53 protein-coding genes, 2 tRNA genes, 1 other RNA gene and 1 pseudogene (1 of these 57 running past the window's edge) are annotated in these 57,671 nt (G+C 39.6%); 24 read left to right on the top strand and 33 right to left on the bottom strand.

What is annotated here, in order from left to right:
• Together F0475_RS06040 and F0475_RS06035 are read right to left on the bottom strand one after the other, a co-directional pair.
• On the bottom strand, positions 1–590 hold the beginning of the coding sequence (locus F0475_RS06040; protein WP_155715910.1) for a RapZ C-terminal domain-containing protein. The gene continues 952 nt to the left of window position 1, outside the view; 590 of the gene's 1,542 nt are visible here — the first part of the coding sequence; it begins with the start codon at positions 588–590; its stop codon lies off the left edge, out of view.
• Positions 591–660: 70 nt separating this feature from the next.
• Positions 661–861 carry a hypothetical protein gene (locus F0475_RS06035; protein ID WP_009434160.1) on the bottom strand — a complete coding sequence of 67 codons (201 nt, stop codon included), beginning with the start codon at positions 859–861 and terminating at the stop codon, positions 661–663.
• Positions 862–1,810: 949 nt separating this feature from the next.
• Between F0475_RS06035 and F0475_RS11730 the strand changes: the two genes are divergently transcribed.
• Positions 1,811–1,978, top strand: coding sequence for a hypothetical protein (locus F0475_RS11730; protein ID WP_199879793.1), 168 nt, complete (start codon positions 1,811–1,813; stop codon positions 1,976–1,978).
• Between the two features lie 138 nt (positions 1,979–2,116).
• On the opposite strand, the gene groL is transcribed toward F0475_RS11730, so the two are convergent.
• Both groL and F0475_RS06025 read right to left on the bottom strand, forming a co-directional pair.
• Complete coding sequence (gene groL, locus F0475_RS06030) at positions 2,117–3,742, bottom strand: chaperonin GroEL (RefSeq protein ID WP_009434124.1); 1,626 nt, start codon at positions 3,740–3,742, stop codon at positions 2,117–2,119.
• A 183-nt stretch (positions 3,743–3,925) separates the two neighbouring features.
• The gene (locus F0475_RS06025; protein WP_009434220.1) at positions 3,926–4,195 is read right to left on the bottom strand and encodes a co-chaperone GroES; all 270 of its coding nucleotides are present in this window, start codon (positions 4,193–4,195) and stop codon (positions 3,926–3,928) included.
• 236 nt (positions 4,196–4,431) lie between these two features.
• On the opposite strand from F0475_RS06025, the gene F0475_RS06020 reads away from it, so the two are divergent.
• Positions 4,432–5,151, top strand: coding sequence for a DNA alkylation repair protein (locus tag F0475_RS06020; protein WP_155715909.1), 720 nt, complete (start codon positions 4,432–4,434; stop codon positions 5,149–5,151).
• 112 nt (positions 5,152–5,263) lie between these two features.
• On the opposite strand, the gene F0475_RS06015 is transcribed toward F0475_RS06020, so the two are convergent.
• Entirely contained in the window at positions 5,264–6,682 is a 1,419-nt protein-coding gene (locus tag F0475_RS06015; protein ID WP_155715908.1) for a threonine/serine exporter family protein, read from the bottom strand.
• A 403-nt stretch (positions 6,683–7,085) separates the two neighbouring features.
• Here F0475_RS06015 and sppA point away from each other — a divergent pair, with 403 nt between their 5' ends.
• The 5 genes from sppA (at position 7,086) to F0475_RS05990 (ending at position 12,161) form a co-directional block, all read left to right on the top strand.
• Positions 7,086–8,864 (top strand): signal peptide peptidase SppA, encoded by a 1,779-nt coding sequence (sppA, locus tag F0475_RS06010; RefSeq protein ID WP_155715907.1) that lies wholly within the window; start codon positions 7,086–7,088, stop codon positions 8,862–8,864.
• Positions 8,865–8,870: 6 nt separating this feature from the next.
• Positions 8,871–10,049: a tetraacyldisaccharide 4'-kinase gene (gene lpxK, locus F0475_RS06005; RefSeq protein WP_155715906.1), complete on the top strand. Its 1,179-nt coding sequence runs from the start codon at positions 8,871–8,873 to the stop codon at positions 10,047–10,049.
• The gene (locus F0475_RS06000; RefSeq protein WP_155715905.1) at positions 9,934–10,743 is read left to right on the top strand and encodes a purine-nucleoside phosphorylase; all 810 of its coding nucleotides are present in this window, start codon (positions 9,934–9,936) and stop codon (positions 10,741–10,743) included. Before lpxK ends, F0475_RS06000 begins: the two co-directional genes overlap by 116 nt.
• A 99-nt stretch (positions 10,744–10,842) precedes the next feature.
• Complete coding sequence (locus tag F0475_RS05995; RefSeq protein ID WP_155715904.1) at positions 10,843–11,952, top strand: thiamine-phosphate kinase; 1,110 nt, start codon at positions 10,843–10,845, stop codon at positions 11,950–11,952.
• A 136-nt stretch (positions 11,953–12,088) separates the two neighbouring features.
• A tRNA-Phe gene (locus tag F0475_RS05990) sits at positions 12,089–12,161 on the top strand.
• A gap of 314 nt (positions 12,162–12,475) precedes the next feature.
• Here the strand turns inward: F0475_RS05990 and F0475_RS05985 are convergent.
• The 3 genes from F0475_RS05985 to F0475_RS11725 all read right to left on the bottom strand — a co-directional run bounded on the left by F0475_RS05985 (position 12,476) and on the right by F0475_RS11725 (position 15,408).
• Positions 12,476–13,603 carry a metallophosphoesterase gene (locus tag F0475_RS05985; RefSeq protein ID WP_234422969.1) on the bottom strand — a complete coding sequence of 376 codons (1,128 nt, stop codon included), beginning with the start codon at positions 13,601–13,603 and terminating at the stop codon, positions 12,476–12,478.
• A gap of 310 nt (positions 13,604–13,913) precedes the next feature.
• Positions 13,914–15,263, bottom strand: coding sequence for an MATE family efflux transporter (locus F0475_RS05980; RefSeq protein WP_155715903.1), 1,350 nt, complete (start codon positions 15,261–15,263; stop codon positions 13,914–13,916).
• Positions 15,264–15,267: 4 nt separating this feature from the next.
• Positions 15,268–15,408: a hypothetical protein gene (locus F0475_RS11725; protein ID WP_199879792.1), complete on the bottom strand. Its 141-nt coding sequence runs from the start codon at positions 15,406–15,408 to the stop codon at positions 15,268–15,270.
• Between the two features lie 172 nt (positions 15,409–15,580).
• Here F0475_RS11725 and F0475_RS05975 point away from each other — a divergent pair, with 172 nt between their 5' ends.
• Both F0475_RS05975 and F0475_RS05970 read left to right on the top strand, forming a co-directional pair.
• Entirely contained in the window at positions 15,581–15,982 is a 402-nt protein-coding gene (locus tag F0475_RS05975; RefSeq protein WP_009434107.1) for an FKBP-type peptidyl-prolyl cis-trans isomerase, read from the top strand.
• Positions 15,983–16,033: 51 nt separating this feature from the next.
• Positions 16,034–16,459, top strand: coding sequence for a hypothetical protein (locus F0475_RS05970; protein WP_234422968.1), 426 nt, complete (start codon positions 16,034–16,036; stop codon positions 16,457–16,459).
• 77 nt (positions 16,460–16,536) lie between these two features.
• Here F0475_RS05970 and F0475_RS05965 read toward each other — a convergent pair.
• From F0475_RS05965 to rnpB, 5 genes are all read right to left on the bottom strand, one after another.
• Positions 16,537–16,607, bottom strand: a tRNA-Cys gene (locus F0475_RS05965).
• A gap of 196 nt (positions 16,608–16,803) precedes the next feature.
• Positions 16,804–16,989: a FeoB-associated Cys-rich membrane protein gene (locus F0475_RS05960; protein WP_155715902.1), complete on the bottom strand. Its 186-nt coding sequence runs from the start codon at positions 16,987–16,989 to the stop codon at positions 16,804–16,806.
• Between the two features lie 19 nt (positions 16,990–17,008).
• Complete coding sequence (locus tag F0475_RS05955; protein WP_155715901.1) at positions 17,009–17,416, bottom strand: YkvA family protein; 408 nt, start codon at positions 17,414–17,416, stop codon at positions 17,009–17,011.
• Between the two features lie 21 nt (positions 17,417–17,437).
• The gene (locus F0475_RS05950) at positions 17,438–17,866 is read right to left on the bottom strand and encodes a hypothetical protein (protein WP_009434198.1); all 429 of its coding nucleotides are present in this window, start codon (positions 17,864–17,866) and stop codon (positions 17,438–17,440) included.
• Positions 17,867–17,956: 90 nt separating this feature from the next.
• Positions 17,957–18,341, bottom strand: an RNA gene (gene rnpB / locus F0475_RS05945) — RNase P RNA component class A.
• Positions 18,342–18,962: 621 nt separating this feature from the next.
• Between rnpB and F0475_RS05940 the strand changes: the two genes are divergently transcribed.
• From F0475_RS05940 to F0475_RS05915, 6 genes are all read left to right on the top strand, one after another.
• Positions 18,963–20,435: a S1C family serine protease gene (locus tag F0475_RS05940; protein ID WP_155715900.1), complete on the top strand. Its 1,473-nt coding sequence runs from the start codon at positions 18,963–18,965 to the stop codon at positions 20,433–20,435.
• 171 nt (positions 20,436–20,606) lie between these two features.
• Positions 20,607–21,470, top strand: coding sequence for a sigma-70 family RNA polymerase sigma factor (locus F0475_RS05935; RefSeq protein ID WP_009434031.1), 864 nt, complete (start codon positions 20,607–20,609; stop codon positions 21,468–21,470).
• Positions 21,471–21,491: 21 nt separating this feature from the next.
• Positions 21,492–21,911: a hypothetical protein gene (locus F0475_RS05930; protein WP_155715899.1), complete on the top strand. Its 420-nt coding sequence runs from the start codon at positions 21,492–21,494 to the stop codon at positions 21,909–21,911.
• Position 21,912: 1 nt separating this feature from the next.
• A complete protein-coding gene (locus tag F0475_RS05925) occupies positions 21,913–22,800 on the top strand; it encodes a hypothetical protein (RefSeq protein WP_155715898.1) in 888 nt (295 codons plus the stop codon).
• Positions 22,801–22,803: 3 nt separating this feature from the next.
• Complete coding sequence (locus tag F0475_RS05920; RefSeq protein ID WP_155715897.1) at positions 22,804–23,295, top strand: S24/S26 family peptidase; 492 nt, start codon at positions 22,804–22,806, stop codon at positions 23,293–23,295.
• 78 nt (positions 23,296–23,373) lie between these two features.
• Positions 23,374–23,766 carry a PqqD family protein gene (locus tag F0475_RS05915; RefSeq protein WP_155715896.1) on the top strand — a complete coding sequence of 131 codons (393 nt, stop codon included), beginning with the start codon at positions 23,374–23,376 and terminating at the stop codon, positions 23,764–23,766.
• 135 nt (positions 23,767–23,901) lie between these two features.
• Here F0475_RS05915 and F0475_RS05910 read toward each other — a convergent pair whose 3' ends face one another.
• Complete coding sequence (locus F0475_RS05910; protein ID WP_234422967.1) at positions 23,902–26,091, bottom strand: S9 family peptidase; 2,190 nt, start codon at positions 26,089–26,091, stop codon at positions 23,902–23,904.
• Positions 26,092–26,147: 56 nt separating this feature from the next.
• Here F0475_RS05910 and F0475_RS05905 point away from each other — a divergent pair, with 56 nt between their 5' ends.
• Positions 26,148–27,053 carry a TIGR01212 family radical SAM protein gene (locus tag F0475_RS05905; protein WP_155715895.1) on the top strand — a complete coding sequence of 302 codons (906 nt, stop codon included), beginning with the start codon at positions 26,148–26,150 and terminating at the stop codon, positions 27,051–27,053.
• A 624-nt stretch (positions 27,054–27,677) separates the two neighbouring features.
• Here F0475_RS05905 and thrS read toward each other — a convergent pair.
• The 5 genes from thrS to F0475_RS05880 form a co-directional block, all read right to left on the bottom strand.
• Entirely contained in the window at positions 27,678–29,627 is a 1,950-nt protein-coding gene (thrS, locus tag F0475_RS05900; protein WP_009434624.1) for a threonine--tRNA ligase, read from the bottom strand.
• A gap of 185 nt (positions 29,628–29,812) precedes the next feature.
• Positions 29,813–30,454 carry a tetratricopeptide repeat protein gene (locus F0475_RS05895; RefSeq protein ID WP_155715894.1) on the bottom strand — a complete coding sequence of 214 codons (642 nt, stop codon included), beginning with the start codon at positions 30,452–30,454 and terminating at the stop codon, positions 29,813–29,815.
• A 6-nt stretch (positions 30,455–30,460) separates the two neighbouring features.
• The gene (gene def / locus F0475_RS05890) at positions 30,461–31,021 is read right to left on the bottom strand and encodes a peptide deformylase (RefSeq protein WP_004382705.1); all 561 of its coding nucleotides are present in this window, start codon (positions 31,019–31,021) and stop codon (positions 30,461–30,463) included.
• Positions 31,022–31,098: 77 nt separating this feature from the next.
• The gene (ruvX, locus tag F0475_RS05885) at positions 31,099–31,518 is read right to left on the bottom strand and encodes a Holliday junction resolvase RuvX (RefSeq protein ID WP_009434622.1); all 420 of its coding nucleotides are present in this window, start codon (positions 31,516–31,518) and stop codon (positions 31,099–31,101) included.
• Positions 31,519–32,016, bottom strand: coding sequence for an SPOR domain-containing protein (locus F0475_RS05880; RefSeq protein ID WP_009434627.1), 498 nt, complete (start codon positions 32,014–32,016; stop codon positions 31,519–31,521).
• A 223-nt stretch (positions 32,017–32,239) separates the two neighbouring features.
• Here F0475_RS05880 and F0475_RS05875 point away from each other — a divergent pair, with 223 nt between their 5' ends.
• The 4 genes and pseudogenes from F0475_RS05875 to F0475_RS05860 form a co-directional block, all read left to right on the top strand.
• Positions 32,240–32,455, top strand: a complete 216-nt coding sequence (locus F0475_RS05875; protein WP_004382708.1) for a YtxH domain-containing protein — start codon at positions 32,240–32,242, stop codon at positions 32,453–32,455.
• 9 nt (positions 32,456–32,464) lie between these two features.
• Positions 32,465–32,818 carry a phage holin family protein gene (locus F0475_RS05870; RefSeq protein ID WP_155715893.1) on the top strand — a complete coding sequence of 118 codons (354 nt, stop codon included), beginning with the start codon at positions 32,465–32,467 and terminating at the stop codon, positions 32,816–32,818.
• Positions 32,819–32,822: 4 nt separating this feature from the next.
• Entirely contained in the window at positions 32,823–33,134 is a 312-nt protein-coding gene (locus F0475_RS05865) for a hypothetical protein (RefSeq protein ID WP_155715892.1), read from the top strand.
• A gap of 814 nt (positions 33,135–33,948) precedes the next feature.
• Positions 33,949–34,235 (top strand): annotated as a pseudogene (locus F0475_RS05860) (transposase); the annotation flags it as partial.
• Between the two features lie 130 nt (positions 34,236–34,365).
• On the opposite strand, the gene gluP reads toward F0475_RS05860, so the two are convergent.
• The 10 genes from gluP to mtaB form a co-directional block, all read right to left on the bottom strand.
• On the bottom strand, positions 34,366–35,574 hold the full coding sequence (gene gluP, locus F0475_RS05855; RefSeq protein ID WP_155715891.1) for a glucose/galactose MFS transporter: 1,209 nt from the start codon (positions 35,572–35,574) through the stop codon (positions 34,366–34,368).
• Positions 35,575–35,650: 76 nt separating this feature from the next.
• Positions 35,651–36,652 carry a 4-hydroxy-3-methylbut-2-enyl diphosphate reductase gene (locus tag F0475_RS05850; protein WP_155715890.1) on the bottom strand — a complete coding sequence of 334 codons (1,002 nt, stop codon included), beginning with the start codon at positions 36,650–36,652 and terminating at the stop codon, positions 35,651–35,653.
• A 25-nt stretch (positions 36,653–36,677) separates the two neighbouring features.
• Entirely contained in the window at positions 36,678–42,251 is a 5,574-nt protein-coding gene (locus F0475_RS05845) for an alpha-2-macroglobulin family protein (protein WP_155715889.1), read from the bottom strand.
• A 71-nt stretch (positions 42,252–42,322) separates the two neighbouring features.
• Complete coding sequence (locus F0475_RS05840; RefSeq protein ID WP_155715888.1) at positions 42,323–42,970, bottom strand: radical SAM protein; 648 nt, start codon at positions 42,968–42,970, stop codon at positions 42,323–42,325.
• Positions 42,955–43,647: a peptidase associated/transthyretin-like domain-containing protein gene (locus tag F0475_RS05835; RefSeq protein WP_155715887.1), complete on the bottom strand. Its 693-nt coding sequence runs from the start codon at positions 43,645–43,647 to the stop codon at positions 42,955–42,957. The genes F0475_RS05840 and F0475_RS05835 overlap by 16 nt, the downstream gene beginning before the upstream one ends.
• Positions 43,648–43,677: 30 nt before the next feature.
• Entirely contained in the window at positions 43,678–44,355 is a 678-nt protein-coding gene (locus tag F0475_RS05830; RefSeq protein WP_155715886.1) for a peptidase associated/transthyretin-like domain-containing protein, read from the bottom strand.
• Between the two features lie 30 nt (positions 44,356–44,385).
• Positions 44,386–45,063, bottom strand: a complete 678-nt coding sequence (locus F0475_RS05825; protein ID WP_155715885.1) for a peptidase associated/transthyretin-like domain-containing protein — start codon at positions 45,061–45,063, stop codon at positions 44,386–44,388.
• Between the two features lie 253 nt (positions 45,064–45,316).
• Entirely contained in the window at positions 45,317–46,129 is an 813-nt protein-coding gene (locus tag F0475_RS05820) for a gliding motility protein GldB-related protein (RefSeq protein WP_317163196.1), read from the bottom strand.
• Between the two features lie 107 nt (positions 46,130–46,236).
• Entirely contained in the window at positions 46,237–47,277 is a 1,041-nt protein-coding gene (locus tag F0475_RS05815; RefSeq protein WP_155715884.1) for a glycosyltransferase family 2 protein, read from the bottom strand.
• Positions 47,274–48,638: a tRNA (N(6)-L-threonylcarbamoyladenosine(37)-C(2))-methylthiotransferase MtaB gene (gene mtaB / locus F0475_RS05810; protein WP_155715883.1), complete on the bottom strand. Its 1,365-nt coding sequence runs from the start codon at positions 48,636–48,638 to the stop codon at positions 47,274–47,276. The genes F0475_RS05815 and mtaB overlap by 4 nt, the downstream gene beginning before the upstream one ends.
• Before the next feature lie 319 nt (positions 48,639–48,957).
• On the opposite strand from mtaB, the gene F0475_RS05805 reads away from it, so the two are divergent.
• Entirely contained in the window at positions 48,958–49,152 is a 195-nt protein-coding gene (locus F0475_RS05805) for a PG1828 family lipoprotein (protein WP_009434943.1), read from the top strand.
• A 765-nt stretch (positions 49,153–49,917) separates the two neighbouring features.
• Here the strand turns inward: F0475_RS05805 and F0475_RS05800 are convergent.
• The 3 genes from F0475_RS05800 to F0475_RS05790 form a co-directional block, all read right to left on the bottom strand.
• Positions 49,918–50,700, bottom strand: coding sequence for an MBL fold metallo-hydrolase (locus F0475_RS05800; protein ID WP_155715882.1), 783 nt, complete (start codon positions 50,698–50,700; stop codon positions 49,918–49,920).
• Positions 50,697–51,701: a UDP-N-acetylmuramate dehydrogenase gene (murB, locus tag F0475_RS05795; RefSeq protein WP_155715881.1), complete on the bottom strand. Its 1,005-nt coding sequence runs from the start codon at positions 51,699–51,701 to the stop codon at positions 50,697–50,699. The genes F0475_RS05800 and murB overlap by 4 nt, the downstream gene beginning before the upstream one ends.
• A 125-nt stretch (positions 51,702–51,826) precedes the next feature.
• Positions 51,827–52,681 carry a DUF4348 domain-containing protein gene (locus tag F0475_RS05790; RefSeq protein WP_155715880.1) on the bottom strand — a complete coding sequence of 285 codons (855 nt, stop codon included), beginning with the start codon at positions 52,679–52,681 and terminating at the stop codon, positions 51,827–51,829.
• Positions 52,682–52,820: 139 nt separating this feature from the next.
• On the opposite strand from F0475_RS05790, the gene pheS reads away from it, so the two are divergent.
• A complete protein-coding gene (pheS, locus tag F0475_RS05785) occupies positions 52,821–53,858 on the top strand; it encodes a phenylalanine--tRNA ligase subunit alpha (RefSeq protein WP_155715879.1) in 1,038 nt (345 codons plus the stop codon).
• A gap of 73 nt (positions 53,859–53,931) precedes the next feature.
• On the opposite strand, the gene F0475_RS05780 is transcribed toward pheS, so the two are convergent.
• Positions 53,932–54,543 (bottom strand): HU family DNA-binding protein, encoded by a 612-nt coding sequence (locus F0475_RS05780; RefSeq protein WP_155715878.1) that lies wholly within the window; start codon positions 54,541–54,543, stop codon positions 53,932–53,934.
• Positions 54,544–54,825: 282 nt separating this feature from the next.
• On the opposite strand from F0475_RS05780, the gene F0475_RS05775 reads away from it, so the two are divergent.
• Entirely contained in the window at positions 54,826–55,026 is a 201-nt protein-coding gene (locus F0475_RS05775; RefSeq protein ID WP_155715877.1) for a helix-turn-helix transcriptional regulator, read from the top strand.
• Between the two features lie 16 nt (positions 55,027–55,042).
• Positions 55,043–57,454, top strand: a complete 2,412-nt coding sequence (locus tag F0475_RS05770) for an Hsp70 family protein (RefSeq protein WP_155715876.1) — start codon at positions 55,043–55,045, stop codon at positions 57,452–57,454.
• The last annotated feature ends 217 nt before the right edge of the window (positions 57,455–57,671 follow it).

The following is a 57,671-nucleotide window of genomic DNA, read 5'->3' as shown; positions in this document are numbered from 1 at the left end:
AAGTCACGATAAAGGAACGAATCCATCTTCTCGGACGTTAGGTCTTTGGCAAACATTCGGAAGTTCGCCTCAAGTTTCAACTCATGGAAATCAAGCTCCGTTGCTTTGAGAAAGCAGTATTTAAAGTAGTTCAAATCGAAAAGAACGCTCTCTTGATCGAACTCTGGCTGTGGATAACACTGACTAAAATCTAGCCCGCGCGCACCACGAAGCTGTATATTAGGCAACTCACGGATAGTCCTTCTAAGCAATTCCTGCTCTGCAAGATTGTATCGCCCACCTGCTTCACGACCGCCGCGTATAGCATCGAAAAGAGAAACAGAGCCTAAATCCGACTGTAAATAACAGGTTTCATCAGCCGTAACTGCCAACACATGAGGCACAGGCAACTGACGTTTCTCAAAATGTTTCGCCAGATAAACAAAAGCATGATTCTCATCACGACTCGTACCAATAACACCTATCACTGCCGAGCCCGCATCATCTGTCAATCGATAATACTCGCGATTACTACCAGCACCAGCAAGTTTCTCCACATTGACTGCTTCTGCACCCTTCCACGTCCTATACAATTCTAATAATTCCTTCATCCTTTTTATTGATTGCTTATCCGATCATCCTATAAAGTTACGGCAACGAATCCTATCTCATCAGCTAAAACTAATCTTCTAGCTTCTTTTTTATCTCTTCCGCCTGCCTCTCGCCCTTCTTTTTATTATCATATTGACGCAAAAGACCATCTATAAGCAAAAGAAGAACAAGGATGCCGCTTGTAATCCACAACGACCTCGTTATATAATATAAGCATCCAATAACGATGAAGAGTACTATAAATTCTTTCCAGTTGACTAATCTTTTCATGCCACAAAGTTAAGCAAAAGATTAGATATAGGACGTGAAAGTAGGAAGTTTTTAGTCTTTTTCAAATCCATTCCTAATATGTTAATACCAACACAAATACTTGTTGCAAATCAAATCAATCCATTCCGACATCTTATTAGAACTAAGAAACAAAACAGAAACAGCCCTCTCACATAGCTGAAAGATAGAACTTTCTATATAAAAAAACCTTACATTTAATTCTTTCTATATATCCTTTTCTAGAACGTAACAGAGCTTTAAAAGGAAACGAAATGAGCTTTTTCTAGAAAAATATATAGGTTTTTAGTAAAACCAACCTCCGTTTTGAGCAAAACTGACCTCCATTTTGAGCAAAACCGACCTCCGTTTTGACTGAATCGTACCTCCGTTTTGAGTAAAAAGTACTATCGTTTTGGGCAAAAAGTACTATCATTTTAGGTAAAAACTAGCCCATTTCCCTATATTTCGACTATTCAATTCAGTCAACAAAATGCTTCATTCCGTACAACCTACTAGTAATCAACCTATTACAAGCCTAACCATTTCCTTCTCTCTATTTCTCGTATTTCCGAGCAAACACCAATGCCTTTCAGAAAAACGCAAATACAAACCATCAAATTTGCTATATTTTATTACAAAAAGACATATTCCATTTACATCATAACTCTTCACCAAAAAATACAAATCATAAACACGTTCTATTTGTTCCCTCATTTTCATTATGAATATTTGGCTGTTTTCCAAATTCTTTCTACCTTTGCAAATGATTTAAAACTCATTTTAAAAACAAATAGTTAAAGCCACATTAGACTATTTTGAACAAAGAAGAGCGATAACAAATATAATCATTAGACTAATTAGATTATAATATTTAGTTTACATTTAAATGACTTATTTGTAGGAATTACCACAAAAATAAAGTCAATTACATATTAAATATCACACAAAAATGGAAATTAAGGAAACAAAAAGAACTTATTTAGAGCCACAAATACTTTTATTTGCCCTCCAAACAGAATCTCCAGTATTGGCAGGAAGCCCACCTGTTGGAATTCATGTGAGTGTAGTACCACCAACTGAAGATGATGATGATACTGAACTTATATCTGAAAATTAAGGGATTAACAAAACTTTTACAGCACAATATTCCCTCTATTTTACGTAGAAGTCAGCTATTTTCAAATAGAAACAAATAAAAAAAGGAAGATACTCTCAGAGCATCTTCCCTTTTTTGATTGTATGATTTAATCTGAAATTACATCATTCCACCCATACCTGGAGCTGCTGGCATTGCAGGAGTTTCCTCAGCCTTGTCAACAATGAGGCATTCGGTTGTCAAGAACATTCCTGCGATTGAAGCTGCATTCTCCAACGCTACACGAGAAACCTTAGCAGGATCGATAACACCTGCAGCACGCAAATCCTCGTAAACATCCTTGCGAGCATTGTAACCATAGTCACCCTTGCCCTGACGAACATTGTCAACTACAACGGCACCTTCGCCACCTGCATTCGCAATGATCTGACGTAAAGGCTCCTCAATAGCACGGCAAACAATGTTAATACCAGTCTGCTCGTCCTGATTCTCGCCCTTGAGATCCTTCAATGCCTCTTGAGCTCGGATGTAAGTGGTACCACCACCAACAACAACGCCCTCTTCCATTGCGGCACGAGTAGCACAAAGAGCATCGTCAACACGATCCTTCTTCTCCTTCATCTCTACCTCAGAGTTAGCACCGACATAGAGAACAGCTACGCCACCAGCCATCTTTGCCAGACGTTCCTGCAACTTCTCCTTGTCGTAAGAGCTTGTTGAAGCAGCAATCTCATTCTTGATTTGTGCCACACGCTCCTTGATTGCATCCTTATCGCCAGCACCATCAACGATGGTTGTATTGTCCTTTGATACATTAACCTTCTTAGCTGTACCCAACATATCGAGTGTAGCCTTATCCAATGAAAGACCCTTCTCCTCGCTAATAACAACGCCACCAGTCAATGTAGCTATATCTTCTAGCATTGCCTTACGACGATCACCAAAGCCTGGAGCCTTCACTGCACAAATCTTCAAGCCTGCACGTAGGCGGTTTACAACCAATGTTGTCAATGCTTCAGAATCAACATCCTCTGCAATAACCAACAATGGGCGACCACTCTCAGCAGCTGGCTGGAGAATTGGCAAGAAATCTTTCACATTTGAAATCTTCTTGTCATAGAGAAGGATGTATGGATTCTCCATTACACACTCCATCTTATCAGTGTCGGTAACGAAGTAACCTGATAAATAACCGCGATCAAATTGCATACCCTCTACTACGCCAATGCTTGTCTCACGGGTCTTGCTCTCCTCAATCGTGATAACTCCATCCTTAGAAACCTTACGCATTGCATCAGCCAACAGCTTACCAATCTCAGGATCATTATTAGCACTAACGGTTGCAACCTGCTCAATCTTGTCATAGTTATCGCCAACAACCTCAGCTGATTCCTTGATATGCTCAACAACCTTTGCTACAGCCTTATCAATACCACGCTTGAGATCCATAGGATTTGCACCAGCTGCAACATTCTTCAAGCCTTCTGTTACGATAGCTTGTGTTAGGATTGTGGCAGTTGTGGTACCATCACCAGCATCATCACCAGTCTTACTAGCTACACTCTTTACTAATTGTGCACCAGCATTCTCGAAGTTGTCTTCAAGTTCCACCTCCTTAGCAACGGTTACACCGTCCTTTGTTATCTGTGGAGCACCGAACTTCTTACCGATAACAACATTACGACCTTTAGGACCTAGCGTTACCTTTACTGCGTTTGCTAACTGATCAACACCACTCTTCAAGAGCTCACGTGCATCTGTATTGAATTTTATCTCTTTTGCCATTTTACTTTTACTTTGAATTTTGAACTTTAATATTGACTTTGATATCTAAACTTTGAACTTTAACGTTTGATTTTTGAACTTTAGAATAGATATTCAAAGCTATCTTTCCATTCCTGCTCTCCCCTCCTTTCGGAGGGGTTAGGGGGAGGCATCCCTCCCTTCGTTGGGATTGGAAGAGGCTTTTTATTCTACAACAGCGAGAACATCGCTCTGACGCATCATCAGATACTTCTCACCTTCATTCTCTAATTCCGTACCAGCGTACTTTCCATAGAGAACCTCATCACCAACTTTGAGAATCATCTCCTCATCCTTTGTACCATTACCAACTGCTACAACCTTACCACGCTGTGGTTTCTCTTTAGCTGTATCAGGGATAATAATACCGCCAACTTTCTCCTCTGCTTGTGCAGGAAGAATCAATACTCTGTCTGATAAAGGTTTAATTGTCATAATCTCTTTATATTTTTAGATTTTAATCTTTTGTTTATCTACTAAACTAGTAGTTCCGCTTTGCTTTATACGAAAACCATGCCAAAGAAACATACATATAAACATTCAAAACAATATCTGACATCCTGTCAGCATACACATACGACATTAAGAATTTATAGAAGAACCCCCATCAATTTCTATTGAGCCATAACATAAATGTAGTATCTTTGCAACAAAAACAAATTTATACAAGTATGACAGAAAGCATAAGCCCAACAGTGAAAATGATTATTGACGAACTCCAAGCGTTATCAAATGCTGAAAAGAGAGAAGTATTCCCACGCTTCTTCAAAGCAGGGAAAGGGGAATACGGCGAGGGCGATCTCTTTTTAGGTGTCACTGTTCCCAACATCCGCACTATAGCCAAACAACATAAAGATATATCCTTGGATGTAATACGAGAACTAATGTTGTCAAAATGGCATGAGGTAAGACTCTGCGCACTGCTAATCATGGTAGAGAAAAGCAAGAAAAAAGATGAAACACTTCGCAAACAGCTCTTTGACCTCTACCTCGCCATGACCGAAAGAATTAATAATTGGGACTTAGTCGACCTCTCCTGCCGTTTTATCATTGGAGAATACCTGCTTGACAAATCGCACGAACGCCTCTATCAATTAGCACAAAGCCAACTTCTATGGGACAACCGAATCGCCATCGTTTCCACCTATGCCTTTATCCGCAAAGGTCAACTGGAGGACACATACGCACTAAGCGACCTTATGATGCACCATCCACACGACCTCATGCACAAGGCGATTGGCTGGATGCTTCGTGAAGCTGGCAAACGGAATCCCGAGCGACTCTATGCGTATCTCATGGAACGCCGCGCGGATATGCCACGCACCATGTTACGTTATGCCATCGAGAAATTTAGTCCGAAAGAACGTGCTATACTTATGAAGCGAGTGTAAGTTCCCATAGACTGAAATGTTTCAAAAAACTTTTCTGAATCCTCTATAAGAAATAAGGTTTACTTCTTCCTGAAGCAAACCTTATACAAATTTGTTATATACTGGTTAGGACTTATTCCACCACAAAGTTATGCAAGTCTACGAACTTACCACGCTGGCGGCGTTCCTCTATCATACGAGCTAACTTCGCTTTGCGATGTGGGGTTATCCATTTACGTGCAAAGATATTTGGAATAGCAACACCTAAAGCAATACAGAATAGAACTAACGAACCATTGATTGCATTCAACACTGCAAAGGTTACCTCGCCTACTACACCTTGCATCTCCAAGAAACCATAAAGGGCACGATACATCAATACACCTGGTACGATTGGGATTACTGCTGGAATTGTAATACATTGATGCGGTGTATGCAATATGTGTACAGCCTTTATATTGATAATAGAAATAAGCGCAGAACCACAAAGCGAACCAACGATTAAGCCCATGCCTAATCCTATATTCCCCGTTGCTGGACCAAGATTGATAAAGTTACGAGAGCATACACAAATAATACCGCCAATAGCAATCCAAGGCATTAAGCGATAAGGAATATTGTAGATAGTGGCAAATCCCATAGCAGAAATAGCCGCAGCTATAGCATACTCTACGAAACTATGATGTGGAGTCATAGATAAGTCTTTCACAAAGTTGTCTATACTTCCACATTTGATTGCCATTGCAATACCAAACGCCATAGCAACGATTATGAGAAGTGTATTCATTGCTCGCACCAAACCTGTGTTGATATGATTATCTAATAAATCATTCACAGCATTAATCAGCGGTACTCCTGGTACGATATACAATGCACAAGCCAAAAGCGGATGCCAAGGAGTGGACGTATAGAGTATTGGACGGAGAAATTCTGGTAAAACAGATTGTACACCAGGAGTAGACAAATAAGATGAAAGCCAAGCGATAAGTGTACTAACAAAAGCGGCTAAAGCAAAGTTCGCATAAAGGTTAGAACCCGAATGATTGAGGAACATTCGTAGTCTATTACCCAATATAGCGGCAATAGAGGCATAGAAGAATGCCGTCCAATCACAACCGAATTGAATACAGAACCCACCACAAGCAAAACCTGCTCCGATAGCAATCATCCAATCAGTATAATAATGTCTACCATTGGCAATCTTGTCTAATTCCTCCTCATATTTATCAAGCGTGTAATCCTCCTGGATAGCTCGCCATGAGAGTTTTGAAACTTCCTGAATAGCAAGCATATTAATGACGTGTTTGTCACAACGTTGCATCTTTGAGAAACTATGAGTTTCGTCACTTACATTCACTTGAAGAATGTAATAGCCGATTTCCATGTGTAGATTCTCCTTGGGAAGCCCCAAATAAGCCGCCGTACGCTCCATATTACGCTTTACACGACTTGTATCTGCAGAACTCTCCATTAATATTTGCCCTGTCCTTAGGAGTAGATCCAACTTTCTACGAAGGATCGTTTTGGAAGATACCATCTGATTTTCGTCCATAAAAAACAATCTTTTAGCTTTTAAAAAACGGCTACAAAGTTACTATTTATAATCCATATAGGGAAATTACCATGCTATAAATCGGACATCAACCTAACTTTTCTTACCCTCGTTTTATTGTACTATAAGGCTCTTCTCTCAAAAGGTTGACCTTTTTCCCAGAAAAGGTTGACGTTTTCTGCCAAAAAGGTTAACCTTTTCCACCAAAAAGGTCAACCCTTTTCGACAGAAAGGTTAACCCTTTTCAGAAAGAAGGTAAAGGGTTAGGACTATGAAAGAACTTAAATTAAGAAAATAACACGTTTCTTCTTGACTACAATGTTATTAAGAAATCTTGAATTATTTGGCTGTTACATCTATTATATATATCTTTGCAAATGGTAAACCACAATTAGATACCTTTATGAAACAGTTTTTCAAGTATGTATTTGCTTCGTTTGTAGGAACACTCCTTTTCAGTATTATTATGGGGTGTTTTGCTTTTATCACAATTATTGGTATGATAGCCTCAACGCAAACGACAAACGAAATAAAAGACAACTCTATCCTTGTTCTAAATCTGTCAGGTCAACTCACTGAGAGAAGTGAAGATAATAACATAATCAGTCAGTTGCAAGGAAAGATAGGAACTATTGGATTAGATAACCTCCTATCAGCTATTGACAAGGCAAAGAATAATAAGAACATTAAGGGAATTTACATAGAGGCTGGTGCTTTCACTGCTGATTCCTATGCTTCTTTACAAGCTGTACGGAATGCATTGGTAGACTTCAAAAAGTCTGGCAAATGGATTATCACTTATGCAGATATCTACACACAAGGAACATATTACCTGTCTTCTTCTGCTAATAAAGTATATTTGAATCCACAAGGTCAGATTGATTGGCATGGTTTATCGTCTCAGCCAGTCTTCGTAAAGGATTTATTAAAGAAATTCGGAGTAAAGATGCAAGTGATGAAGGTCGGAACTTATAAGAGTGCGACCGAAATGTTTACGGGCGATAAGATGAGTGATGCCAATCGTGAGCAAACTTCTGCTTACTTGAATAGTATATGGGGAACTATAACAAAGGATGTAAGTGCTACTCGTCATATATCCGTATCTTCTCTTAATGCTTATGCAGATAGTATGATTACATTTGCAGCACCTACAGATTATCTCAAATATAAACTTGTTGATGGTTTGCTTTATACTGACCAAGTAAAGGCTGTTGTTAAGAAACAGCTAGGTCTTGATAAGGACGATGACATTAACCAAGTGTCAATTGACGATATGCAAAGTGTAGAGGATGAGGAGAATGATAATAGTGATAATCAAATAGCCGTTTATTACGCATACGGAGACATTGTTGATGGTGCTGCAGGAGGACTATTTGCACAAGGTCATACGATTGATGCACAAGTTGTATGTAAGGATTTAGAAAAACTTACTAACGATAAAGACGTAAAGGCAGTAGTCCTTCGTATCAACTCTGGTGGTGGGTCTGCTTATGCTTCAGAACAGATTTGGCATCAAATAATGGAATTAAAAAAACAAAAGCCAGTCGTTGTAAGTATGGGAGGAATGGCCGCTTCAGGTGCATACTATATCTCAGCTCCTTCTAATTGGATTGTGGCAGAACCAACAACACTTACAGGCTCTATTGGAATCTTCGGAATGTTCCCCGACTTTAGTGGCTTATTAACAGAGAAACTTGGTATTAAGTTTGATGAAGTAAAAACCAATAAGTTCTCAGGCTTCGGAACTCAGGCTCGTCCTTTCTCAGAAGAAGAAATGGCATACTTAAACCAGTATATCAACCGTGGTTATAAGCTCTTCCGCCATCGTGTAGCAGAAGGTCGTAAGAAGACTGATAATCAAATAGAGAAGATTGCGCAAGGTCATGTTTACTCTGGGCAAGATGCAATGAAGATTGGTCTTGTTGACCAACTAGGAGGATTAGATGTAGCCATAACAAAAGCGGCTCAATTAGCAAAATTATCGAACCATAGTATAGCCTCTTATCCTGCACAAAAGAGTATGTTTGAACAGATAATACAGGAATCAACACCTAACAATTATCTTGATGAACAATTACGTGCAAACTTAGGAGACCTTTATGAGCCATTCACACTATTGAAGACGCTCAATCACCAGAGTGCTATTCAAGCTCGTTTACCTTATTATCCTAACATCCACTAATAGTATATGGAAGGCGACCACATTAAAATAAACAAATGGCTATTGCCTTTCAGTTGGCTGTATGGGCTTATTGTGGGCATACGTAACGAATTATTTGATTTAAATATACTCAAGACTAGGAGCTTTGATATACCAGTTATATCTGTTGGTAATATTACAGTTGGAGGATCTGGTAAGACACCTCATGTCGAGTATCTTATCCGACTCCTTCAAGATAAAGTAAAAGTAGCAGTTCTCTCACGTGGCTATAAACGTAAAAGCCATGGATACGTGTTAGCCAATGCTGACACACCAATGAGAGAGATTGGGGATGAACCCTATCAAATGAAAACAAAGTTCCCTCATATCCATGTAGCTGTAGATAAGAAAAGATGTGAAGGTATTGATAACATAACTTCTGATCCTGAAACCAATGATACGGATGTTATTCTACTGGATGATGCTTTCCAACACCGATATGTAAAACCTGGTATAAACATTCTTCTAGTGGATTATCATCGTCTCATTATCTATGACAAATTACTACCAGCAGGTAGACTTCGTGAGCCTTTATCTGGGAAACATCGGGCAGACATCGTTATCATTACAAAATGCCCCAAGAGTCTTAATCCAATAGACTATCGAGTGCTCAGTAAGGCTATGGAACTCTACCCTTTCCAGCAACTCTACTTCACAACTCTTGATTATTGTGATTTAGAGCCTATATTTAAGAAAGGAGAAAATATACCTTTAACAGAAATCAGAGGTAAGAATATACTATTGCTCGCAGGTATTGCAACTCCTAAGTACTTGGAATTAGATTTAAATACATATACAGGAAATAATGCTCTAACAATCTTATCTTATCCCGATCATCATTCTTTCACAACGAAGGATATCAATAAAATTAATGAGACCTTTGCACAAATGGAAGAACCCAAATTAATAATAACAACAGAGAAAGATAAAGCAAGACTTATTGATATAGAGGGGTTATCCGAGGAAGTAAAAGACAATATATATACACTCCCTATCAAGGTTAGATTCATGCTTGATAAAGAAGAGACATTTAATGAAAAAATAATTTCTTATGTACGAAAAAATTCAAGAAACAGCATCCTGGCTAAGAGAGAGGATGACAACAAGTCCAAAAACAGCCATCATTCTGGGCACCGGCCTAGGACAATTAGCTTCAGAGGTAACTGATAGCTATGAATTCTCTTACAAAGAGATCCCCAACTTCCCTGTATCTACAGTAGAAGGGCATGCTGGTAAACTGATTTTTGGTAAGCTTGGTGACAAGGACATCATGGCTATGGAAGGACGTTTCCATTTCTATGAGGGATACGATATGAAACAAGTAACTTTCCCTATACGTGTTATGCATGAGTTAGGAATTGAGAACTTATTTGTATCTAATGCTTCTGGCGGTATGAATCCAGAGTTTAAGATTGGTGACTTAATGATTATCACTGATCATATTAACTTCTTCCCAGAACACCCTTTACATGGCAAGAACTTCCCAACTGGACCTCGCTTCCTTGATATGCATGAGGCTTATGATCACACGCTCATACAAATGGCTGACGAGATAGCAAAAGAGAAGAACATCCGTATAGTACATGGTGTTTACATGGGTGTACAAGGTCCTACATTCGAAACACCAGCAGAGTATCGCATGTATCATAAGATGGGAGCTGATGCTGTTGGTATGAGTACCGTGCCAGAGGTTATTGTTGCACGTCACAGCGGTATTAAGGTCTTTGGTATTAGTGTAATTACAGACTTAGGTGGCTTTGATGTTCCCGTTGAAGTTAGTCATGAGGAAGTACAAGAAGCAGCTAACATGGCACAACCACACATGACAGAGATTATGCGCGAGATGATTAAGCGTTCATAATAATAGATACATAAAATTGCTTGGACGTTCTTTATCATATATATAATAAGGTGTAGATAAAGAACGTCCAACATTTATCACTAAGTTTTTTGATAATAAATGGAAATTAAAGATCTCGGTAAGTTCGGTCTTATAGAAAGACTGACAAAGAACATTGTCCCCCAAAACGCCTCCACCCAACAGGGCATAGGAGATGATGCTGCCGTACTGAATTACTCCAATAAGGAGGTTCTTGTAACATCAAAGATGTTTATGGAGGGGGTTCAGTTCGACCTTACATATATCGATATGGAGCATTTGGCTTACAAAGTAGCTATGGCAACGATGAGCAATATATTTGCAATGAATGGTCAGCCACGTCAACTCATTGTTTCATTAGGCTTAGGAAAACGATTCAAGGTTGAGGATATCGAATTGTTCTATGCTGGTTTAAATAAGGCATGTGCTAAATGGAACGTCGATATTATTGGTGGGGATACCAAATCATCTTATACTGGTTTTGCCATCAATCTCACCTGCATTGGAGAAGCCTCCAAAGAAGACATAATCTATCGTTCTGGTGCCAATGAGACGGATCTTATTTGTGTAACAGGCGATCTGGGTTCTGCCTATATGGGCTTACAAATCCTTGAAAGGGAAAAGTCTGTCTACTATCAACAAGTTGAGGAATATAATAATAAGGTAAGGGAGGCACAACGGAACAATGACCAGGCTCGATTGAAAGCCTTACAGAAAGAACGTGCTGCTATTGATGATTTCCAACCCGACTTTGCAGGAAAAGAATACCTCATTGACCGACAGTTGAAACCAGAAGCACGTGGGGATGTCTTGCAACAACTACATCAAGCAGGAATCCACCCCACTTCAATGATTGATATTTCTGATGGTTTAGCTAGCGAACTAAAGCATATTTGTCAACAAAGCCACTGTGGGTGTAGGGTCTATGAGAAGAATATTCCTATTGACTATCAAACAGCAGTAACCTGTGAAGAGTTCAATATGAATCTCACAACTGCGGCTTTAAATGGAGGAGAGGATTACGAACTACTTTTCACTGTCCCAATCGGTGACCATGAGAAGATTGATAAGTTAGAGAATATCAAACAGATAGGTTATATTACAAAGGAAAGTCTAGGTAACTATATCATCACACGTGATGGTAATGAGTTCGAATTGCAAGCACAAGGATGGGCAGTAAAGGAAAATTAAGTTATCTGTTAAAGGATTAAAATTGTAAGGAAAATCCTTAGAAAGGTTTGGAGGTCTCAAATAAAAGCACTACCTTTGCATCGCAATTCAGAAATAGCAACAATGATAGCTAAAGTATGAGTAGTAAAGACATGATGGTGCCATAGCTCAGTTGGTAGAGCAAAGGACTGAAAATCCTTGTGTCCCCGGTTCGATTCCTGGTGGTACCACTCCTCCTTTCATCAGGGCGGTTCTCGTAAGAGGCCGCTCTTTTCGTTTTATGATCCTACCATAAAGAGTACATTAAAGATTTACAAAATACTTGAAGGAAACACGAGATTCTTAGAAGAGGATTGATTTCTTATTGCATCTATTATCTTATTCAAGTTTGATAGATCCCTATCGTAGCCCAACTATAAATTTCACTTTATTTGCTGTTATAACTATCTCTTATAGAAGCACTCGCATAAGCAAATAATTACGAGTACAAGAGGAAGGATAGTTATAACAGCAAAATCGATAAACGCTCTCAAACTAATCATTTCTACTTAATCTCGGCCACCACATATTCAGAACGTGTACCAATGCGGAACTTACCGCCCCAAATACCGATACCTGAAGAAACATAATACTGTGTATTACCCTTTTGTAAAGGACCAAAAGCATCTTCATAGATCCTATCCTCTATCCAACTAACAGGCCAAACTTGACCATAATGCGTGTGCCCTGATAACTGAAAGTCAACTCCAGCTTGCTCTGCCTCCTCCAAATGATAAGGCTGATGATCCATCAGAATGGTATAGTAGCCCTTTGGTGCTTTTTGCAACAACGTCGATAGACTAGCACGACGCCTATTTGTTCTATCGTCACGCCCCACAACAAGCAAAGTATCACCATCAGTCAGAGGTACAAGCGCATGATCATCTATCAGCAAATGAATCCCCGCATCCTTATAAAATTGCTTTGCACGAGGCTCTCCACTATAATATTCGTGGTTACCAAGGCAAGCATAGACGGGTGCATTAAGTTTCTTAAACTCCGCAGCCATATTCTGATCAAGTAATGCACGAATACTTCCATCAATAATATCTCCAGCTATAAGTATCGCCTCCGCATGCTCAGCATTCACTTTGTCAATCCATTTACGGAACTCCTTCACACGATTATGATAACCTAAGTGCAAGTCCGTAAGCATGACTATTCGATGTTGTTTGTGCATTGTCTTCGCTGAATTTAAAGTCAATGGCACACGCTCTTTATGTAAGTAATTCAGATAACCATAAACGAACAGCCCCACGATGATGACAAGCACCGAAGTCGTCCCTACCCAACTATTGCGCAGAAAGGTGGGCGGAACGAGATGTGCAACTTTCCCTAAATCGAGAATGAGGAACAGCATGATCAGATACAAACCAATGAAGAGGGATGAGTTGCCCACTTCGTAAAGTATTGTTGCAACTGACATCGACAACCGATCTATAAAGAAGTGGGCAAAAAGACTAAGGAAACAGAGGAGCAACGCTCCTGTTATCACCCATTTACCAACATTACTCAAGGGCAATAATTGCCAAACGTGCCAACCAACATACCCACAACCTGTCAAGAGGATGAGGGCAAAAACAACTATCATTGTTACATTCATACTTCTACCTTTGTACTTTACTTTTACCATTATTTATATTATAACTTAGTCGTTATTTATATCCTACTTTAATCGTCAAATGAACTTATACTTAAACTACAATCGTACTTATACTTAATCATCCATCATACTTATACTTAGACTGCGATCCTACTTTAAGTTAGAGTCCGATATTCTACACGTTTGTATAACGAATTATACACGTCTGTATAATTGATTATACACGTTTGTATAATTCGTTATACAAACGTGTAGAACTAGGTAAGTCTTATTGAAGTACGATTGAACACTAACATAAAGTATGGTTGACACCTAACTTAACCATCTATCTCACTTATCCTTAGACATCAATCCTAGTGAAAAAACGCATCCAAACCATCGAGGCTAATCCTCTCATCAGTAGGAAAGTAAGGAAGGCAAGCCACAATGCCTCATTCGCAAGATTCCCCCTAAACCCTAAGTAAACAGCGAAGAACGATAGCATGGCAATGACCGTTGAAAAGAGCATACCCTTCGTGTCAGTAAGTCCGATGAATACTCCATCAAGGATGAAAGCTGTCACACCTACAACTGGTATCAAGCAAGCCCAAGGCAAGTAAGGTCGTGCCGCCTCAACGACAGCGGCATCATCCGTAAGAAGATGTAAGAATCCTGTTCCACCTATCACATATAAACCCGTGAACAGTAGGGTCATTAAGCCACCAAACGCAAACAAGCGTCGTATCGTAATTCGCAGTCCTTGCTTATCTCCAGCACCATAATACTTGCCACTCAAGGCTTCCCCTGCATAAGCAAAACCATCCATGACGTAAGAGAAGATAGTGAACAAGGTCATCAACAGCGTGTTTACAGCCAACAGCATTGTACCTTGTTTTCCTCCCGCCGAAGTAAAATAGAAGTTAACGGCTATCAAACATAAGGTGCGAAGAAAGATATCTTTATTGACAAGAAAGAAGTCAATCCAGGCTCCTTTCACGGAAAGAATGTGAGTCAAGCTAGCCCAAGTAGACTGCCCTAAGCTCGTTACTTTTCTCGCCTTATTAATCTTACTTACACGCTTCCATGCACTTAATAATGCCACCAGGAAACCAATCCATTGAGCGAGCAACGTTCCTGTAGCGACACCTGTTATCCCCCACCCCAAGGCAAACACCAAGGATAAAGAAGTAAGAATATTCACTATATTCTGTAAGATGGCTACGACCATAGGTGTACGTGTGTCCTGCATCCCAATGAACCAACCTGTCAACCCGTATAAGCCCAACATTGCTGGTGCGCCCCAGATAACAATGCGGAAGTAAGTTGCAACATAATCCCACGAGGCTTCAGGCGTATTCATCAGACGTAATAAGCCCCATTCCAATCCTCTTTGAGCAAGGATGAACGATAAACCGAAAGCAAGTCCAATGGTTAAACTACGCACCAATATGCCAATACATTCCGCCTTGTCCGCACGTCCAAAGGCTTGAGAAGTCATCCCACTGGTTCCCATTCTTAGGAATCCAAGTAACCAGTACATCACATTGAAAATCATTGTTCCAACGGCAATCGCACTGATATAGGCTTCATTGCCAATATGCCCCACCACCATAAGGTCAACTAATCCTAACAGCGGCACCGTGATATTACTCACAATGGAAGGTAAGGCTAAGCGGAGTATCTCCTTATTCTTATTGTCCAATCGCATCATTGTTTCACTCCCGAATATAGTCTTTCGCTACAAGGTCGTAATATAAAGCCTCCAACTCAGCCAAGGATAACTGTTCTATGGAATGTTCTAACACGCGGATAAGCTCCATCCGACGAGTTTCATTCTCTACTCTATCAAAGTTCATAAGATTTCTTTTCTATATTATATCGTTACTCTTCCTACTAGAAGGGACAACATGACATACTAACTTACATTGCTATATACACGCAGAATGAGTCGACAAAAGTAATTGAATTAATTGTGAATTCAAAAGATATTAGGTAATTTTGCGTACATTAATGTATTATTAAACCATCATGGGAAAGAAACAGGAATACAAGCAAAAGAATGAGGAATATCTGAAAGAAGTTAGTCAGCGGGAGGGAATAAAGGTTCTTCCTCATGGTATTCTTTACGAGATAATAAAAGAAGGAACGGGCGAAGGAAAGGTGCAGTCACGTTCTATCGTGACTTGTAATTATCGTGGGAGTCTCATCTCTGGTAAGGTTTTCGATGATAGTTGGCAAAGGGGAGTGCCAGAGGCATTCCGTGTTAACGAATTGATTACAGGCTTTCAAATAGTTCTATGCGCCATGCACAAGGGGGATCATTGGCGTGTTTATATCCCTTATCAAGACGGATATGGTACGAAAAGAGACGGGGATATTCCTGCCTTCTCTACACTAATCTTTGAGATTGAACTCATTGGGATAGGTTAAGAACGTAGAGCGCAAAGTAATCTTCAATTAGCTTTTTAAAATACAATGCCTATGCTGATTAAAACTTTCATTGGTTCTTGCATTGCGTTAATATCCTTCTGTTCTTGCAATTCAAAGTTGACTGTCAGGAACATGGCAGGAGAATACCACTATATATATAAGGTGGGAAAGGGGATGAGTGGGAGTTGCCGTCTGACACTATGTAAGGACAGCAGTTTCAGTTACTCAGAACATTTCGACCTCATGTATTCAAGTGGTAAGGGAGTGTGGGAACTAAAGAAAGACACAATAACCTTAATGTTTGACAATCCGCCTTATAGCATTTACGAGGCACTAGCAGGCGGAGAGACTTATCGCGGAACTTGGACAGTACCCATCATAAGAAGAAACAAAGTGCAAGTAAAGAATATTATACTCGTTAAGAAGTTGCACTTAACGAAGAAGTCATCTTGTCTTGAGATGAAGATGAATGATTAATTCACATTCGGATATACGTTGCACCCTATCATCAATCGGCACAAAAAAAAGACTCTCATCATTGAGAGTCTTTCTTGAGGTGCCTAGCGGAATCGAACCGCTCTACATGGTTTTGCAGACCATTGCCTAACCTCCCGGCCCAAGCACCATTGTTGTCAGCAAAGGAGTATCTTGCTTTGCGTGTGCAAAGATAAGTACTTTATTCGGTTTAACCAAACTTTTCAAGATTTTTTTCAATGCCGCATAAGAAAATCATCTTTACGTTGCGTTGCTCAATACTACTTAAAGGGTATTAAAAAGAGGACTTCAGTTAATGGTTAACTTGCGAAGTCCTCCGTTTCTAATTACTTAAAGCATACAGGCTTCTTGCGCCCTTTCAACTTCCGCTTAGCTTTGAGTTGGTCGTGGATAGCACATCCAGCGCAACCATGACAAGGGTCTTTGGCAGTTTGAAATGTTTGCCAAACTCTATAACCCACATAGGCTAGAGCCGCAAGAAGGACTATTGCTAAAACAATATATTGCCACATATCCTCCTCCTTCTATCTCTTAAACAGGAACGTTCGTATCATCCTCTGCAAATGGATCTTCAGAGAAGTTTAGCTCATCCTCATCAAACCATTTAGAGAGTTTCTCCTTTGCTTTATCCTTTAAGTTATCATCAACTTGACTCCAAACCTTCCCTAAAGCATAGAGAAGAACGGCGAGGTCGTCAGCCAAACCAGCTATTGGTATTGCATCGGGAACAACATCTATAGGAGAGATCAGATAACCCAAAGCCCCAATGATGATGGCTTTGTCTTTCAATGAGACCTTGTCACTCTGCATGAGATAATAAAGAATCAAAGCTATATAAACCAACTTAGCTCCTGCTCGCTTGGCGATGCGTTGTATCTTCTCAATGAAGTTCTGCTGTGAGAACTTGTCCTTGTATTTCTGTAAATCAGGTATTTCCATATTACAATTACATTAAAATTATTACTTAAAGGCTATCACTTTGTCAACGTATGCTTTAGCTTCTGGATAATCTTGATTAGCACGACGAACACGACTACGAACAACTGCCTTCATGATTACTCTATAGATTAAGAAGAGCACCAAACCGACAGCTATTGCCGCCAAAACATTCCACACGCCTTTGAAAGGTAGTGAGTCGTCAGGGAAACCAGACATTACGAGGATTGGCAAACATAATAAGATGCCAGCTACAGTATAACGTGAACGTTCGGTTCCCTCGCTATCTAAAGCTGCTTGATAATCAAACAAATAATCTGAAAGAACCTCTTCGCTAACCTCTACTGGCCGTTGAGGGAAACCTGCTTCATCCTTGTGATTTCTTATCTTATTCTCTACAACGTGCTGGAAGTCATCCACTACAGTTACATATTGTTCTTCTAAATCTTTCATGATTAAACTTGTTTTTTAGCTAATGTCACACTCTCACCCACGCTAATCTTCTATAAAGGAAGATTAAAGGAGCATAATTGATAAAAAAGATAAAGCAGTGTTCCTATAAGCCGGGTTCCGTCTCTTCCTCATCTTTCGATAAATAGGAAGATGCCTGTCATTTATCTAGTTTACAAGTCACCTTGTAACTCAAGCATTCTACCCTCCGTTGTGCTAACGCTTGGGCGGGCAGCCCTCAAACAACGGTTTACATGAACTTGCAGCTCCTGAACGGTACAGCCAGACGATCACCCGCCTGCTGGTAGTCTCTTACACTACCTTCTCACCCTTACCACTATTAGAAGTGGCGGTCATTCTCTTCTACCTTCATCTACTGTCACCAATAGCTTCTACTTTCGGAAGCAGGATGCCCTATGCTGCCCGGACTTTCCTCTCGTACCTTTAAAGGATACCAGCGACAGAGCCGGAACACTGCCTTATCAGGGTTACAAAGATACTATTAAAACATGGAACGGGCAAAATATTTTGATTTTTTTCATATAAGTAGAAGGGCTCACAAACTGTAACTACATTGCATATCACTATTCAATAGCATAAGAAAAGAGCATATTCTTTACCTTTAAAGATACTCTTTTCACATGAAAGAAAGCACCTTTTATAACCTTACAAAGCATCTTGTAATATACTTTAAATTGTCTGTTGATTATCAGAATGTTATAACCTTAGTTTAAACATTTCTCCTTTTTCTCCTTAGAAAATCATATAGAAGAAAGAGAGCAATCCCTTTGATGATACTTACAAAGAGTTATTACCTATAGTTATTATTAACTAATTTGAAAGAATTAATAACGAATTGAAGAAGAGATAACAGAAAAAAAGCGTTGAAACTGAACGAATGTAAATTTATCAATTCTTCTAATTAAGAGCCGTTAAGTAGCGAAATTAAAATGTTAAAATCGGATAAAGATAACTGACAAAATAACCGATTTACACAATTTGCACCTATATTTGCACCCACAAAAGAAGTCTGATGGACATTCCATACAATGCCAATTTGACAGATAACAAAGTTACTAATAAATAAAAGAATAAGTATATGAAGAATTTATCAAAGTATTTGGCTGGTGCAGCATGTGTTACTGCTCTTGCCTTTTCCACTGGTGCTTTCATCAAAGTATATGCAGCTGAAGCACCGGTTGTAGCTCCAGGTCAGCCAGTAGACCTCACTTATGCAGCAGAGAAAGCACTGCCTGCTGTAGTGCATATTAAGTATGTACAAAACTCTAAGACACAGACAGTAGACGTTCAAGATGACCCATTTGGAGACTTCTTCGATCCATTCGGTTTCTTCGGCAACCCTAATCAAGGTAACGGAGGATCACGCAAACAGAAGATCCAAACACCAAAGAAAGAGGCAACTGGTAGCGGTGTTATTATTTCATCAGATGGATATATCGTAACGAACAACCACGTGGTTGAAGGTGCTGACGAATTGACAGTTACCTTAAATGACAATAGAGAGTTCTCTGCACGCATCGTTGGTACTGACAAACAGACAGACCTTGCCTTATTAAAGGTAAATGCAAAGAATCTCCCTACTCTACCGATTGGTGACTCTGATAAACTAAAAGTTGGAGAATGGGTAATCGCTGTTGGTAACCCTTATAACTTAAGTTCTACTGTTACAGCTGGTATCGTTAGTGCAAAATCTCGTGGCTTAGGAGCTTCTCAAAATGGTATCGAGAGCTTCATTCAAACTGATGCTGCTATCAACCCTGGTAACTCTGGTGGTGCGCTAGTAAATACGCAAGGAGAACTGGTTGGAATCAACGCAATGCTTTACTCACAGACTGGCTCTTATAGTGGTTATGGTTTCGCCATCCCAACAACTATAATGAATAAGGTGGTTGATGATATTAAGAAGTATGGTAGTGTTCAGCGTGTAACCTTAGGAATTCAAGGCGGTGACGTTCTCAACTATATCAACGCACAGAAGGAAGATGGTAAGAATGTAGATCTTGGAACGAATGAAGGTGTATATGTTGCCGAAGTAGTATCAGAAGATGGTAATGGTGCAGCTCTAGGCTTGATGAAGGGTGATGTTATCACAAAGTTTGATAACCAAAAGATAACCCGTATGTCTGAACTTCAACAGGCACTCAATGGTAAACGTCCTGGCAATAAGGTTACAATAACCTATCTACGTAATAAGAAAGAAATTACAAAGACAATTACATTGAAGAATGCACAGGGTACTACAAAGATTATCGAGCAAGCTGATATAGATGTTCTTGGTGGTCAGTTCCGCCCAGTAACAGAGGCAATGAAGAAGCAATTAAATATCAACTATGGACTTGAAGTACTGAAGGTTAATAACGGTGCGTTGAAGTCTGCTGGTATCAATCGTGGCTTCATCATCCAGAATGTCAATGATAATATGGTTAAGAGCATTGACGATTTACAAGGTCTCGTAAAGAAGGCTTCAACCAGCAAAGATCCTGTACTCTACATACAGGGTATTTATCCAACTGGTAAGAAAGCATACTTCGCAGTACCATTGGGTGACTAAGCTTTTAGCGATAGTCTTTTGAGACAATAAAAGATAATCCTCCTTTCTCCTGAAGATAACCATGAGAAAGGAGGATTTCTATCTATAATAAGGTAATATTTTCTATGTTTTATTTGTTCAGCTCATTGAATTTACGTAAATTTGCCATCACTTTAGTTAATGCCAAACAACATGAGACAATTGAAAATCACAAAATCGATTACGAATCGAGAGAGTGCTTCTCTTGATAAGTATCTTCAAGAAATCGGTCATGAAGAAATGATTAGTATTGAGGAGGAAGTTGAACTTGCTCAGCGAATACGAAAAGGTGACCGTAAGGCTCTTGAGCGGCTAACTAAAGCCAACCTACGCTTCGTTGTCTCTGTGGCAAAGCAATATCAAAATCAAGGATTATCGCTCGCCGACCTTATCAATGAAGGTAACTTCGGTTTGATAAAGGCCGCTGAGAAATTTGATGAGACGCGCGGTTTTAAGTTTATCTCTTATGCAGTGTGGTGGATTCGACAGAGTATCTTGCAAGCTATTGCAGAACAAAGTAGAATCATTCGATTACCCCTCAACCAAGTTAGCTCGGTCAACAAGATAAACAAAGTGCTAAACAAGTTTGAGCAAGAAAACGAACGAAGACCAAGCATAGATGAGATAGCACAGGATACAGATATTCCTGAAGAAAAGATAATTGAGGCTTTTAAAGTAAACACGCATCATATCTCTGTTGATGCTCCTTTTCATGATGACGATGAAAGTAGTTTATTGGATGTTATTCCGAATGATGCAATTCCATCTACTGACAAATCTTTAGTGGAAGAAAGCTTACGAGCAGAGATTGGTAGAGTGTTGGATATCCTCGAAGATAGAGAAAAGAAAGTCATTGAGGCTTACTTCGGTATCAACCAACGGGAGATGACCTTGGAAGAGATTGGAAGTAAATATGGACTGACACGTGAACGCGTAAGACAAATAAAAGAGAAAGCAATAAGACGATTACGTCAACAAACAAATAGTAAAATACTCAAGGCTTATCTTGGGCAATAATATTAATATAGAAATAAGAAAATGAGACTTCGCCAACTATTAATCGTCACAGCTCTTCTTGTGGGATGTGTAATTAACGGTAATGCAAAAGGATATAGACCAGCAAAGATTTACATGTTTGGTTTTGCTGCTTCTTTTAACGATTCAACTGTCTATCTAACGGATATTCAAACAGTAAATGCATACTTGGTAAACAATAGAACAAAGTTCTTGGCTAACCGTGAAGACTATTCTTATCAATTACGCAACTATTTACAAAGTAATGGTTTGGAGGCTTATCCTACTTGTATAACAATGTTCGCAGAGAACGAGAAAGATGCTACAAAGAAGTATCTTAAACTAAAAGAACGTTACGAGAAATCGAAAAAGAAATACTCTATCAAGAGTTTAAAAGATAGTCAGTTTAAGTACACGCCTGTTGAACCCGACCAACAATCATAAAATGGACGTAAACAACTTTAGAGTAGCTGACCTTGATGTACAGATTACATTCCGTGATACAAGTATCAACGGAATGCACTTATTACGCTCGTTTGAACCTTTTAGAGTCAAAGAGGAATCAGACAAACCTTTCTTTCGTCTTATTGTTGATGATTCAATAAGACCTGTACCCAAAGAGCAACGCAAACGTATTCGTGCCTTTGACACAGGTAATGGAGATACCATTGTTGATCGTGTTGAAGACGGAAGTTATCAGTACATCATCAAAGATATTAGTGGTGCTGATTGTTGCTTGCTTAAATGTAATAAGGATTTCAGCGAATGTTATTGCGCCTTGAATGGCAACACCAATATGCGTACATTCGGTCTCAATAATGCACTGATGCTCATCTTCGCATTTGCGGGTGCTCAAAGAAAAGTCTTGCTTATCCACGCCTCCTTAGTACGCAATAATGGTTATGGATATGCTTTTATAGCAAAGAGTGGAACGGGAAAATCAACACAAGTCAGCATGTGGTTGCGTCATATTCCAGGTAGTGACCTCATGAATGATGATAATCCCATTGTGAGACTTATTGATGGAGAAGCATGGATTTATGGAAGTCCTTGGAGTGGAAAAACTCCTTGCTATCGTAATATTAAAGCTCGCTTAGGTGCAATCACACGTATAGACCGAGCTAAAGAAAACTCTGTCGACAAGCCCTCTCCTATTGAAGCATTCGCTTCTCTTCTTCCTTCTTGCTCTAGCATGAAATGGGATTCAGCCATCTACAATGCTGTTTGTGATACTATCACTAAAATAGTTGAGACTGGTCGTATATATACTCTCCATTGTTTGCCAAACAAAGACGCAGCGGAGGTTTGTCAACGCGCAATAGCAATTAAATAAGGAATGTCGACTAAAGAGCCAATCCTCACAACGACTGAGATTCAATTTGCAAATGCCGATTTAATCCCAGAAGTCGTTAAGATCTTAAACGAAGGACATAATGTAACTTTGCGTCTTCGGGGATTCTCTATGCGTCCATTCCTTGAGAATGACAGAGATAAGGCATTATTGGTAAAACCTTCAAGTATAAAGGTTGGCGATCCAGTCCTTGCCGAGATAAGTCCAAAACATTTCGTTCTTCATCGCATTGATCGAATAGACGGAGAGAATATCACGCTTCGTGGTGACGGAAATCTCGGTGTTGAACATTGTAAGCGAGAAAACATTGTTGGTGCAGTCATTGGTTTTTATAGAAAAGGACATAAGACCATGGATCGTACTGACGGGTGGAAATGGAAGTTATATAGCAAACTATGGGTAGGTTTACTTCCCTTTCGTCGTTATCTCCTTGCCGCCTATAGGCGATTGTGGATTCCATTGTTCGGACCAATCTAAGCAATGACAAAGTTCCTTTCTCTGTCCAATCAAACAAATAAGGCTAAGACATTAACTCATAATAAGTAATCAACAATAATGAAAGTAAAGAATGGCTTTAACCTCCGTGAAGTCTGCGGAGAAAATATCATAGTTGCAGAAGGAGATGAGAATATCGACTTCAGCAATATCATCTCTATGAACGAGAGTTCGGCTTACTTATGGCAAGAAGTGCAGAAACTAGACAACTTCACCATTGATACTCTCACCCAACTCCTTTGTGAACAATATGAGATTGATGAAGAAACAGCTAAAAAAGATGTAACAACACTTGCTACGCAATGGGCTGCAGCTGGAATCATTGAGGGTGAAGATATGCCTGAAGTTAAAGTAGAGATGACACAAGACAAGAAAGATATTGAACCAAAGAAGGAGCAAGAAACCAACGAAGAAGGAAAGAAGAAAGGTTTCTTTAAGCGTATCTTTGGATAGAATCTTATCCTTAACAGATTACCCCCAGAAAACTTTTATCAGTTTTCTGGGGGTAATTCTTTATAAACGTTCTTTATCTCTTATTATCCTTCTATCCTTTTCCCAATATTAGAATAGAAACAAGGCTACATAACACTAAAGATTCTCCATGAACCAATCGGCAACTTGGCGCAAGAGGTGGTTGCGGGTATTGCCACCATATATAGAATGGTTGCGATTCGTATAGAAGAGCTCACGGAAATCCTTATCAGCCTGCACGAGAGCTTCAGAATACTCAAAGGTGTTTTGTGGATGAACATTATCGTCAGCCATACCATGACAGATAAGTAACTTACCTTGCATCTGATTTACACGATTGATAGGATTAATAGCGTAGCCCGCTGCATTCTCTTGTGGTGTACGCATATAACGCTCCGTGTAAATAGTATCATAGAAGCGCCAATCGGTTGGAGGAGCTATCGCCACACCTGCTTTAAAGACACCTCTACCCTCACTCATGCTCATTAAGGTATTAAAGCCTCCAAAGCTCCAACCCCAAATTCCTATGCGAGAGGCATCCACGTAACTTTGCTTACCTAACCATAACGCTGTTTCTACCTGATCTTTTGACTCTAAATCGCCTAACCGCATATAAATACTCTTCTCAAAATCAGCACCACGAGCACCTGTTCCTCTACCATCTACTGTAACAACGATATATCCTTTCTGGGCTAAATAGTAATCAAACATACCACCATTCCCCATAGAACCAACATTCCAATTATCCACAACCTGCTGACTTCCTGGTCCACTATATTGGTGCATGATAACAGGATACTTCTTATTTGCATCGAAATCAGACGGCTTAATCATCCATCCATTGAGCTTAACTCCCTCGGATGTAGTAAACGAAAAGAACTCAACGCCCGCATTATTATACTTCAGAAGCTTCTCTTCTAACTCCTTATTATTAAGCACCTCACGCACTTCTTTCCCTCGATTATCATAAATGGTATAAACAAATGGATGATTACTATCGCTCCATGTATTCAAAAAGTATTTATAATCGCCAGAGAATGAAGCTGCATTCCAACCTTCATGAGCCGACAAACAGGTCATCTTTCCACTCTTATTTACAACATACACTTCACGCTGCATGGGTTTCCGAGCCGCTGCTTGGAAATAAGTATTGCCTGTTTTCTCATCATATCCATAGATTGTTGTCACATCATAATTGCCCTTATCAATCTGACGCAAGAGTTTTCCGTCCTTATTATAAAGGTATAAGTGCATAAAACCATCACGATCAGAAGGAAAAAGGATGTAATCTTTCATGATAGAGATACCTTCCATCGCTGCCTCCTGAACATACTTTGAAATATGTTCCTTTATCAGTAATGAGCAAAGTCCCGTATGCGGATTCGCCGCATAGAGATTCAATTCATCTTGATGACGATTCATCGTATAGATAACCACACGATTAGGATCGGTTGTTGTCTTTATGCGTGGAATATATCCATCAGCCGCTAAAGGTAAATTGATTTGACGTACAGAAGCACCCTCCAAAGAATATGACCAAACTGACACTTTTGAATTGTCTTCGCCTGCCTTCGGATATTTATAACTGTATTCTCCAGGATAAACACTATAAGCATCAAGTTGAGGATGAGAGCCACGGAATAGCTGCAAAGAATAAATCTTTACCTTGCTTTCATCATATCGAATCCAACTCAAAGTCTTACTATCAGCACCCCACGCCAACGCATTATTAAATCCAAATTCCTCTTCATTTACCCAATCTGACAAACCGTTAATGACTTTATTAAACTCGCCATCAGTTGTTACCTGCGTCTCTTTATCGCCATCCGTAATATAGATATTGTTCTTATGAACAAAGGCGATCTTTGTTCCATCAGGAGAAAAGGTTGGAATCTGCTCGGCACCTTCCTTTGACAGACGCTTCAACTGCTTTGTCTTCACGTCATAAAGATAGAAATCAGCCGTGAAAGAACGACGATAAATACGATGTGTATTGGTTTGCAATAACAATCTATTTCCATCTGCCGACACCTGATAATCATCAAACGATTTGAGATTTTCCCCCTGGGCATTAGCCAAATCAAAGATAACTCCCGTCGGCTTTCCCGTCACAAAGGAGTATTTCACAACCTGTCGACCATCCTCCGAGATGCGAGCATACTCCGATGTTCCCTTTAAAGAGTTAACACCTGATATACGCTTTGCAGCAAAAACACCAGCTGTGATATCACGTATAGATATAGGTTCACCAGCCATTAATTGGAGTGCAGTCAAGATAGTAGCACACATAAGGATTATTCTTTTCATAAAATCAAGTTTAAACATCGCAAAAGTATAAAATATTCTGTACATTTGCAACAAGAATGGAACAATATTATCGTGACTTTGGGAACTGGCTTCGCGAACAATTCCCTTTTAAGGTTCAGAAGATTTCTATCAATGCTGGCTTCACATGTCCTAATCGAGACGGACGTGTAGGGCGAGGTGGCTGTATCTATTGCAATAATCAGACGTTCAATCCTACGTATTGCGATAAGCAAAAGAGCGTAACCGAACAGTTGGAAGATGGCAAAAGATTCTTCGCTCGCAAGTATCCTGATATGAAATATCTCGCATACTTTCAGGCTTACACGAATACTTATGGCACCAATTCGCATTTGAAGGCTCTTTATGAGGAGGCATTAGCAGTGGAGGATGTTGTCGGATTAGTCATCGGAACTCGTCCGGATTGTATTAATGACGACCTGCTCGATTACTTTGAAGAGTTGAATCAGCGCACCTTCCTTATCGTTGAATATGGTGTTGAGACCTGTAACGATGCTACCTTACGCCTCATCAATCGTGGGCATGACTTCGATTGTGCTAAGCAAGCAATAGAACGCACAGCTAGTCGTGGCATTCGTGTAGGTGCACATATCATACTCGGATTACCCGGTGAGGATGAAAACGAGAGTCTCCGACAGGCACCCATCATGTCTTCTCTCCCTCTTACAACCTTGAAAATCCATCAAATGCAGATTATTCGTGGTACAAAGTTAGCTAAAATGTATGAGGAACATCCGTTCCATCTTTACAGCGTGGACGAATATATTCATCTGATAGCCGAATACATTAGTCGATTAAGAGCCGACCTTATCCTCGAACGATTCGTTAGTCAGAGCCCGCCAGAACTACTCATCGCACCAAAATGGGGACTAAAAAATTACGAATTTACCCATCGTCTCAACAATTACATGAAGGAGCATTGCACGAAAAAGAAGAAGATTTAAACTTATTCGCTATTAGAATTTAGCAAAAACAACACTCATAAACTTCTAAGATAAAAGGATATGTCACAAGAAAAGCATATCCTTTTTTTGTAATAAAATACTGCTAAATTTAGGATTTATAATTGCGTTTTTCTGAAGCGCATTGGACTTTGGTCATAAATACAGGAATTAGAGAGAAAAATCGTAATACATTTATAATTATCTGATTATTAGATATTTATAAAAACATCCAATCGTTTTAAGTGAAATGATATAGCAAAATATGTAAAAAGTAGGCTGATTTTACCCAAAATCATATTACTTTTTGCTAAAAACGAAGCTACATTTTACTAAAAACGATAGTACTTTTTACCAAAAACGGAGGTACGTTTCATCAAAAACGGAGGTACGTTTCACTAAAAACGGAGGTACGTTTTATAAAAGACCAATATTTCGTACTTAAATTAGTATTATGACTTCTAGAATGAACCTATATTCAGATAATGTTTTGTAAATAGTTTTCTGAACAACACATTGCTTCTATTACCTAAACAAAAAAGGAGGATATACCTCAAATGGTATATCCTCCTTCCTTATTTATCCCCTCATTATCGGTTGATAATGGGTTTGAATCGTTGCTTTTGATTAATCCAATGTCTTGAGCTGTTCCGCAACTTCATCGTTAATGCGCTTAGCAAATTCTTCCATTGTCATGGTAGCTTGCTCGCCACCACCTTGCTGACGCATAGAAACTAAGCCTTCGGCTGCCTCTTTCTCACCAACAATGACCATGTAAGGTACACGCTTTAGCTCGTTATCACGAATCTTGCGACCAATCTTCTCATTGCGATCGTCCATGATTGAACGGACATCGTGAGCATCAAAATAAGCCTTTACCTTACGAGCGTAGTCATTATACTTCTCAGAGATTGGAAGAATTGCCACCTGATCAGGTGTCAACCAAAGTGGGAAGTGCCCTGCTGTGTGCTCAATGAGCACAGCTGTGAAGCGTTCGAGTGAGCCAAATGGTGCACGATGAATCATCACAGGAGTCTTCTTTGTATTATCTTCCGCTGTATATTCGAGTTTGAAACGATTAGGAAGATTATAGTCTACCTGGATAGTTCCCAACTGCCAACGACGACCGATGGCATCCTTTACCATGAAATCGAGCTTAGGACCATAGAAAGCCGCCTCTCCAAGTTCTACACGCGCCTTGAGACCTTTCTCTTCGCAAGCTGCCTTAATAGCGGCTTCGCTCTCTTCCCATACCTCATCAGAACCGATGTATTTCTCTTTATCGTTAGGGTCGCGGAGTGAAATCTGTGCCTCGTAATTGTCGAATCCAAAGGTTGCGAATACTTTTAGGATAATATCGATATTGGTTTCGAACTCTGCTTTTACCTGATCTGGGCGAACGAAGATATGCGCATCATCCTGCGTAAACGTGCGAACACGGGTCAATCCATGCAACTCACCGCTCTTTTCATAGCGGAATACCGTTCCGAACTCAGCAATACGCAATGGAAGATCTTTATAAGAACGTGGCTTGTAAGCATAAACCTCACAGTGGTGAGGGCAGTTCATTGGCTTAAGCATGTACTCTTCATCCTCCTCTGGTGTATGAATTGGCTGGAAAGCATCCTTGCCATAGTGGGCATAGTGCCCAGAAGTTACATAAAGGTTCTTACCACCGATACCTGGAGTGATAACCTCCTGATAGTTGTAAGGACGGAGAAGACGGCGCAATAACTCTTGCAAACGTAGACGAAGTTGCGTACCCTTTGGTAACCAAATAGGTAAACCCTTACCTACACGATCAGAGAACATGAAGAGTTCCATCTCTTTTCCAATCTTGCGGTGGTCACGTTTCTTAGCCTCTTCGAGCATAACGAGATATTCATCAAGCATCTTTTTCTTTGGGAAAGAGATACCATAGATACGTGTCATCTGCTCACGCTTCGCATCGCCACGCCAGAAAGCACCGGCAACGCTGGTAATCTTGATAGCCTTGATAGCACCTGTTGATACAAGGTGCGGACCACGACAAAGGTCAGTGAAACTACCTTGTGTATATGTTGAGATGGTTCCATCCTCGAGATCTTGCTCAATATGCTCTACCTTATACTCTTGTCCATCAGCAGTAAACTCCTTAACGGCATCTGCTTTAGATATATCATGACGCACAACTTGCTCGTTCTTCTTAGCAAGTTCACGCATCTTCTCTTCAATCTTTGGGAAATCGTTCTCAGAGATAGCCTGACCCTTTGGTGGCATTACATCATAGAAGAAGCCATTTTCAACAGCAGGACCGAAACCAAACTGTATACCTGGATAAAGTTCCTGTAATGCTTCTGCAAGAAGGTGGGCAGAAGTGTGCCAGAAGGTGTGCTTACCTTCCTCATCATCAAACTTATAAAGAGCAATCGTTGCATCCTCATTGATAGGACGATTGAGCTCTACTGTTTCGCCATTTACACCGCAAGATACAACGTCACGGGCGAGAGCCGGCGAAATGCTCTCGGCGATTTGATAACCAGTTACGCCCTGTTCGTACTCACGAACGGAACCATCTGGGAAAGTGATTTTAACCATACTACAAATTAGTTTTATAAATCAAAGTTGCGGCAAAGGTAACACTTTATTATGAGAATGAGGAATATAAATGTGATTTTCAACAAACCAATTAGTAATAGAGATTCGCCAAGTGCTATCAATTCGCACTTAATAAGCAATGCTGACTTCAAGATTAGGTGTATAATCAATCAGACGAGGAATGGTTATGGGAGTTTGCTTTGCTTATTCTCACCATCTGTTACTTGTTTCATTAACCAAGGGCTCTTATTTAACGGTCGAAGATGATTGATATCGAACTGAATCGGCTTAGAAGGGCATTGCTTTGGCTGTCGTCCTGCTTTGATATCAGCTCGGAGTTGTTGAGCTGCACTAAAGTCTTTCCACCGCTTTAGCATATAATCTAATTGGGTAAGCGCTGTTTGCTTGTCTCCTACCCTATACAAACAATAAGCTCGATTAAACCAATAATCACGATTGTCAGGCGAAATATCTATCGCATGAGTATAAGCAACAATAGCACTATCGTAACGTTCTTCACGAATATTAGTCATTCCATAAAGTTCATAGATATCAGCTATATAAGGTTGTAGCTCTAAGGCACGCCGACAATCGCTATCGGCACCTTTATAATCTTCTAGATGATACTTGGATAAAGCCATAAGATACCATGCTTCATAAAGGTTTGGCTTTAAACCAACAATACGAGAGAATATTTGCATGGAAGTAACGTAATATCCTTGATCTAGCGTTCGCCTCCCCTCTTCCATCATCTTATTGATGTTATACTGGGCTGCTGCTGGCAATGTCAAGAGACAGAGCAAGGATACTACGATACCACGCAACATATCACTCTACTTACGTGGAGGCTTCACACGATAGTTACAACGCACCTTTCCTTGCAAAAGGGCTTTCAACTTACTATTTATCATCTGCTTTCGGAAGGGTGAGAGATGATCAGTAAAGACTTTGCCATCAAGATGATCGAACTCATGCTGAATAACGCGGGCAAGGTAGCCTTCAATCCATTCTTCATGTTCAACAAGGTTCTCATCAACATACTTCACATAGATGCGCTTGGCACGTGTCACAGACTCATGAATACCTGGCAATGATAAACATCCTTCTTCTAAAGTTTCAGTCTCTGAATCATCGAACTCTAAGATATGTCCGTTGATGAAAGCATGACGAAAACCTTTATACTCAGGGAATGTATCTGAAAGAACATCCAAATCAATAACTACCACACGAATAGACTTTCCTATCTGTGGAGCAGCCAACCCTACACCATCACTGGCAGTATTGGTCTCAAACATATTTTGTATCAGCTGCTGCAAATCAGGATAGTCAAGAGGAATATCCTCTGCTACTTTGCGCAACACAGGCTGACCATATGTGTAAACAGGTAATACCATATTACTTCTTTAATTAATTATTGGGTTTTAGGTCTTATTGCATTAATCGAGTCGATTAAACAAAGCACACTCATCGACTAAAGCCCTTTAGACCTCATGTAATCCTGAAGAATAATTGTTGCAGAAATCTCGTCAACAAGCCCTTTGTCCTCACGACGTGTCTTTTTCTTCACACCACCAGCAATCATCGCTTGATGCGCTATCACAGAGGTAAATCGCTCATCATAATAATCGATAGGCATCTCTGGATGTAGTTTACGCCAACGATTAACGAAGTTTTCTACACGAGCTAGATTCTCACTAGGTTGACCATTCGGCTGAATAGGCTTACCTATTACCAATTGATCTACTGATTCCTTGGCAACATATTGTGTCAAGTAATCAAAAATATCGGATGTGGGGATAGTCGCTAACCCATTTGCAATAATACGCAATGGGTCAGTGACTGCCAATCCTGTACGTTTCTTTCCGTAGTCTATTGCTAGAATCCTACCCATTTACTTTGCGAGCAACCAAGCATCAGCATAAGTTGCACGAAGCTGATTACGGCTTTGTACTGCAGCAGCTTTACTGTCAAATGTAGCAGCGACAACACGATACATATTATTACCAGAATTGAAAGCTACCTGTGCTGAGTAACCTGCATTCTGCAAACGTTGCTGCAAACCTTCTGCATTAGCCTTTACACCGAAAGAACCAACAACAACGCTATAAGCCTTCAAGCCAGCACCATTCACAACTGAAACATTCTCACGACGAACAGGCTCATTGTCATAGTTGTCGACAACTGGAGCTTGATTTACAGGCTGCTGCACAGTCTCAACAGGAGCAACAACAGGAGCTTCCTGCTTATTGCTATCATCATTATCTGTAGATGTCTGCTCTTGGGCTTTTGCCTTTTCATAAGCCTTCTTGTATGCACTCTCACTAGACTTACAACCAGTGAATGACAATGCCACACACATTGCAGCACCCAAAACCATCATTTTTTTCATAATCCGTTAGTTATTTATTGGTTATACTTTTTATTCTTTTATCGTGCGAAGTTACGAAATAAGCTGCAGAAGTTAAAAAATAACGTAACTAAAGTTTGTTAAATAAGGTATTTGCAATATTTTTAACACAAAATACAAGCCATTATATTGTCAGTACGCGAAACTTTGACTATATTTGCCAATGAATAAATTATGTTTAACTAACATTTTAAAGTAAGAGATTATGAAGACATTAGGTTACATTGGAGCATTCCTCTGCGGTAGTATTACAGGTGCAGCACTTGGACTTTTGTTGGCTCCAGAAAAGGGAACAGACACACGAACAAAGATTGCTGATGCTGTTGACGACTTCTGCAAGAAGCACGATCTTAAACTTAGCCGTAAAGAGGCTGATGAATTTGTAGAGGACATCAAGGACGCAGCAGCAGAGACTATCTAATTTGTTGAAATGTTTTCTAACGATAACAACATTGAAACAATAGCGCAACTCGTTGAGGCGTTAAAGCATTACATCGGGCTTCAATCAGAATATCTGAAGCTCGATGTGATTGAGAAGATTGTGCGGTTATTGACTGTAATTACTATATTTACAGTTTTTAGCGTAACTCTTCTCATCTCATTGGTTTATTTTTCTTTTGCAGCAGCTTATGTGTTGCAAACATTGATGGGTTCGCTTATCCTGGCTTTCCTAGCCGTTGGTGCTTTCTATTTAGTACTACTCATTTTCTTTATCTTATTACGTCATCGTTTAATCGAACGACCATTAGTAAGATTCTTAGGAAGCCTTTTAATGTCAAAATAAGCTTATGACTGACCAGAAAACTATCACTGATTCTGAATATAAGTCGTTGAATGACATTCGACTTCGGAAAGCTCAGTTGCTTGCCGACTTAACCAAAGACAGCAACAAAATAGCTGACTTATGGAATCAGCTCATGCACAAACCCAAGAATAATAATACACCAACACAACGCTTCTCTGGGCTTATCAATACTGGAGCCGGCGTATTAGATGGACTTATCTTGGGCTGGAAGCTCTATCGGAAGTTTGGTGGTATGAAGACTTCCCGCTCCTCTGATAAAAAGAAATTTGGCTTATTCCACAAAAGAAACAAGTAATAGCAGTTTTTCAAGACTGACTTTAGCAAACAAAGAAATAAGGTGTATCAAAAAGCAAATAGCAATATTGATACACCTTATTTCATATTCAATAGGGAAATCACAATCACAAAATCACAATCACAAAATCACAAAATCAATTATGGTAGTATCATGCTTTTTCTTTATGTAGATAATATATCATTATATATTATTATTTATTAATAAGGTATTATATTATAATTAGAAATCCCTTTTACACATTGAAAATCCTTTTTGTGATTTTGTGATTGTGATTTTGTGATTGATGTGATTAATTGAACTTTATCCCATTAGGCAAAGGTCAAAAAAACAAATCATTCTGTCTTATCGTTCCTCATTCTTCATTTGTTTATCTCTCTGTAACACAAGTTTTTACAGAGCCATTTGCAATACTTGTTATCCCAGTACCTCGAAAAACTAATGTTTTCTTTAAAATTCTACTTACCTTTGCAGCACAGAAAAGAAAAAGAAGCACCATCCTCTACCTCCAACCGCTGCCTCTTAGCCTCTACCTAATGCATGAAACAGCTACAATGGAAGAAAGTCGTAAGTTCAAATGTTAATGATTAAAGTTCAAAAAGGTTAGCATTAATAGGCTCAGAGGTTAGTGTTAACAGGCTTAAAGGTTAGTATTAATGAACAATAGGTAAAATAATGAAATTCAAAGACCAATGCAAGAAACCTATGTCTAGCTTTTTACAGATATTAAAAACTGATTTCATCCATTCAAGGGGTTCCACAGAGTTATAATAGAGAAAAGTAAACACACGACAAAGGGGCTTGATTTATCTAACTTGGATTTAAAGGCTACATCGAAAAGAACTTCTTCCAAAGGCATTTCGTTGACGGAATACAGCTTATTACTAAGTTGCAAAATAACATAGAAGGAGCTTTAATGAGTGTTTCTGACAGGCTTTTACTCAAAAAAGAGCTATTATAGAAACCGTGAATGATGAACTTAAAAACATTGCACAAGTAGAGCACTCCAGACGTAGACGCTTTGACAATTTCACCGTCAATTTATTAGGGGCAATTGCTGCCTATTGCCTGTTTCCAAAGAAGCCGTGCATCAATGTATAAAAGAGCATTGACACACAGCTTGCATTGTTCAGAGTTCGTTGGACTCACGTTAAGTAAGGATCACTAGCTCAAGAGGGGTATATTTAGAGGAAATCAAATCACTTTTATTACTTGAACTTTAAAAGACATGTTAGCGCAATTTATAGCCTTTAAAGGCATAAAACAAAATATAGCCGAAACAGATAAAACATAGTCCGTAAGCGTAACGAACATCTGAGACATCTTTTAGTAGCCCAAACAATACTGTTATAACAGCTCCTCCGATAAGCCCCATCGTTAAGAGAGATGAACCTTCCTTAGTAAACTTACCTAAATCCATCAATGCTAAAGGCCAAAAAGCAGGCCACATCAATGAACAACCTAAAGCCACAATACCAATAGAATATATACTATATACACCTGGTAAAATCACAACAAGGAAAGTTCCTAGCAATGCAATAAAGGAGAATATCTGTAGAGCACGTGTTTGAGAAAGAAACTTCGGAATTAGTATAATACCAGCTATGTATCCAACACTAATACAGATAGGACTTATCCACGAATAATTTTCAGGATGTGAAAGACCTAATTCTGCTGCATAGTCTATAAGCGTACCTAAAACGATTGTCTCAACACCTACATAAAAAAATATTGCAATGGCTCCTAATACAAGATGTGGGAACTGGAATATGGAGTGTTTACTGTTCGCATAAGCTGAAACTTCCTGGTCTATTTCATTATCATCTTCACACTCCTCACCTGCTGCTTTCACTTCAGGTAAAGGAGACAAAAGGGCAACAACAGCCAGGACAACGAAGATACAGATAATCATAAGAAATGGTTTCTGCAACTCTTCAATCCCAATATGACCAGCATCTCCTACAAAGAAAGATATAAATAAAGGGGAAACAGGCCATGCCAACTTATTAATCATTCCCGTGATCGAAATACGCTTTGCTGCACTCTCTGTAGGTCCTAAGATTGTAACATAAGGATTAATGGCTGCTTGTAAGAATGTATTTGCCGTTCCACAGAAAAAAGAAGCCGCAAGAAATAAGAGGAAGTTCTTCACATCCACCGACAAGACAAATACACAAAAAGCAACTGCAAACATTCCAAAGGCTGTTGCCATAGTACGCTTATATCCAATCTTACTAATCAATATTCCTGCAGGATAACCAAAGATAAGGAAAGGTAGGAAGGTTGCACCAATAAGCATATATGCCTCCATAGAGGATACACTCAGTGAGACTTTCAATACTGGAACCAACAAAGAATTGATTCCTAGTGCGAAGCCACATGTGAAAAACATTAAGCCTAAGAATGACATGGCTACAAAGAAGTTCTTTTGTTCTTTCATAATTCTATTTATAAAATTGTTATTTAATATTCTTCTTAACTCTAAAAATATTCAACGACCATCTTAAATAAGATCATCAAGTATGCCGAAGAATCTCATCACGGCACTCTTCCATCAACCATTTCGGTGTACTGGTCGCTCCACAAATACCTACAGTTTGTACACCTTCAAACCACTTCATATCTATTTCGTCAGCACTCTCCACCTGATGGGAATTTGGATTCACACTTAAGCACTCGTGGAAGAGAACCTTACCATTTGAACTCTTACGACCTGCAACAAAGAGAATCAAATCGTGGCGAGCTGCAAATGACGATATATTTGGCATGCGGTTAGCCACTTGTCGGCAAATAGTATCAAAGCTCTGAAACTTTGCTGTTGGTGAGATATGACTCTGTATATAATCAATTATCTTATGAAACTCGTCCAAACTCTTTGTTGTTTGCGAATAAAGATAGATGTCATGATTAAAATCTAAGCTTTTCACATCCTCAAACTTTTCAATTACAATAGCGTGACTATGTGTTTGCCCTACCAGACCAAGTACTTCGGCATGCCCGTTCTTACCAAAGATAACGATGGAAGCCTCACTCCCCACCTCTCTCTGAGTGGAGAGAGAAGCTGATATAGAAGATGGATGATAAGCTTCGTCATACTCAGTATCAATTCTCCTACTTGTAGAAAGCGTAACAACTCGTTCTCCTTTATTTTCCAAAGAGATTTCTGCTGGATATTGACCTTTCTCATATTGCGATTTAATACGGCGTTGAAGCGCAAGTACAACAGGGCATGTCGCATCAATAATCTCTATGTTATTGCGCTTAGCAAGCTCGTATGTCTCTGGTGGTTCTCCATGTGCTCGAAGTAAGACCTTCACATTATGTAGGTCACGCATCTGCTCATGATTAATGGTGATCAGTCCCTTCTTTGTAAGGCGTTCTACCTCCATACTATTATGCACTATATCTCCTAAGCAATAGAGCTTTGTGCCCTTTGCCAATTCTTCTTCGGCTTTTTTAATTGCAGTGGTCACACCGAAGCAAAACCCACTGCCGTTATCTATTTCTATTTGAAGCATCTTTCTAAAGAGTTTTCCAACTTATCTACTCATCCACTTTCATAATTATTGCCCCTGTACGACCGCTATACTCTGGTGCATAAGCACATTGAGCTGTACAGATTCCCGTACGATAAACGCCAGCACGATCAATGCAATATTCAGTTTCAATCACGTGTTTACCCTTTGCCATCACGTCGAAATAATAGGAAGTTGTGTAGTCTTTTGGCGCGATGTAATAGCCCCAGTGATATCCACTCAACTGATTAACTGGCTCTAAACAAGCTGCACGCTTGTCGACAACCTGCACAAAATCATAATCACGATCGGCGGTGATTGTCAAACGAATACGAATCTTGTCACCCACTTTCAGATTATTGAAATTCTTTGTCAGAGTGCTATCAACCAATACTTCTCGTTTGATTTTCAAACCAGATGCCGCATCAGTAACCTCAGTAGCAGGCTGGAAGAATTGCGCATAAACAGCTCCCCAACTAGTACCCATACTTGTCTTTTGAATCTTCAATTCTTGTTTGTCAGAAGCAGACAGCGTTCCCATCGGCTCTGTCACCTTAATATATCCAATTCCTGCTGTAGGCTGTAATGTGTTTAGAGGGTGATCATTCAACGTAAGTTTAGCATTCTCACCATTCTCCATCACCCATTTACCCTCATTCATAAACGCCCATATAGCATCTACGGCATTCAAAGGAGTATCCCAACTCTGCGTTCGCTTCTCTTGTAAAAGCCAGCGTTGCATATTCATTAACGTCTGTTCGTCATTTGGCGTAATGCGCTTCACAGCTTCAATCGCTGCTACTTCTGTTGATATCTTATAGTCGAACCAACTATATTGCGCACGTTTCGTATCGAAGTAACAACCCTTCTCTTCTGTACAAACCATATATTCCTTAATACTCTGCAAGTACTCTTTTGCTTTCTCCACCTTATTATATTGTTGGAGAATAACAGCCGTGCGAGCCTTACCATAGATAGTTAAGTCGGTAGGTTTCTTAGATAGTCTATCCAAGAGATAGTTAATATCTGGCGTTGTCTTACGCCCTGCCAAAGCATTTGAATATAAATAATCACAGAGGTCATCCATAGGGAAGAGCAACGTCTTATACTTCTTTTCTGTCTTCTTCATATTGGCGACTTCCTCTCCAACTCGCTTATCCAAATAACGGAAAGCTGCATCAACGATTGTTGAAGTCTCCACCTTATCGGTCAGTGTTTGTAAGCGAACAAGACTCTTAACAACCGATACTGTCATATACAAACTACCCTTCATTCCTGGATACCAAGAGAATGATCCATCAGGATTCTGTAGCTTCTTCAGACTGGTTAATGTCGTTGACAAACGATTTTGCAATTGGTTTCCATCAAAGAGCCGAACTAACATTTGCTTCTGTTCACGTTCATTATTAGCATCTCTCAACCATGGAGTTTCTTCCAATGCCAACGTCTTCAAGTCTTGGTTCTTCTCTAATGCTGACATCATAGAGGTTTCTTTTCCAGTTTCTAAACGCCACTGGTTAATCGTCTGTTCTATCTTTGGTGAAGTAGAGATAATCTTCTTTGCCAGACGATTAGCATAGTAAGCTGAAACAAGACTGATGGCGTTCTTCTCGTTTGCCTCAGCCACATAAGGCAGTGCCTGAACCATCAACCAATTAGGATTATTCGTATATTCAATAGTCAATCGTTGTGCTGTACTATTCTTTGGGAATAACTTATTAATATCAACGACCTTCTCCCCTGCCCCATTCTGAGTAAATGGTAAGGTGTTAGTAACATACTCCTTATTTTGAAGAACAGGTAGATAATGTTGCTCACCATCAGAGAATCCATCGCCTTCTACCGAGAAGCGAGCAATCAACAAAGACTGATCAGCCGATAACTGATTAGCTTTCTCTGATAATAAAGAAGATAAGTTATAAGTTGCTAAACCATTACTTTGCGCCTTCAAAACGACCTCTTTACAATCTGTAAACAATACCTTTTCAGTTGCAGGATCAATGATTTCAATCTTTGCATTGGCATTGACCTCCTTATCCGACTGATTAAATAATCGTGCAGAAACCATTGCTTCATCACCGATACGCACAAAGCGAGGCATATTCGGTTGAATCATTAAACTCTTCTTTGCAATTACTTCATCTGTCAAATAGCCATGATTCATTTCTTCATCATGCGAGATACCAATGAAACGCCACGTTGTCAAACCTTCTGGAAGCGTGAACTTAATACTTACATTACCCTTTCCATCCGTCTGTAACTGTGGATAGAAGAAAGCCGTTTCATTAAGATTTTCACGCATAGAAGGTGTCACCTTCTTGTCTTCCTTCTCCTCTTCTGTCTTTATCTCTTCATCATACTTAATGACAGGAGCTGTGTATTTCACAGCAGCCCTATCGGTTCTCATCGATGGCATCTGCTCTGCCACACTAAACACACGATTCTCTGCTGAATCAGACATAGGCATTGCCTTCAACTCTACCGCACGTGACATTAGAGTATAATTACGTGATTTCATCTTTCCATAACGGAAGCTAAAAGGGGAGTCCCAAGAGCCTAAGTAGCGATAATCAAACTCTGATAAGGATAGCTCAGGCACCTCTCTCTTATCGATATCAGCATAGGCAGACAAAGTCAAAGGATTAACATCAGCACCTTCCCAAAGCACACTTTGCTGACTAAGAGAGAAGTAAGGACTTAACATCCAAGAATGTGCAATGATTGCATCGAGGCTCTTGTCATAGAGAGTAGCCATCAGTTGAGCATCTGCCGCCTTGCCATCTGGACGTTTAATACTTACTATCCATTCCTCTTTCTGACCCGGTGTTAGCTTGTCACGGAAGGTAGACCACTCCGTAATTAATCGTTTATCAGGTAATGGGCGAGCGATACTCTGCATGTGAGAATATAATACACCATCTTTCACCCACGCATAATTCAAGGTAATGCCATCGCCATATTCTTCTTTATAAAAGAGCTTTCTTGTCTTAATACTATTACTTTGATCAAATGACCCCGTCTCTATTACCTTATTACCAGCATAGATAGAATAAACCACATGTTGGTTTTTATCACTCGATCCAACCTGTAGATAGATAGGCGAACCATCACGTGGGAAGAAATTATCACTCAAGTAGAACCAATCATGTGTAGTAATTACTGGTTGCTTATCATCCATTGAGAAGAGAACAAAGTCTGTATTAACAGTATCAGTTCCACAGATTGCATGCAAGCGATAAGCACCTGAAGACATTGGCTTCAAAGTAACATCCTCATTGGCTTTAGCCGTTGCATAATTGTTATAAACATATAGTTTCTCATCCTTCTGTTGTGGAACTATCACATACTTCACCATCCCGTCAATGGGTTGACCAGCCATATTGAGGTAATCGAACTTGATTGTTTTCAAGCTATCACGCAAGTTCTTATCAGGAATATCACATGCCAACGTGGTCGGATTAGTACCAAGAGGAAGCGAGACAGAGCCTTCTCGGCTCTCACCACCAGCATCTGTCACCTTAGCCTCAACCTCAAAGTGATAGAAACGAGGGCGGAAAGAACGATTAGAAACCATTTCTTTCTCTACTTCTTTCGATAGAACGAAAGGTACAGAGACTATGAAATCACCCTTCTCATCTGTTACCACATGACCAATCTTCACCTCCTCGTCACTCTCATAGCTGTCCCACCACCAGCGCATGGGGCGTCGCTTAACCCAATAAGTTACTTTCGCATTCTGTACAGGAACACCAGCAAAGCTCTTGGCATGTCCTTTCAGTTGGATAGTATCACCTATTGTGTACTTCTCCTTGCAGTCATCAAAACTTACTTCAAAGGTCGGACGCTTGTATTCCTCTACATTGAAACGAACTTGTCCACCTCCTTTACTATTTGTGATAATCGTAAAATCACCAGTAAGTCCACTACTTGGTAACTCGAAATCGACTGCTGCTGTACCAAAGCGATCAGTAGTTACAGCCTTACGACTCACCTCTTTTCCATTCGTATCACGTAGTATCATATCAAATGAAACGCCCGCCTCTGCCTTCATCTTAAAGCCTTTTTGCGTCATTAGATATACAATAGCAGAGGCATGAACGGTTTGTCCAGGACGATAAAGAGAACGGTCTGTATAAAGGTTTGCTACCTCACCATTCTTATTAGCCTTATAGTAGTTATAATTACTTTTAAGGTCCATTGCAGGGAAAGCCTGGTCTTTGCTTGTGTAGACATAGACATCTGAACTATAATCAGGATCGGTTATAAACGCCTCTCCTTTACTATCTGTTGTGAGTATCTTTGTCAATGGTTTACTACTCCAATTATCCTTTCTGTACTCTATGCGGATGGTTGCACCAGGCACAGGTTGCCCCTCATTAGCATCAACCACAACATAACGATTGCGCTTATCAGGCTGTTCCTCCGTCATAACAAATAGGTCGCTAACATAATAAAGAGAGTAGTCTCTTGCTAAACGACTATCTGAAGGAACAAATTCTAACAAGTAAACACCCACTGGAAGGGCGGGTAGATTAAAGGAATCTTTCAGTATTTCATAGTCCTTATAATCCTTATATGTACGCTGAATAACCTGCTTAGAGGATGGTATCAATGATGCTTTGATAGCTTTCAAATCGTTCTTGTCCTCTTCATTATATTGAGTATTACCTTTTAAAGATGTACGAGTAATGTTTATCGTAAGGCTTGGCACATTACGAACTTCCATTTGCACCGTATTATCCTTATCCTTACTTGTTACCCGATTTCGCTCTATTTCAGCCGTAGACATGGGTGCCGTCAATTCCTTACGTTCGTTACGAAGCTGTTCAATAGGTGCCCATGTAGGCCAACGAGAGAGTGCATTATCAATAAAAGCAACAAGTTTTTCTGCTGGTTCTTCATCTTCCTTCATACAATTATACTTGCTTATTGCCACCTCACCACATATCGGTAAATCGCTATAAACACGCATCAAAGAGTCGAGCAATTCGCTTTTATTATCCTTCTCATCAACTGCAAGCAAAGCTGTATAGCATGCCGCCTCACGATTGCCATGCTCTACATAGTAACGATTCAGCTTGTCAAAGTCCCTTGCCTGCATACCAATGACATGGAGCAAGTCGCCTCCAAAGATGTTATCATCCTTGCCTACCTTCACTAATGGAGTATAGTTAGCAGCTTTTTGACGTGCAAGTAACGACGGATTAGACAATGCTTTCTTAAAGTATTCGGCACTGTTACCATCAGATTTGCCCTGTTCTATCCATCCTAAGACACAGTTATATATTGCAGACAACACCTCATCTTTGCGTTCAGCCTCCCGTGCTTTTACCTTCAACTTATTGAGTTCAACATCCATAGAGTCAGGCGAGATCTGTGTCTGAATACTTGAGGCTAAGAAGTTAGCAGCCAATAGTTGCCCATAAGCCTTCTCACGTTGAGCCTTCTTCTCTATCTTTCGTAAAGATACAATTGCAGTCTTTGGCAAGTCTTTCCGACCTGCTGCTTCCACCTGCTTCCACAATTCATCATAGCTTTGTGCGGCTATTTTCATTGGGAATAACAGAAGTATAAGTGGAATAAAAACAAGTAACTTCTTCATAATTATAACTCTTTAGTGATTGCAAAGATAATGATTTTCAGATAGAGAAACGCCCTATCCACCTTAATATATTATAATTGTTTAATATCAGAAGTGAGGTGTGCCAAGGTGTAAGTAAAGTGGTCAAAGTGATGAAACCCCATATTCTTTAGTGTTTGCTCACTAACCTGTCGATGTGAATCAGCATTATACTCAGGTATTAAAGGAAGCCGAATAATGACTTTATCAGCATATCCATTCTCTGCTAACCACGTTAGGTTGCGAATAACAGACGTATTATCTTTCCCCGTATAAGCCTTATAAATATCAGAATTTAAGTCTTTGACATCAACATACCACGTATGGATCAAAGGAGCAACACGCTCAACATCTTTCAGAGGAACATTAAGAGCTGTCTCAATCGTTAGTTTCCAAGCAGGATTCATAATATCTGCAAAAGCCTTGATAAAACTTGATTGTAAGAGAGGTTCGCCTCCGCCAAAGCAGATGCCACCTCCTGTTGCCATGAAATAAAGGTCGTCTATCTCTACTTCTGCATATAACTCTCCAGGCGTCAACACCTGCCATACACCATCAGATTGTAAGCATTGAGGATTCAAACAATACTTACATCGCAACGAACAACCATGGAAAGCAACCAGTGTTGTTATACCTTCTCCATCTGTCGTCAGCCTATGCCGATTGATAGCTATTAGTGGGGCGGTTACTTCTGATTGCATTTCTCTTTGTGTGATTGCGGTCTATTATATTCAACACTCTGCTTAACATTATCATCAATCTTAATCTTCCCCATTTCAAGATTAGTCCTTCTTAATCGAATAAGCAATTCTCTATCAGGACTCTTAACCTCTTTGACCAATAGATCAAAGCCTACATAACTATCAGAAGTATCTGTTATCAGGAGTGTATCCGTAGGATTCACACGCACCGCGAAACTCCCATCAGTGAATGTAAGAGACTTCTTACCTGATCTTGTAAACACCTCTATTGACGAAATTGGCTTATTAGTTTCGCCATCAACAACCAGTCCACTAATAACAACAGAATGTTCTTTATCAGTAGAGAAATTCTCTACTTTTTGTAAAACCTCTCCCGTCTGCGGACTTTCAATAGCCTTTGCAAAAGTACTCTTGGGCGTATTGTTACAAGAGACAAGAGGGATGGTTGCAACACAGAAGCCCGCTGCTAATCCTGCAACTTTCATGCTCCAACCCCTTCGTTTACGTATTATCAACTGCTCTTCCAAGTATCTGATCTCTTGTTCACAAGCAGGACAAGTGCCAGAGCAATCGCCCTCGTGGTGACATTCACAAGGTTGATAACGAATGTTATTCGCATCAGCTATCTGCTGACGAATACCTTTTAATGTTTTGCAAATATTCTTTCCCCTTATCATACCATTACCTCCTTTTTGATAGAACAACTATTATTTATTCTTTTCTACATGTGACATAGGACTATCAGAATCACTTATTCGCTCACAACTTGAGGCCGCAATTTTACCCAAAACATTGCCATCACTTTGTATAACTACCCTCCTGCGCTTTCGTTTTAACAAAGACCTCACTTTAAAATCCTTAGTAACAAACCCCAAACGAGAGATTCTCAAGGTTGCATCTATCGGTACTTTCACTGCAAAATAGCCATCTTCATTTGCAAAGACATGCTTATCTGTTCCCAGCAATTGCACGTCAGCAGCGATCAAAGGGTCTTTTGCATCAGACGCAATAAGCTGTATTTTAATAACAACAGCATCACATCTACCTTGTGACCAGTCGACTACTTGCAGGTCATCTTGACTTACCTCGTGTACAACGCTAGCAGGAGTTGTATTACACTTAGAGTCTTGTGCAGAGACTGCCAAGGGCATCATTGTGGCACAAATACTTGCAGCAAGACCAATAACCTTCGTGTTTATACCTTTATGGCTACGCTCTTTTAGTTGGCTTTCAATATATCTAACCTCTTGTTCACAAGCAGGACAAGTACCAGAGCAATCGCCCTCGTGGTGACATTCACAAGGTTGATAACGAATGTTATTCGCATCTGCTATCTGCTGACGAATACCTTTCAATGTTTTGCAAATATCCTTTCCTCTTGTCATACCATTACCTCCTTTTTGATAGAACAACTATTATTTATTCTTTTCTACATGTGACGTAGGACTATCAGAATCACTTATTCGTTCACTACTAGGGGCTGCTATTTCACCAACAATATAACGATACATTTCTAATTCGACGATTCTCTTCTTTAGTTTTAACAAAGATCTCACCTTTAAAACCTTAGTTTCAACTCCAAAACGAGAGACTCTCAAGGTTCCATTTATTGGTACCTTCACTGCAAAATAGCCGTCTAGACCTGTAGAAGTATGCTTATCTGTTCCAAGCAATCGTACGTCTACAGAGGTCACAGGTCGCTTATTATCAGACGCAATAAGCTGTATTTTAATAACAACAGCATCACGTCTACCTTGTGACCAATCGATTACTTGCAGGTTACCTTGATTTACCTTGTGTACAACGCTAGCAGAAGTTGTATTACACTTAGAGTCTTGTGCAGAGACTGTCAAAGGCATCATTGTGGCACAAATACTTGCAGCAATACCAATAACCTTCGTGTTTATACCTTTATGACTACGCTCTTTTAGTTGGTTCTCAATATATCTAATCTCTTGTTCACAAGCAGGACAAGTACCAGAGCAATCGCCTTTGTGGTGACATTCACAGGGTTGATAATGAATGTTATTCGCATCTGCTATCTGCTGACGAACCTCTTTCAATGCCTTACAAATATCCTTTCCCTTTTGCATAATGATGGTCTTTAAGTGTCGAAATATTACTATCCAATATGCAAATATACGAAAAATAATAGAATAGCAAACACTATTATTGATACGAATTAAGTATCATAACATTTGATAAGATATAATAAGTAAGAAAACAAGAGACGCCCTCTTGCGTTCAAAGAGATGCCTTCCTTGTCACGAAGAAAGCCTCTGCTCACATCAAGGAAACGCCCTTTTCAAATAGATAAAAGCGGAAAGACTTATCGTCCATCCGCTTTTATCGCTCGATAACTTTAAACTCAGAGAAGTCAGTCTTACGCAATAAGTCTTCGTAAGAGAGCTTGGGATGCTTCTTCATATAGACTTCCACAGCATCTTCATATCGACTATGATAGATACGTTTCGTCATAATTTGATTCACAATCCATTGAATCTTTCCTATCTGTAAGTCGCGCTCTATCTGTGGACGTGACTCAAAGTTCTCTAGCGGATAGATACTCATCAAATAGAAAGTTAAGCAATCCGGAAGGATGTATTCACGCGACATTTGCTTGCGTTGAGCAGGTGAATAAAACCTTGCATACAATGGATAATTAGCACCAAGATACTTATCTAGAGAGACACCTATCGTCCCGTTACCTACAACAATACTCTGATCTAAAGCGGAGATCTGTGCATATACCTTTGGAATCTCTATGTCTGGGAGGACTTGCTTCAGCCTAGTAAAAGAGGTGCTAAGCTGTTTATCAATGTCATCCGTATTAGCGTATTCAGATTCAACTGCCGCTATCAACGTTTGAAGAGTTGTGTCTTGGTAGAACTTCAAGAACTTACTATTGATGTCAGGATCGGTTGTCTCCCCTATTTTAACTACATCCTCTATCAGCGTACGGGTCTCAATTGGATATTCTGTATTCATCTGCTGGAGCGCAGAGAAGTCACCCGTTGTGAGGTAACGATACTCTAACCGGTCATAGCGATCCAACTCTAATAACTGAGACTTATCGTTCTCGTCATCAGAAGAAAGCTTAAACTGGCAACCAACACAGGTTACCAGAACCAGAAATAATATGTAATATAGTTGCTTCACAAGCTTTTTTACAATAATTATAGGTGTCTTTGCAAATTTACTAAAAAGTATTTTTTTATGCAAGTGTTCTACTAAAAAAGTGTAAAATACAGCTCTTTTTATAGCTTCTATTCGCCAGGTAGCCTATCAAAATGTTTATTACCATACACATAATACTGCCATAAAATAGAGTACATCCTACGCCCATCAGGAGCACAATTAGATAACGTATCTGATGAGTTCTCCGCTATATTAGAGTTATTATCAGGACGTTTAAACTCATTACGCCACCTTTTGAAAGCTCTTCGTGCAGAGAGAATAGCTTTGAAGTCGCCCCAATTATGATTCAAGATAAGCGTTTGGAAAGCTGCAAGATAGTCTAAAAAGAATCGCATACGCATTACATGCTGTAACTCATTATCAGGTAGATTCTTCCACAACATGGTAAGGTTATTACGGAAGTTAAGGAACGTCTTACGAGGATTCGACTTTGGTAATGTCCCTCCACCGACGTGATAAACGGTGCTTTCTGGGAAACAGAAGATATGCTTACCCATACGATGTAGACGCCAACAAAGGTCGATCTCTTCGTTATGAGCAAAGAACCTGCCATCTAAACCACCTGCTTCCCAATAGTCTTTAGCACGTATCATCATGCATGCACCTGTTGCCCAAAGGACTTCTTTAGCATCATCATATTGACCATTATCATCTTCCACAACATCAAAAACACGTCCACGGCAGAAGGGATAACCATAGCGATCAATAAACCCACCCGATGCTCCCGCATACTCAAAAGCATCACGATTTGTCATGGAGAGAAGCTTCGGTTGACAAGCAGCTATTTCTTCATGGGCATCCATCTCCTCTATCAAGGGTGTCAACCAATGATGCGTCACTTCAACATCACTATTTAGTAGTACATAATACTCGCTATCCACTTGTCTTAGTGCCTGATTGTAGCCTTCGGCAAAACCATAGTTTTGATCCAACGGAATAACTCGAAGATGTGGATAATGCTCAGATAACCATACTACAGAATCATCCGTAGAACCATTATCGGCTACTATTACTTCCGCTTCTCCACGCGAATATTCTACCACGGAAGGGAGATATTGCTCCATCATCTTCCGCCCATTCCAATTCAAAATGACAATTGCTACTTTCATAGAAGTTCTGCTTTTAAAGAACTTTGATCGAAATTAAAGCCCCCTAAGCGTACACGGATAATTTGATTATCATATTCTTCTTTCGCCTGGCTAGGGGACAGTTCCACACGAATGTAATTATCAGTAAAGCCATGCATTGCCTTTCCTCTAGCTGCTTTCTCAAAGAGAACATCTGCTTCTTGGCCAATATGTGCGGCATAGAAAGCACGTGTCTTCTCATCTGATAACTTCAACAACTTATGTGCACGATGCTTCTTTTCACGAGCATCTACCACGTATGGGATGGAAAGGGCTGATGTACCAGGACGCTCAGAATAAGGGAATACATGTAGTTGTGTTACTGGGAGAGATGCTAAGAAGTTATAACAATCTTCGAAATATTCTGGTCGTTCTCCACGTGACCCAACCATTACGTCAACTCCTATAAAGGCATCGGGCATCTTCTCTTTAATAAGCTTTATCTTATGGGCAAAAAGCTTCGTATCATAACGACGGTGCATTAACTTTAATACTTCATCTGATCCACTTTGGAGTGGGATATGGAAGTGTGGCATGAATGCACGTGATTGTGCACAATATGCAATGAGGTCATCATCAATCAAGTCGGGTTCTAACGAACTAATACGGAAGCGTTCTATACCTTCCACCTTATCAAGTGCCTTCACGAGATCTAAGAATTTTTCTCCTGTTGTTTCACCAAAATCACCAATGTTAACACCTGTCAAGACTATTTCTTTTCCACCCTCCTTTGCAGCTTCCTCAGCTTGCTGAACGAGTGATTCAATAGAAGGGTTACGAGAGAATCCACGTGCATAAGGAATCGTACAATAAGTACAGAAGTAGTTACAACCATCCTGTACCTTCAAAAAATAACGAGTCCTATTCCCACGAGAACAGCTTGCTTGGAAACTCTTTATATCCTTTGTCTTAACAGAGTGATATGTTCCTTTACCCTCATCAGAAGATTTATCTGCTGAAGAATCAATATCAGTTTTATTCCATGCATCACTAAGATATTGTATCAAATCTGCCTTTTCGTTACTACCTAAAACTAAGTCAACACCTTCTATTTTAGCTATCGTTGCGCTCTCTAACTGAGCATAGCAACCTGTAACAATAACAAAGGCTCCAGGATTCTGGCGTACCATTCGATGGATAATCTGACGACATTTGTGGTCGGCAACTTCTGTTACCGAGCATGTATTAATCAAACAGATATCTGCAGACTCGCTTTTCTTCGCTTCCCTTACACCCATATTATATAAGGTACGCGCGAAAGTACTCGTCTCAGAAAAGTTGAGTTTACAACCCAACGTATAGAATTTGGCGGTCTTGCCTTGGAATGCTGCTGTATCTATCATATAGCTTGCAAAGTTACACTAAATCACACATAAAACCAAAGGTTACCCTGCTTTGTTCCTATTAAGAATAAGTTTAACCTCATAACTAACTATTAAAACAAGTCCTAAGAAGCCCTAAATTTACATTGTGCAGGTACACATTAAAATCATTAACATTTATTTAACGTTTATATATAACTGATTTTCAACAGATTACAAAATAGTTACAAATAGGAACAAAAAAAGTCTTTAAAAAATTATTGCCATATCAAAAAAATACTTACCTTTGCATCGTTTTAACAAACAAATGATTGTTTTACAGATTTAAAAAGCAAAGAAAATGAAGAAATTAGTTTTAATGTTCGTAGCTATTGCAGCTATCTCTTTCGCATCTTGTAATGGTAACTCTAAGCCAGCAGCTAACGTTGATACAACTGCTCAGGATTCAGCTGTTGATTCAATGCAACAAGATAGCGCACATTCTGATTCTGCAAAGGCTGATTCAGCAAAGGCTGATTCTACTGTTAAGAAGTAATCAGAAAGCGAACTGAAAAAGAGAGAAATTGACCGTAGAGCTTAGCTCTACGGTTTTTTTGTGCCTATTTTGAAAAGCAGACTACCGAAATTAGCTGTACTTGAATGAAATCTCTTTTCATAGCCCATCATACTTTCTCTACTTACAATCTACTGCCTACCAATTGCATTTCCTTAAATATTCATTATGGCAACAAATGAAATAAAACTATTGCTGTCAGATACAACTTAGATAGCAAATTCTTCATATCAAATCTACTAAAACTTATACTATATTTCTTGACAAATCTTTATCTTCAAAAAGATTCATTCTAGCGTGAGAAGCCAAGTATTATGGACGAAAAATGAGTAAAAAATAGGTTTTTCAAGAAACATATATATGTTCTGCGCAAAACTTATATATGTTTTACATAAAAGATATATATGTTTCATCTAAAAGATATATAGTTTTTCGATAAAAAATATATAATTTTTCAGTCAAAAGTACTATATTTTTCAATAATAGCGAATATTTTTTCAATCGGAAAAGGCAGAGATTTATGTAACATCATGTATATCAACAAATTACAGAACATCGACTAACATACCCCATAACTCGCATATTTGAATCAAAGTACACGCCTCGTCGAAAATAACGCAATTATAAGCCCAGAATTAGGTAGTATTTTATTACAAAGCATTAGAAAGGCTCCCATCTCAAAAATAATGCGGAACCGCCCTATATAAAGGCTATTCCGCAAGGATTTATATGTCGCTAAAATTCTAACTAGACCGTAATAACTAACCCATCATAAGCAAAGAAGAATCCATCAGGAAGACGCTGTTGTGCCTTAGTATATAAACCTATTTGGTGAGTCAAGTGAGTTAGATAAGTTTTCTTAGCTCCAATCTTCTTACTAAATTCAATGGCTTCTGATATTAATTGATGAGAATGATGCTCACGTTCCCAGCGCAAACCATTGACAACTAAGGTTTCAACACCTTCTAAATAGGAAAGTTCTGACTCTTCTATTGTTTTCATATCAGTGATATATGCCAACTTACCTATTCGATAGGCAAAGATAGGTAACTTTCCATGCAGAACATTAATCGGTACTACTTCAAAGTCACCTATCCGAAAATGAGAATGAGGCTGTATAGCATGAAGCTCCAACTTTGGCACACCAGGATAGAGATGTTCCGTAAAGCAATAAGGGAAATTATGCCGTAGCCCAGCACACGTGTCCTCATTGGCATAAACATCTATATCTCCTAACTGACAATAAGGGCGGACATCATCAATACCACCGACATGGTCATAATGAATATGCGTTATCAGTAAACCATCGATCTTACGGAAAGGTTGTGGTAGCATTTGTTGACGGAAATCAGGACCACTATCAATGATAATGCGAGTATTCTCTGTCTCTAACAAAGCTGAAGTACGTAAGCGTTTATCTCGTGGATCAGTACTTCTACAAACCTCACAATTACAACCAAGAACAGGTACTCCATTTGAAGTACCTGTACCTAAGAAAGTCAAATATCTTATAGGTTCTGACATCTTCATCTCACATTTACTTCGGGATGAATCTCAATACCAAACTTCTCTTTCACATCATGCTGGATAGTCCCACAAAGGCGTACAACATCAGAGCCAGTAGCACCACCAAGATTTACCAATACTAATGCTTGCTTCTCATAAACGCCAGCATGACCGAGAGCTTTACCCCTCCAACCACATTGATCAATCATCCATCCTGCAGGAATCTTCTCATGGTCATCATCGATAGTATAATGTGGCATTCCCTCATATTGTGCAGCCAATTCTAAATACTTATCCTTTGAGACAATCGGGTTCATAAAGAAACTACCAGCATTACCTATTCGCTTAGGATCAGGGAGCTTTGCATTACGGATATCAGTAATTACTTGTCTGAGTTCTGTAGCTGTTGGGTTATCTATTCCACGCTCAGCTAACGCAGCTCGGATATTGCCATAATCAAGTCTTGGCTCATAAGTCTTAGATAGTTTATAAGTAACTGAGGTAATCAGGAATTTATCACGCCATTCATGCTTAAACTTACTCTGGCGATAGCTATATTCGCAATCAGCATTAGCGAAATGACACACCTTTCCCGTCGCTATCTCTACAGCATCAACCTCCTCTATCAAATCTTTTGCTTCTGCACCATACGCTCCAATATTCTGAACAGCACTAGCACCGCATTCTCCTGGAATAATAGAAAGATTCTCTGCGCCATAAAGATTATGACGAACACAATAGTCGACAAAGTCATCCCATACATATCCAGAGCCACAACGCACACGTCCATCCCCCAAATCTTCTATAAACGAGATACCTGAATGAAGTACTGTTCCAGCATAATCACCCGTTAATAGAAGATTACTACCACCACCAAGTATTAATAGTGGATAATCATCTTCTTTCAAGGAGCGCACAACATCTTGCGCCTCCTCTACTGTGTTATATTCAACGAAGCGTCTACATTTAGCATCAATACCGAACGTATTATGTGGAAGTAAACTATACGATTTCAAATCTTTCATATCAGATGACACTTTATGAGTGAAAGGGATAAAATGATTGTTCCCTCGGATATTTATAAATATTGGGTGATGAGGATTAGCCTTTACGCACACCATCATCACCCAAACAATAGATTCTATTACTATTAATAAGCATTTATCTTCTCTAAACGCCACTTCTGACCATGAAGTTTGAAGATGAGCTGTGTTTCTACTCCATTAGAGAGACCACGGAAAGTTAATATCTTACGATTAGTCTCGGAGTACTTCTGCCCGTAAAGGATATTATATATCATTCCTCCTGGAATCTCTGGTAAGAAGGTAGACCACTCCTCTGCTGGTATCGTACGATTTACCGTTGTAGTCTCTTCGCCATCAGGGTCTGGACCAGAATAAGCTAATGGATTCTTTATAGCACCTGCGCCTCGTGTAGCGAAGAAGTTAGACAGGAACTTAAAGAAAGAGGCATTATAGCTATCCTTGAACGATATGTTACGAATCTCATTCAATCTCCATTTACCTTCTTGATGATCAAACCAATATTGCTCGATAGAACCCTTCTTCAGTTGAATCTTCTCAACGATAACACTATCCAAATCAGTTGACTTAGGATACTTCATCTGCTCTTCGTTATCAAATACCAATGTATAATAACCTTGAGGACGGAAGAAGTGATCAGTCTTCCATTGACCTTTCTGCAATTCAACCTTCTTATTTCCTGTTATAACTGGCAATGGGAAGTTAATACGACTACGTTGCAACTTCTTATTGGCAATGAAGTTGAAGAAGAAATCATCAAATAGTTGGTCAGCCGCTTTAGGCATTGGCGTTGAAGCTATCACCTCTGTCGCTGAATCAACTTCGTCGATCGTGTCACTATCTACCTCCGTAGATTCAGTGTTTGTGCTATCAGCCGATTCTACCTTTTTATTAGAACAACCTGTGCCTACAGTAAGCATTGCCACGCAGACAACTACAGCAAGTAAAAATACCTTTCTCATATTCTCTTTATTCGTCTCAAATTTCTTGCAAAAGTACGATATTTATTTCTAATAAGGTAGCAAAAGTATAAAATTATATTATGGTAATTTCTCCGTTCCGATTATAAATCGTACCTTTGCAGGAAAATAATCAAGCAGTATGTTATTAGACAAGATACAAGAACTTCTTAATGAAGTAAGCACACTCACGGCCAAAAGCGCAGATGATGTAGAGCAACTACGCTTGAAATATCTAAGTAAGAAAGGTGAAATCAATGCGTTGATGGGCGAGTTTCGCAATGTAGCAGCTGACCAAAAGAAGGCAGTTGGCATGAAAATCAACGAACTCAAGCAACTCACACAGAACAAGATTAATGATCTCAAAGAGCAACTTGAGACAAGTGAGGCACAGAGTGACGATATTGATTTGACACGTACCGCCTACCCTATCAGCCTTGGTACACGTCATCCATTGACGCTGGTAAAGAATGAAATCATTGACATCTTTGCTCGAATGGGCTTCACGCTCTACCAAGGGCCAGAGATAGATGACGACCAGCACGTGTTTACAATGTTGAACTTTGCTGCTGATCATCCTGCACGTGATATGCAAGATACCTTCTTCATTGAGCGTAGCAACACCATGGATGTTACTAAGAACGTTCTTCTCCGTAGCCATACATCCAATGACGAGGCACATTACATGTCTACTCATGAGCCTCCAATTCGTGTGCTTTGCCCAGGTCGTGTCTATCGTAATGAAGCCATATCAGCCCGTGCACACTGTTTCTTCCATCAGGTAGAGGGCTTATATGTTGATAAGAATGTCAGCTTCACCGACCTAAAGCAGGTTCTTCTTACCTTTGCACGTGAGATGTTTGGTGCAGATACGAAGATTCGTCTTCGCCCAAGCTACTTCCCATTCACTGAGCCAAGTGCAGAGATGGATATCAGCTGTAACATCTGTGGCGGTGAAGGTTGTGGTTTCTGCAAGCACACTGGATGGGTTGAAATCCTCGGTTGCGGTATGGTTGACCCACACGACCTTGAGGCTTGCGGTATTGATTCAAGTGTATATACAGGTTATGCCTTCGGTATGGGTGTTGAGCGTATCGCTAACCTCAAGTATCGTGTTAGCGACCTCCGCCTCTTCTCTGAAAACGATACTCGCTTCTTGAGAGAGTTCGAAGGTGCATAAGCTGCAACCTATCAGAATACGGTGAAACGGATATAAGAGGATGCGTCAATACATCCTCTTTTTTTATTTCAGCCTATTTGCCATCATGTTCTCTCAAGACATATAGCTTATTTCTCCCTTTCCCTATGTTCTTAATCTTTCCCTCTTCCTCCAATCGTGCCGCTATACGATAAGCATTTGCCTGCGAAAGATTAAGGCTAAGGCGCAAGTCGTCGACAGAGAAGAAAGGTCTGTCAGTTCCCAACCTTGCGATAGCTTTATCAATCTCCTTATAGGTTGGGATAGAGGAAACGCCATCCCGATAAGTAACATTCTCAAACTCGGCATGAAGGAACGTCTCCATCATTTCCGTATCAGGGCGAAACTTAACCGTCCGAACCTCTGGCTTTCGCAAACGAAAATGTCCAGAACGCGGATCTTGATGTAGCTCCCCCTTTACAGCAAGACTGAAGTAACCTAATCCCGGCAAATGAACGACATTTCCCGACATCAGTTGAGAGGAAATTTCATCCCTCAATGCAGCAATAGCGGCAATGACATCGGCATGCGTAAGTGACGTTGCCCCTTGAATACTCCGACCTATGCGGTCAATTCCTACAACTTGATTCTCAATGGTAACTGCCCTATATTCTGAATGAGTAGAGAAGTGCCCATGATACTTTAATAGCTTGTACTTTACACTCATATACGGTTTCCGTTTTAAATTTATACTGTTCGCATCATATTTTTATGCGTATCGCGTCTTTGTGCAATGCGTATATTTTTTTGAGATTTTTGAGCAGAAAACACAGCAAATTCTTTTTCTGGGAACTTTTCCAAGAAAAAGCATGCAGTTTTTGAATGTCCTTGGAAGGTTCAGGAGTGAATTAACTGAAATTCCCTATATTATCCAATTTTTGGAAGAATTATTTGGGATATATTGATAATTTTGCTACTTTTGAACCAATTTAACTAAAAACGATTCTTTATGAAAAAGAATTTTAATCGTCTGAAGGTCGTATTGACCGAACAAAAACGAACAAATAGATGGTTGGCAGACCAACTAAACAAGGATGAAGCTACAATTTCAAAATGGTGTACTAGCACCAGTCGGCCGAGTCTTGAAACTTTATTTGCTATAGCAAAGGTACTTGGTATGCAAGTTCAAGATATTATTGAGAAAAGATAATCTTAAATTTGTGGTTATGAATAGTGTGATTTCAACTTCTTCATTGCTTCCAGCAGTAAGAAATACTTCTCTTATGCTGGGCAAGACCTATGTTGGTATTGATTTCGGTACATCTACAACGGTTGTATCTATCGCCCATTATGACGCAGCGAATGACAAGATAGTTACTCGCTCACTGAGACTTAGTCAAATGCTCCCGGATGGAACTGTTTACTCAGCAGAAATTGTTCCATCTGTAATAGCATGGCTTAATAACCAAATCCTTGTGGGCGAAGGTGCGTCTCAATTAAAATACAAGCTTAAAAGAGGAAAGAATATTTGGTATTCTTTCAAGATGGAATTGGGAGAAGACCTCGGAGCAAAATATTACGAGAGTGAATTACGAGATAAAGCGCCATTCAATATCAGAAATCCAAAAGATGCTACACGAGTATTCTTTTCATACTTGAAGTTCTTAATTCTAAGATACTGCAAGGAGAATAATCTGAGTGACGATATCTCATATGCAGTCAGTATACCAGCATCTTTTGAGGCTAATCAACGGAAAGACTTATTAGATTCACTTGTCGCCAACGAGATGAAAATTTCCAAACAAGCTTTAATTGACGAGCCGAATGCGGCCTTCATCAGTTATGTCGTTTCTCGAGCAACAGAGGGTAATCCTTTGTTTGTTAACCCAGATTATAACTCCAAGGTGTTAGTGTTTGACTTTGGCGGCGGCACTTGTGATATTTCTATTTTGGAAATTGGTCAAAATGGAAATGGATTTTTCTCTAAGAATATAGCGATATCAAAGTTCACGACTTTGGGAGGTGATGATATTGACCGTTATATTACTTATCATTACCTAATGCCAAGATTTCTCGAAGCAAATGGGAAAAAGAAAGAACAGTTCAGAACTAATGAGAAGAAACAAATTGCATCTGCCTTATACAAAATTGCAGAGCGTCTTAAAATATTGATTAACAAGAATATAGCTACCTTGACCAATAACTTTGTTGTTCCTCAAGTAAAGAACAGCGATGTCAAGACCGAAATAGATTCTCATGTTTCTGTGCTAACCAACAAAGGTGAATTGACGCAAGATCATTTCTATCTGACCAATAAGGAGCTCACAGAAACCATGAGTGTTTTCCTTAAAAATGGGTTTGGTAAAACCACAAGAATTAAGGGCGAGGATGAATATAATAGCATCTTCACCCCAATTGATAGTGCAATTAAGAAAGCACACACCCCAAAAGAAGAGATCGATTATGTCCTTTTCATTGGTGGAAGTGCACAAAGTCCATATATACAACAGGCTGTAAAGGAGTACTTTGAAGACTCAGAAATGTTGGTGCCTATAAATTTGCAGACTCATGTTTCACAGGGTGCGGCAATTCATTCTCTTCTTTTCAACGGTATGAACAAGTGTCTTATTAGACCAATCACGAGCGAGCCGATACTTGTTATTACAAAAGATACTCACCCTAAGGTGCTTTTACCAGCAGGAACTCAGATTCCATGTGATACATTTGAAATTGACGACTTGGTGACTAATAGACAAGGGCAAACTACTATCGAATTGCCAATTTGCGTTGGTAATCAGACTAAATTATTGTTCAATCTCAAAATAGAGTCGACATTACCTGGGGGGTTCCCCGTAAACAGTCCTATCAAGATTGTTTTTGAGGTAAACTCTGACAAGATGCTTATTGTTCAGGCATCTTGCATGGGGACACATTGTCATATAGAGCCATTGAATCCATTCGCAAACAAGGAACTTTCGACAGAGGAGAGAATAGCCCTAAAAGCTGAAAGACAAGCTAACCTTGAGGCTGAGATGAATGGAGGCGTGCCGTCAAAACAAAGTTTGATAGCATTGCGTAACGCATACAAGAAAGCCGGTAATAATTTCAAAGCAGCAGAAACAATTGAATTACAGAACGAGTTATATCCAGAAGCGGGGAATCTCAACAGCATTGGTGTATACTATAGCAATTCAGGCAATGAGGAAAAAGCGATAGAATATTATGAACTTGCATTGCAAGTAGATCCAAACAACTTACATGCAAATGCCAATTTAGGTTCTAGTTTAAGATATAGAGACAAAGCAAAAGCTAAGTACCATCTACAAAAAGCGTTAGAGCTGAAATCAGACCACGATATTGCACTGATAGAACTTGCGCGAATAGAAAAATCAGAAGGAAAGACGGAAGAAGCTAAGGCTAAATTTCATAAGGCATTTGATTACTATCAAAGCTTATGGGAAACTAATAGTCTGCCTCAATATGCATATGGCTGGTTTGCTTCCGTTGCAGAGGAATTAGGAGAAAATGAGCTCGCCAAGAAAGTTCGTTTTGCGGTTTCTCATGGCACGGAAGAATCATATTACGATTCGGAAAATCTGTCTCGTACGAGAACAAATGTACTAACATCTAAAAACTAAATATATAGGATTATGGCTTGGATAATTCCCGAAAACAAGCTCGATACCCAACAACGAGATTTCCTCGACAATGTGGATATTGACAGAAGAAACTCTAAGTTTGCAGCAAGAAACTTAAACAGGGTATAATCCCCTTTAGGAAGCAAGGTTGATTCATTACCTTTGTTGTCAAAAGGAAGAACCAGCCTACAGGATAGGGAAACTATAGAAGGACTAG

Source organism: Prevotella vespertina (genome assembly GCF_009728485.1).
In the GTDB taxonomy this organism is placed as follows: Bacteria; Bacteroidota; Bacteroidia; order Bacteroidales; family Bacteroidaceae; genus Prevotella; species Prevotella vespertina.
This window is presented reverse-complemented; position numbering and strand designations above follow the sequence as displayed.

Excerpts from the sequence above, each read along its gene's own strand:
- F0475_RS05800 (WP_155715882.1), bottom strand. The coding sequence starts at position 50,700 with ATGAAGATGTCAGAACCTATAAGATATTTGACTTTCTTAGGTACAGGT.
- F0475_RS05850 (WP_155715890.1), bottom strand. The coding sequence starts at position 36,652 with ATGCTTCAAATAGAAATAGATAACGGCAGTGGGTTTTGCTTCGGTGTG.
- lpxK (WP_155715906.1), top strand. The coding sequence starts at position 8,871 with ATGGAAGGCGACCACATTAAAATAAACAAATGGCTATTGCCTTTCAGT.
- F0475_RS06025 (WP_009434220.1), bottom strand. The coding sequence starts at position 4,195 with ATGACAATTAAACCTTTATCAGACAGAGTATTGATTCTTCCTGCACAA.
- F0475_RS05875 (WP_004382708.1), top strand. The coding sequence starts at position 32,240 with ATGAAGACATTAGGTTACATTGGAGCATTCCTCTGCGGTAGTATTACA.
- F0475_RS05920 (WP_155715897.1), top strand. The coding sequence starts at position 22,804 with ATGTCGACTAAAGAGCCAATCCTCACAACGACTGAGATTCAATTTGCA.
- F0475_RS05790 (WP_155715880.1), bottom strand. The coding sequence starts at position 52,681 with ATGAGAAAGGTATTTTTACTTGCTGTAGTTGTCTGCGTGGCAATGCTT.
- F0475_RS06015 (WP_155715908.1), bottom strand. The coding sequence starts at position 6,682 with ATGGACGAAAATCAGATGGTATCTTCCAAAACGATCCTTCGTAGAAAG.
- F0475_RS05950 (WP_009434198.1), bottom strand. The coding sequence starts at position 17,866 with ATGAAAGATTTAGAAGAACAATATGTAACTGTAGTGGATGACTTCCAG.
- F0475_RS05895 (WP_155715894.1), bottom strand. The coding sequence starts at position 30,454 with ATGTTGCGTGGTATCGTAGTATCCTTGCTCTGTCTCTTGACATTGCCA.
- F0475_RS05915 (WP_155715896.1), top strand. The coding sequence starts at position 23,374 with ATGAAAGTAAAGAATGGCTTTAACCTCCGTGAAGTCTGCGGAGAAAAT.
- gluP (WP_155715891.1), bottom strand. The coding sequence starts at position 35,574 with ATGAAAGAACAAAAGAACTTCTTTGTAGCCATGTCATTCTTAGGCTTA.
- F0475_RS05910 (WP_234422967.1), bottom strand. The coding sequence starts at position 26,091 with ATGAAAAGAATAATCCTTATGTGTGCTACTATCTTGACTGCACTCCAA.
- F0475_RS05905 (WP_155715895.1), top strand. The coding sequence starts at position 26,148 with ATGGAACAATATTATCGTGACTTTGGGAACTGGCTTCGCGAACAATTC.
- F0475_RS05925 (WP_155715898.1), top strand. The coding sequence starts at position 21,913 with ATGGACGTAAACAACTTTAGAGTAGCTGACCTTGATGTACAGATTACA.
- F0475_RS05970 (WP_234422968.1), top strand. The coding sequence starts at position 16,034 with ATGCTGATTAAAACTTTCATTGGTTCTTGCATTGCGTTAATATCCTTC.
- F0475_RS05980 (WP_155715903.1), bottom strand. The coding sequence starts at position 15,263 with ATGATGCGATTGGACAATAAGAATAAGGAGATACTCCGCTTAGCCTTA.
- F0475_RS05835 (WP_155715887.1), bottom strand. The coding sequence starts at position 43,647 with ATGATAAGGGGAAAGAATATTTGCAAAACATTAAAAGGTATTCGTCAG.
- def (WP_004382705.1), bottom strand. The coding sequence starts at position 31,021 with ATGGTATTACCTGTTTACACATATGGTCAGCCTGTGTTGCGCAAAGTA.
- F0475_RS05805 (WP_009434943.1), top strand. The coding sequence starts at position 48,958 with ATGAAGAAATTAGTTTTAATGTTCGTAGCTATTGCAGCTATCTCTTTC.
- sppA (WP_155715907.1), top strand. The coding sequence starts at position 7,086 with ATGAAACAGTTTTTCAAGTATGTATTTGCTTCGTTTGTAGGAACACTC.
- F0475_RS05830 (WP_155715886.1), bottom strand. The coding sequence starts at position 44,355 with ATGACAAGAGGAAAGGATATTTGCAAAACATTGAAAGGTATTCGTCAG.
- groL (WP_009434124.1), bottom strand. The coding sequence starts at position 3,742 with ATGGCAAAAGAGATAAAATTCAATACAGATGCACGTGAGCTCTTGAAG.
- F0475_RS05940 (WP_155715900.1), top strand. The coding sequence starts at position 18,963 with ATGAAGAATTTATCAAAGTATTTGGCTGGTGCAGCATGTGTTACTGCT.
- F0475_RS05870 (WP_155715893.1), top strand. The coding sequence starts at position 32,465 with ATGTTTTCTAACGATAACAACATTGAAACAATAGCGCAACTCGTTGAG.
- F0475_RS06020 (WP_155715909.1), top strand. The coding sequence starts at position 4,432 with ATGACAGAAAGCATAAGCCCAACAGTGAAAATGATTATTGACGAACTC.
- F0475_RS05935 (WP_009434031.1), top strand. The coding sequence starts at position 20,607 with ATGAGACAATTGAAAATCACAAAATCGATTACGAATCGAGAGAGTGCT.
- F0475_RS05815 (WP_155715884.1), bottom strand. The coding sequence starts at position 47,277 with ATGAAAGTAGCAATTGTCATTTTGAATTGGAATGGGCGGAAGATGATG.
- F0475_RS11730 (WP_199879793.1), top strand. The coding sequence starts at position 1,811 with ATGGAAATTAAGGAAACAAAAAGAACTTATTTAGAGCCACAAATACTT.
- mtaB (WP_155715883.1), bottom strand. The coding sequence starts at position 48,638 with ATGATAGATACAGCAGCATTCCAAGGCAAGACCGCCAAATTCTATACG.
- F0475_RS05780 (WP_155715878.1), bottom strand. The coding sequence starts at position 54,543 with ATGAGTGTAAAGTACAAGCTATTAAAGTATCATGGGCACTTCTCTACT.
- F0475_RS11725 (WP_199879792.1), bottom strand. The coding sequence starts at position 15,408 with ATGAACTTTGATAGAGTAGAGAATGAAACTCGTCGGATGGAGCTTATC.
- pheS (WP_155715879.1), top strand. The coding sequence starts at position 52,821 with ATGTTATTAGACAAGATACAAGAACTTCTTAATGAAGTAAGCACACTC.
- F0475_RS05995 (WP_155715904.1), top strand. The coding sequence starts at position 10,843 with ATGGAAATTAAAGATCTCGGTAAGTTCGGTCTTATAGAAAGACTGACA.
- F0475_RS06035 (WP_009434160.1), bottom strand. The coding sequence starts at position 861 with ATGAAAAGATTAGTCAACTGGAAAGAATTTATAGTACTCTTCATCGTT.
- F0475_RS05825 (WP_155715885.1), bottom strand. The coding sequence starts at position 45,063 with ATGCAAAAGGGAAAGGATATTTGTAAGGCATTGAAAGAGGTTCGTCAG.
- F0475_RS05770 (WP_155715876.1), top strand. The coding sequence starts at position 55,043 with ATGAATAGTGTGATTTCAACTTCTTCATTGCTTCCAGCAGTAAGAAAT.
- F0475_RS05930 (WP_155715899.1), top strand. The coding sequence starts at position 21,492 with ATGAGACTTCGCCAACTATTAATCGTCACAGCTCTTCTTGTGGGATGT.
- murB (WP_155715881.1), bottom strand. The coding sequence starts at position 51,701 with ATGAAAGATTTGAAATCGTATAGTTTACTTCCACATAATACGTTCGGT.
- thrS (WP_009434624.1), bottom strand. The coding sequence starts at position 29,627 with ATGGTTAAAATCACTTTCCCAGATGGTTCCGTTCGTGAGTACGAACAG.
- F0475_RS05960 (WP_155715902.1), bottom strand. The coding sequence starts at position 16,989 with ATGTGGCAATATATTGTTTTAGCAATAGTCCTTCTTGCGGCTCTAGCC.
- F0475_RS05775 (WP_155715877.1), top strand. The coding sequence starts at position 54,826 with ATGAAAAAGAATTTTAATCGTCTGAAGGTCGTATTGACCGAACAAAAA.
- F0475_RS05880 (WP_009434627.1), bottom strand. The coding sequence starts at position 32,016 with ATGAAAAAAATGATGGTTTTGGGTGCTGCAATGTGTGTGGCATTGTCA.
- ruvX (WP_009434622.1), bottom strand. The coding sequence starts at position 31,518 with ATGGGTAGGATTCTAGCAATAGACTACGGAAAGAAACGTACAGGATTG.
- F0475_RS05840 (WP_155715888.1), bottom strand. The coding sequence starts at position 42,970 with ATGCAATCAGAAGTAACCGCCCCACTAATAGCTATCAATCGGCATAGG.
- F0475_RS05845 (WP_155715889.1), bottom strand. The coding sequence starts at position 42,251 with ATGAAGAAGTTACTTGTTTTTATTCCACTTATACTTCTGTTATTCCCA.
- F0475_RS06000 (WP_155715905.1), top strand. The coding sequence starts at position 9,934 with ATGTACGAAAAAATTCAAGAAACAGCATCCTGGCTAAGAGAGAGGATG.
- F0475_RS05955 (WP_155715901.1), bottom strand. The coding sequence starts at position 17,416 with ATGGAAATACCTGATTTACAGAAATACAAGGACAAGTTCTCACAGCAG.
- F0475_RS05865 (WP_155715892.1), top strand. The coding sequence starts at position 32,823 with ATGACTGACCAGAAAACTATCACTGATTCTGAATATAAGTCGTTGAAT.
- F0475_RS05975 (WP_009434107.1), top strand. The coding sequence starts at position 15,581 with ATGGGAAAGAAACAGGAATACAAGCAAAAGAATGAGGAATATCTGAAA.
- F0475_RS05985 (WP_234422969.1), bottom strand. The coding sequence starts at position 13,603 with ATGGTAAAAGTAAAGTACAAAGGTAGAAGTATGAATGTAACAATGATA.